This is a genomic window from Methanoculleus sp., assembly GCF_036677455.1.
Taxonomy (GTDB): domain Archaea; phylum Halobacteriota; class Methanomicrobia; order Methanomicrobiales; family Methanoculleaceae; genus Methanoculleus.
Window position 1 is genome coordinate 1 of sequence record NZ_JAVBWL010000036.1, and the last position, 40,441, is coordinate 40,441.

General features: G+C 60.6%; 43 protein-coding genes and 3 pseudogenes. 20 read left to right on the forward strand and 26 right to left on the reverse strand.

Annotation, left to right across the window (positions count from 1 at the left end; translation table 11 throughout):
• From V6K60_RS08015 to V6K60_RS08025, 3 genes and pseudogenes are all read left to right on the forward strand, one after another.
• Window positions 1-186: pseudogene (locus V6K60_RS08015) on the forward strand (NADPH-dependent F420 reductase); the annotation flags it as partial.
• A gap of 50 nt (window positions 187-236) precedes the next feature.
• Entirely contained in the window at window positions 237-1,025 is a 789-nt protein-coding gene (locus tag V6K60_RS08020; protein WP_332450000.1) for a glucose 1-dehydrogenase, read from the forward strand.
• 217 nt (window positions 1,026-1,242) lie between these two features.
• Window positions 1,243-2,202 (forward strand): zinc-binding dehydrogenase, encoded by a 960-nt coding sequence (locus V6K60_RS08025; RefSeq protein ID WP_332450001.1) that lies wholly within the window; start codon window positions 1,243-1,245, stop codon window positions 2,200-2,202.
• Between the two features lie 185 nt (window positions 2,203-2,387).
• Here V6K60_RS08025 and V6K60_RS08030 read toward each other — a convergent pair whose 3' ends face one another.
• From V6K60_RS08030 to V6K60_RS08050, 5 genes are all read right to left on the reverse strand, one after another.
• Window positions 2,388-3,140 carry an ABC transporter permease gene (locus tag V6K60_RS08030; protein WP_332450002.1) on the reverse strand — a complete coding sequence of 251 codons (753 nt, stop codon included), beginning with the start codon at window positions 3,138-3,140 and terminating at the stop codon, window positions 2,388-2,390.
• Window positions 3,124-4,095, reverse strand: coding sequence for an ABC transporter ATP-binding protein (locus tag V6K60_RS08035; RefSeq protein ID WP_332450003.1), 972 nt, complete (start codon window positions 4,093-4,095; stop codon window positions 3,124-3,126). The genes V6K60_RS08030 and V6K60_RS08035 overlap by 17 nt, the downstream gene beginning before the upstream one ends.
• Window positions 4,096-4,115: 20 nt before the next feature.
• Entirely contained in the window at window positions 4,116-5,087 is a 972-nt protein-coding gene (gene pfkA / locus V6K60_RS08040) for a 6-phosphofructokinase (protein ID WP_332450004.1), read from the reverse strand.
• Window positions 5,084-6,295: a phosphoglycerate kinase gene (locus V6K60_RS08045; RefSeq protein WP_332450005.1), complete on the reverse strand. Its 1,212-nt coding sequence runs from the start codon at window positions 6,293-6,295 to the stop codon at window positions 5,084-5,086. Before V6K60_RS08045 ends, pfkA begins: the two co-directional genes overlap by 4 nt.
• 246 nt (window positions 6,296-6,541) lie before the next feature.
• The gene (locus V6K60_RS08050; protein ID WP_332450006.1) at window positions 6,542-6,997 is read right to left on the reverse strand and encodes a ferritin-like domain-containing protein; all 456 of its coding nucleotides are present in this window, start codon (window positions 6,995-6,997) and stop codon (window positions 6,542-6,544) included.
• A gap of 372 nt (window positions 6,998-7,369) precedes the next feature.
• Between V6K60_RS08050 and V6K60_RS08055 the strand changes: the two genes are divergently transcribed.
• A complete protein-coding gene (locus V6K60_RS08055; protein WP_332450007.1) occupies window positions 7,370-8,026 on the forward strand; it encodes a DUF5591 domain-containing protein in 657 nt (218 codons plus the stop codon).
• Here the strand turns inward: V6K60_RS08055 and rbcL are convergent, their stop codons facing one another.
• Entirely contained in the window at window positions 8,027-9,319 is a 1,293-nt protein-coding gene (gene rbcL, locus V6K60_RS08060) for a type III ribulose-bisphosphate carboxylase (RefSeq protein WP_332450008.1), read from the reverse strand.
• Window positions 9,320-9,446: 127 nt separating this feature from the next.
• On the opposite strand from rbcL, the gene V6K60_RS08065 reads away from it, so the two are divergent.
• Entirely contained in the window at window positions 9,447-10,253 is an 807-nt protein-coding gene (locus V6K60_RS08065) for an alpha/beta hydrolase family protein (protein ID WP_332450009.1), read from the forward strand.
• Between the two features lie 609 nt (window positions 10,254-10,862).
• On the opposite strand, the gene V6K60_RS08070 is transcribed toward V6K60_RS08065, so the two are convergent.
• The 4 genes from V6K60_RS08070 to V6K60_RS08085 are packed head-to-tail and all read right to left on the reverse strand — an operon-like array spanning window position 10,863 to window position 13,492.
• Window positions 10,863-11,552, reverse strand: a complete 690-nt coding sequence (locus V6K60_RS08070) for a TfuA-related McrA-glycine thioamidation protein (RefSeq protein ID WP_332450010.1) — start codon at window positions 11,550-11,552, stop codon at window positions 10,863-10,865.
• The gene (locus tag V6K60_RS08075; RefSeq protein WP_332450011.1) at window positions 11,512-12,726 is read right to left on the reverse strand and encodes a YcaO-related McrA-glycine thioamidation protein; all 1,215 of its coding nucleotides are present in this window, start codon (window positions 12,724-12,726) and stop codon (window positions 11,512-11,514) included. Before V6K60_RS08075 ends, V6K60_RS08070 begins: the two co-directional genes overlap by 41 nt.
• A complete protein-coding gene (locus V6K60_RS08080) occupies window positions 12,723-13,136 on the reverse strand; it encodes a molybdenum cofactor biosynthesis protein MoaE (protein ID WP_332450012.1) in 414 nt (137 codons plus the stop codon). The genes V6K60_RS08075 and V6K60_RS08080 overlap by 4 nt, the downstream gene beginning before the upstream one ends.
• A 14-nt stretch (window positions 13,137-13,150) precedes the next feature.
• Window positions 13,151-13,492 carry a ubiquitin-like small modifier protein 1 gene (locus V6K60_RS08085; RefSeq protein ID WP_332450013.1) on the reverse strand — a complete coding sequence of 114 codons (342 nt, stop codon included), beginning with the start codon at window positions 13,490-13,492 and terminating at the stop codon, window positions 13,151-13,153.
• Between the two features lie 263 nt (window positions 13,493-13,755).
• On the opposite strand from V6K60_RS08085, the gene V6K60_RS08090 reads away from it, so the two are divergent.
• A complete protein-coding gene (locus V6K60_RS08090; protein ID WP_332450040.1) occupies window positions 13,756-14,778 on the forward strand; it encodes a GNAT family N-acetyltransferase in 1,023 nt (340 codons plus the stop codon).
• Window positions 14,779-14,981: 203 nt separating this feature from the next.
• Complete coding sequence (locus tag V6K60_RS08095) at window positions 14,982-17,771, forward strand: PAS domain S-box protein (protein WP_332450014.1); 2,790 nt, start codon at window positions 14,982-14,984, stop codon at window positions 17,769-17,771.
• Window positions 17,772-17,798: 27 nt separating this feature from the next.
• On the opposite strand, the gene V6K60_RS08100 is transcribed toward V6K60_RS08095, so the two are convergent.
• Genes V6K60_RS08100 through V6K60_RS08110 form a run of 3 tightly spaced genes read right to left on the reverse strand, consistent with a single transcriptional unit; the run spans window position 17,799 to window position 21,246 of the window.
• Window positions 17,799-19,223: an NEW3 domain-containing protein gene (locus V6K60_RS08100; protein WP_332450015.1), complete on the reverse strand. Its 1,425-nt coding sequence runs from the start codon at window positions 19,221-19,223 to the stop codon at window positions 17,799-17,801.
• Between the two features lie 4 nt (window positions 19,224-19,227).
• Window positions 19,228-20,337 (reverse strand): ABC transporter permease, encoded by a 1,110-nt coding sequence (locus V6K60_RS08105; protein ID WP_332450016.1) that lies wholly within the window; start codon window positions 20,335-20,337, stop codon window positions 19,228-19,230.
• 3 nt (window positions 20,338-20,340) lie between these two features.
• Window positions 20,341-21,246, reverse strand: a complete 906-nt coding sequence (locus tag V6K60_RS08110; protein ID WP_332450017.1) for an ABC transporter ATP-binding protein — start codon at window positions 21,244-21,246, stop codon at window positions 20,341-20,343.
• 432 nt (window positions 21,247-21,678) lie between these two features.
• Between V6K60_RS08110 and V6K60_RS08115 the strand changes: the two genes are divergently transcribed.
• Both V6K60_RS08115 and V6K60_RS08120 read left to right on the forward strand, forming a co-directional pair.
• On the forward strand, window positions 21,679-22,671 hold the full coding sequence (locus tag V6K60_RS08115) for a DUF7490 domain-containing protein (RefSeq protein WP_332450018.1): 993 nt from the start codon (window positions 21,679-21,681) through the stop codon (window positions 22,669-22,671).
• Between the two features lie 5 nt (window positions 22,672-22,676).
• Window positions 22,677-22,958: a DUF5671 domain-containing protein gene (locus tag V6K60_RS08120; protein WP_332450019.1), complete on the forward strand. Its 282-nt coding sequence runs from the start codon at window positions 22,677-22,679 to the stop codon at window positions 22,956-22,958.
• 7 nt (window positions 22,959-22,965) lie between these two features.
• On the opposite strand, the gene V6K60_RS08125 is transcribed toward V6K60_RS08120, so the two are convergent.
• The 3 genes from V6K60_RS08125 to V6K60_RS08135 all read right to left on the reverse strand — a co-directional run bounded on the left by V6K60_RS08125 (window position 22,966) and on the right by V6K60_RS08135 (window position 28,020).
• On the reverse strand, window positions 22,966-23,688 hold the full coding sequence (locus V6K60_RS08125; protein WP_332450020.1) for a hypothetical protein: 723 nt from the start codon (window positions 23,686-23,688) through the stop codon (window positions 22,966-22,968).
• 305 nt (window positions 23,689-23,993) lie between these two features.
• Window positions 23,994-25,811 carry a sensor histidine kinase gene (locus V6K60_RS08130; RefSeq protein WP_332450021.1) on the reverse strand — a complete coding sequence of 606 codons (1,818 nt, stop codon included), beginning with the start codon at window positions 25,809-25,811 and terminating at the stop codon, window positions 23,994-23,996.
• A 343-nt stretch (window positions 25,812-26,154) separates the two neighbouring features.
• Window positions 26,155-28,020 carry an SIR2 family protein gene (locus tag V6K60_RS08135; protein ID WP_332450022.1) on the reverse strand — a complete coding sequence of 622 codons (1,866 nt, stop codon included), beginning with the start codon at window positions 28,018-28,020 and terminating at the stop codon, window positions 26,155-26,157.
• A 185-nt stretch (window positions 28,021-28,205) separates the two neighbouring features.
• On the opposite strand from V6K60_RS08135, the gene V6K60_RS08140 reads away from it, so the two are divergent.
• Window positions 28,206-28,433, forward strand: a complete 228-nt coding sequence (locus tag V6K60_RS08140) for a hypothetical protein (protein WP_332450023.1) — start codon at window positions 28,206-28,208, stop codon at window positions 28,431-28,433.
• Between the two features lie 248 nt (window positions 28,434-28,681).
• Entirely contained in the window at window positions 28,682-29,848 is a 1,167-nt protein-coding gene (gene tnpB / locus V6K60_RS08145) for an IS200/IS605 family element RNA-guided endonuclease TnpB (protein WP_332450024.1), read from the forward strand.
• Here the strand turns inward: tnpB and V6K60_RS08150 are convergent.
• From V6K60_RS08150 to V6K60_RS12840, 3 genes are all read right to left on the reverse strand, one after another.
• Window positions 29,766-30,146, reverse strand: a complete 381-nt coding sequence (locus V6K60_RS08150) for a HEPN domain-containing protein (RefSeq protein ID WP_332450041.1) — start codon at window positions 30,144-30,146, stop codon at window positions 29,766-29,768. The genes tnpB and V6K60_RS08150 overlap by 83 nt on opposite strands.
• The gene (locus V6K60_RS08155) at window positions 30,043-30,720 is read right to left on the reverse strand and encodes a nucleotidyltransferase domain-containing protein (RefSeq protein WP_332450025.1); all 678 of its coding nucleotides are present in this window, start codon (window positions 30,718-30,720) and stop codon (window positions 30,043-30,045) included. The genes V6K60_RS08150 and V6K60_RS08155 overlap by 104 nt, the downstream gene beginning before the upstream one ends.
• A 462-nt stretch (window positions 30,721-31,182) precedes the next feature.
• Window positions 31,183-31,539 (reverse strand): type II toxin-antitoxin system HicA family toxin, encoded by a 357-nt coding sequence (locus V6K60_RS12840; protein ID WP_442919557.1) that lies wholly within the window; start codon window positions 31,537-31,539, stop codon window positions 31,183-31,185.
• A 372-nt stretch (window positions 31,540-31,911) separates the two neighbouring features.
• Between V6K60_RS12840 and V6K60_RS08160 the strand changes: the two are divergent.
• From V6K60_RS08160 to V6K60_RS08180, 5 genes and pseudogenes are all read left to right on the forward strand, one after another.
• A pseudogene (locus V6K60_RS08160) lies at window positions 31,912-32,142 on the forward strand (zinc ribbon domain-containing protein); the annotation flags it as partial.
• A 305-nt stretch (window positions 32,143-32,447) separates the two neighbouring features.
• Window positions 32,448-32,936 carry a winged helix-turn-helix transcriptional regulator gene (locus V6K60_RS08165; protein WP_332450026.1) on the forward strand — a complete coding sequence of 163 codons (489 nt, stop codon included), beginning with the start codon at window positions 32,448-32,450 and terminating at the stop codon, window positions 32,934-32,936.
• Window positions 32,933-33,226: a DUF3467 domain-containing protein gene (locus V6K60_RS08170; protein WP_332450027.1), complete on the forward strand. Its 294-nt coding sequence runs from the start codon at window positions 32,933-32,935 to the stop codon at window positions 33,224-33,226. Before V6K60_RS08165 ends, V6K60_RS08170 begins: the two co-directional genes overlap by 4 nt.
• 183 nt (window positions 33,227-33,409) lie before the next feature.
• Window positions 33,410-33,646, forward strand: a complete 237-nt coding sequence (locus V6K60_RS08175) for a DUF7557 family protein (RefSeq protein ID WP_332450028.1) — start codon at window positions 33,410-33,412, stop codon at window positions 33,644-33,646.
• On the forward strand, window positions 33,643-33,903 hold the full coding sequence (locus tag V6K60_RS08180; RefSeq protein ID WP_332450029.1) for a type II toxin-antitoxin system RelE family toxin: 261 nt from the start codon (window positions 33,643-33,645) through the stop codon (window positions 33,901-33,903). The genes V6K60_RS08175 and V6K60_RS08180 overlap by 4 nt, the downstream gene beginning before the upstream one ends.
• 96 nt (window positions 33,904-33,999) lie before the next feature.
• On the opposite strand, the gene V6K60_RS08185 is transcribed toward V6K60_RS08180, so the two are convergent.
• Complete coding sequence (locus V6K60_RS08185; RefSeq protein ID WP_332450030.1) at window positions 34,000-34,212, reverse strand: hypothetical protein; 213 nt, start codon at window positions 34,210-34,212, stop codon at window positions 34,000-34,002.
• Between the two features lie 346 nt (window positions 34,213-34,558).
• Here V6K60_RS08185 and V6K60_RS08190 point away from each other — a divergent pair, with 346 nt between their 5' ends.
• A complete protein-coding gene (locus V6K60_RS08190) occupies window positions 34,559-35,041 on the forward strand; it encodes a hypothetical protein (protein WP_332450031.1) in 483 nt (160 codons plus the stop codon).
• A gap of 103 nt (window positions 35,042-35,144) precedes the next feature.
• Here V6K60_RS08190 and V6K60_RS08195 read toward each other — a convergent pair whose 3' ends face one another.
• Both V6K60_RS08195 and V6K60_RS08200 read right to left on the reverse strand, forming a co-directional pair.
• Entirely contained in the window at window positions 35,145-35,384 is a 240-nt protein-coding gene (locus V6K60_RS08195) for a type II toxin-antitoxin system HicA family toxin (protein WP_332450032.1), read from the reverse strand.
• Window positions 35,385-35,600 (reverse strand): type II toxin-antitoxin system HicB family antitoxin, encoded by a 216-nt coding sequence (locus V6K60_RS08200; RefSeq protein WP_332450033.1) that lies wholly within the window; start codon window positions 35,598-35,600, stop codon window positions 35,385-35,387.
• A 338-nt stretch (window positions 35,601-35,938) separates the two neighbouring features.
• Between V6K60_RS08200 and V6K60_RS08205 the strand changes: the two genes are divergently transcribed.
• From V6K60_RS08205 to V6K60_RS08215, 3 genes are read left to right on the forward strand one after another with little or no spacing between them, the layout of a single operon-like run.
• Complete coding sequence (locus V6K60_RS08205) at window positions 35,939-36,241, forward strand: nucleotidyltransferase family protein (RefSeq protein ID WP_332450034.1); 303 nt, start codon at window positions 35,939-35,941, stop codon at window positions 36,239-36,241.
• Complete coding sequence (locus tag V6K60_RS08210; RefSeq protein ID WP_332450035.1) at window positions 36,238-36,549, forward strand: HepT-like ribonuclease domain-containing protein; 312 nt, start codon at window positions 36,238-36,240, stop codon at window positions 36,547-36,549. The genes V6K60_RS08205 and V6K60_RS08210 overlap by 4 nt, the downstream gene beginning before the upstream one ends.
• 51 nt (window positions 36,550-36,600) lie before the next feature.
• Complete coding sequence (locus tag V6K60_RS08215) at window positions 36,601-37,032, forward strand: DUF1016 N-terminal domain-containing protein (RefSeq protein ID WP_332450036.1); 432 nt, start codon at window positions 36,601-36,603, stop codon at window positions 37,030-37,032.
• A 68-nt stretch (window positions 37,033-37,100) separates the two neighbouring features.
• Here the strand turns inward: V6K60_RS08215 and V6K60_RS08220 are convergent, their stop codons facing one another.
• The 4 genes and pseudogenes from V6K60_RS08220 to V6K60_RS08235 form a co-directional block, all read right to left on the reverse strand.
• On the reverse strand, window positions 37,101-37,781 hold the full coding sequence (locus tag V6K60_RS08220; RefSeq protein ID WP_332450037.1) for a retron system putative HNH endonuclease: 681 nt from the start codon (window positions 37,779-37,781) through the stop codon (window positions 37,101-37,103).
• Window positions 37,778-39,058 carry an AAA family ATPase gene (locus V6K60_RS08225; protein ID WP_332450038.1) on the reverse strand — a complete coding sequence of 427 codons (1,281 nt, stop codon included), beginning with the start codon at window positions 39,056-39,058 and terminating at the stop codon, window positions 37,778-37,780. Before V6K60_RS08225 ends, V6K60_RS08220 begins: the two co-directional genes overlap by 4 nt.
• 141 nt (window positions 39,059-39,199) lie before the next feature.
• Window positions 39,200-39,934, reverse strand: a complete 735-nt coding sequence (locus tag V6K60_RS08230; RefSeq protein ID WP_332450039.1) for a transposase — start codon at window positions 39,932-39,934, stop codon at window positions 39,200-39,202.
• A pseudogene (locus V6K60_RS08235) lies at window positions 39,897-40,441 on the reverse strand (RNA-guided endonuclease InsQ/TnpB family protein); the annotation flags it as partial. The gene V6K60_RS08230 and the pseudogene V6K60_RS08235, both read right to left, overlap by 38 nt.

A 40,441-nucleotide genomic window follows, 5' to 3' on the forward strand; every position in this document is an offset into this window, starting at 1 on the left:
ATCGTGACCCCGCTGATCGAGAAGATCCCCGGCGTCAAGGTGATCGACTGCGGCAAACTCGAGCGGGCCTGCATCATCGAGAAGATCACCCCGCTCCTGATCGGCCTCAACATCAAGAACAAGTGCCAGTTCGGCGGCATCAGGATCACCGGCCTTGACAGGATCAAGTCCTGCGAGTGCAAGTAGGCCCGGGAAGAAGGGCCGCGCTTGAAAAACGAGAGAAAGGAGGAATGGAGATGGGAAGACTTGATGGGAAAGTAGCAATTGTGACAGGAGCGAGCTCCGGGATGGGTGCAGCGATCACGAAGCGCTTTGCCGCGGAAGGGGCGAAAGTTATTGCCATTGCCCGGAGGAAGGAGAAACTCCAGGGCGTCATCGACGAGGTCACCCGGAAAGGAGGCACGGCCATTGCCGTCTCCGGCGACGTCTCAAAGGAGGAAGACGTCAAGAACGCCGTGAAGACCGCTGTTGAGAAGTTCGGCAAACTTGATATCGTCATCAACAACGCGGGCAGCCTGGACAGGGTGGCCCCGGTCGGAGACCTCGACGACAAGACCTGGGAGCAGGTCTTCTCCGTCAACGTCGACGGCCCGATGTACATGTTCCGCGCCGCGCTCCCCGTGATGCTCAAGAACCCGGGCGACGCCGAGGGACTCAACAAGGGCGCCTTCGTCACGGTCTCATCCATCGGCGGCACCCACGGCGGGCACAGCGGGGCCGCCTACACGGCATCCAAACACGCGGTTCTCGGGCTCGCAAAGAACACCGGCTACATGTACGCGAAGAAGGGCATCCGCTCGAACATCATCGCGCCCGGATACGTCGCAACCGAGATGGTGGAACTCTCCCAGACAACCCACAGCCACCCCGAGGGGATGGAGCTCGTCTCCGCCGGCGTCGGCGCCAACCCGCGTATGGGTAAACCCGAGGAGATCGCGAGCCTGGCACTCTTCCTCGCATCAGACGAGGCGAGCCTGGTCAACGGCGCAGTCGTCCCGGCGGATGCCGGCTGGTCTGCGTGGTAAGTACGGTAGAGTAGACGAACATACCCTGCCAGCCGGGCGCACGGGCTTGACCCCACCCCCCCGGCAGGAACGGCCAGCATCTTCGCTTCAAACCCGACCGCCGGGGAAACGTCATGGGATGACCGGATCAGAGGGCGGGGATTGTGCTTGTGGATGCTGGATCGCGAGACTGCACATCCGGACAGGATGGAGCAGCTGAAACGAGAAGAGCATAACCATGATGAAAGGATGGGAATTTACCTACACACATAAACCGCTGAGACTTGTTGAAAAACCCGATCCGGTCGCGAAACCCGGCTACGTCGTACTCGATGTGAAGGCCAGCGGCCTCTGCCACTCGGACGTCGGCGCAATGGAGGATGAGAAGTGGTTGGCGCTGATGAAGTATCCGCTCATCATCGGGCATGAATACGCCGGCGTCATCACCGAGGTCGGCGAAGGCGTCATCGGATACAACGTGGGAGATAGAGTCGGCGTCTGCCCCATGCCCACCAAAGATGGGTATGGTGGAGGATACGGCCGGGACGGCGGCTACGCCACGAAATCGACCGCTCCGGCCGAGATGCTGGTCCCGATTCCCGATGGGGTACCATTCGCCTATGCTGCGGCCGGTACGGATGCGGGGATGACCTCCCACCATGCGGTAGTCGTGGCGGGCGGTGCCAGGCCCGGCATCAACATGGGCATCATCGGCATCGGTGGCCTGGGCCAGATTGGCACCCGGGTTGCCGTCCTCAAGGGTGCCAACGTATACGCGGCTTCCCGGAACCCCGCCGCACGGGAGGAGGCCATGAAACTCGGATGCAAGGCCGCATACTCGACGATCAGCGAGGTCGCCGAGCATGTCAACCTGGACGTCATCGTCGACTTTGCCGGGGCCGGCAAGACAACGGCAGACGCCCTCGAGGCGATCGGGGTCAACGGCCGCATAGTCCTGGTCGGCATGGCAAAACTGGAGACCACCCTCAACACGATGCCCCTGATCACGAAAGAGGTCACCATACTCGGCAGCCAGGGTGGCAACGTCGACGATATTGCCGGCGTCTACAAGATGATGGCATCGGGCGACCTCAAGCCGGACGTCACCGAGATCGGATTCGATGACATCCCTGTGGGCCTCGAAAAACTCAAAGAGGGCGGTGTAAGAGGCAGACTGGTTGCCGTCATGGACAGATAAGATCCGAACCGACATGAAAAAGTGTGTTACCAGCATGAAATCAGATTGAGTTGCCGTTACCGTCGGAGCGAGCTCCGGGGTGGGCGCGGCAAGCGCGAATGATGTCAGTTTCGAGAACGGTGCGGCTTCTCATCGATATGGGCCAGGGCTGGGAGCGTTTCATCTAACCCGGGAACCTGCACGGCCTACTCCCGTGACCTCCGGTAGAGGAAGACCCCCGCGACCTGGAAGATGATGATCGCCAGCACCAGGGCAACGGTATCGACGCCCGGGCCGAAGCGGGTCGTCCCGTCGAACGCAAACTGTATCAAGTCGTGAGCGTAGGTGAGAGGGGAGAGGAGCGCGATACTCTGTCCCCATGCCGGCATACTCGCGAAGGGGATGAAGACCCCGCTGATGAAGAGGAGGGGCAGGCGGACGAGGTTCAAGAGCGACATCACCTCGCCCACGTTCTCCGTGCGGTAGGCGGCAAAGAGTGTGCCCATCATCGAGAAGCAGAGGGAGGTGAACGCGAGCCCGACGAGAAGCGCCACGATGTGGATGATCTCAGCATGGAAAGCAACCAGGCCAACGCCAGTCGTGGCGACGCCGATCGCAGATGCGAATATTGCCCCGCTCAGGCTCGACCCGAGGACAATCGCCTGAACAGACACCGGAGCGGAGAGGAGGCGGTCGAAGGTCTTCGTCCTCCGCTCGATAGGGATGGAAACCGGCTCGATGGAGGAGGCGCTGAAGAGGAGGGTGATGGCGAGGAGACCCGGGAGCAGGGTTCCCGGGGGGGCGTTCCTTCCTATAGCGAAGGCGAGGAACATAACGAACGGAAAGAGCAGGCTGGATACCAGGATAGAGGGTTTGAGGTAATAGATCTTCATGTCCTTGCGTGCCATCGCCCACGCTGCACCGATGTCGCATGAGACCCGCTCAAACCATCCTGGCATCGGCTCCCCCCGCCTCCTTCTTCATACCGACGGAGAGCCCGGTGAGACGGATGAAGACCTCCTCCAGGCTCGGTCCGAGGGTGGTGACGCTGATTGGGCGCAGGTTTTGCTCTTTTGCAAATACGCAGAGGGAACCGAGGACATCCGGTGGGTCCGCGGTGTAGAGCCGGAACTTGTCCCCCTCTTTCCTGACGTCGCTGACCTGCGGGAGTCTTTCAAGCGCCTCGAGGAGACCGGGCCTCGTGGCATCGAAGGAGATCTCGATCGACTGGAGACTCTCAAAGGTCTGCTTCAGCTTCTCCGGCGCATCGATTGCCGCAATTGTCCCCCTATTGATGATGGCGACCCGGTCGCAGGAGACGTTTGCCTCCTCGATGTCGTGCGTCGTCAGGAAGATGGTGACGTTCTTCCGGGCGAGGTCCTGGACGACGTCCCTGATGAGCCGCCGGCTCTGGACGTCGAGCCCGGACGTGGGCTCGTCGAGGAAGAGGACCCTTGGACTGTTCACGAGCCCCATGGCAAGCGTCAGGCGGCGCTTCATTCCCTTCGAGAACCCTTCCGCGGGCTCGTGGCGCCGCTCGTAGAGGCCGAAGGTCTCAAGGAGGTCCCGGGCGGTCCTCTCAATCTCAGCCTTCCTGAGGTGATAGAGCCGGCCGGTGAAGACGAGGTTATCCCGGGCGGAGAGTTCGTCGTAGACGTTTGACGTCTCGGAGACGACGCCCATCAGCCGTTTTGCGGCCAGGGTGTCGCGGACGATGTCGTGGCCGTGGATCAGGGCACGGCCGCTTGTGATCCCGGTCATGCCGGTGAGCATCCTGATGGTGGTGGTCTTGCCCGCCCCGTTCGGGCCGAGGAACCCGAACGTCTCCCCTTCCCTCACCTGAAACCCGATCCCGTTCACGGCGACGTTGTCACCGAACCGTTTGGTGAGGTCGATCACCTCGATTGCATCCATGGGTATTCCGCTCACCCGCCCTACTCCGAGAGGAACGAAAATATCCGCACTAGGTTCTCGTCAAGGGGTTTCTTCTTCTGCCAGGTCTCCTCAAGCGGCGTACACCCAAGGTCGCCGCCGACCTCTCCCACCATGCACCCGCGCCGGCCCTCGAGCAGCGCCTCGACGGCGGCGACACCGAGGAGGCTCCCGAGCACCCGGTCGCGCATCGTCGGCGGCCCGCCCCGCTGGAGGTGCCCGAGGACGACGACACGGGGGTCGGTGTTGAGCTGCTCCCCGATCTCCCGGGCGATCTCAAACGAGATGCCCGGCTTCTTCCCCTCCGCCACCACCACGATCGCGCTCTTCTTCCCGACGGTGAACCCCGCCCGTATGCGCTCGCCGATCCGGGCGATCGAGACTTCTTCTTCAGGGATGACCAGTTCCTCGGCGCCGCCGGCGATGCCGCTCTCGAGCGCCAGGAATCCGGCCGTCCGCCCCATCACCTCGATGAAGAAGAGGCGCTCGTGAGAGCGGGCCGTGTCGCGGATCCGGTCGATCGCCTCGACCGCGCAGTTCGCGGCCGTATCAAACCCGATACAGTAGTCGGTCCCGTAGACGTCGTTGTCGATGCTCCCCGGCACCCCCACGAGCGCCGCCGTATCCGCATCGGCGGCGAGCAGGCTTGCGCCGTGGAACGTCCCCTCACCCCCGATGAGGATGACGCCGTCAAGCCCCAGCCGTTCGATGGCCGCCGCTGCCCGGAGTCTCCCCTCCTTCGTGTAGAACTCCTTGCTCCGGGAGGTCTCGATGATGGTGCCGCCCAGGTGGATGGTGTTCCGGATCGCCTGCCGGTCGAGCGGCAGCGCGTCGCCGCTGATGAGTCCGGTATACCCCCGGCGTATCCCGACGATCTCGATATCGCGTACGAGCGCCGTCCGCACCGCCGCCCTGATACAGGCGTTCATCCCCGGTGCGTCGCCGCCGCTCGTCAGGATGCCGATGCGCTTCACGGCTCCTCCGTATCATCGAGCGCCTCCACCCCGGGAAGCGGTTTTCCTGCAAGCATCGTGAGCGCGGCCCCGCCGCCCGTCGAGACGTGGGTCATCCGGCCCTCAAGCCCGAACCGCACCACCGCATCCGTGGTCGACCCGCCGCCGACAACCGTCGTGCCGCGGAGCGTGGCGAGTGTCGCGGCGATCCGGCGCGTCCCCTCCGCAAACTCGGGGACTTCGAAGACCCCCACGGGGCCGTTCCAGACGACGGTCCGCGCACCCCCGAGTTCCCGGGAGAACTCGTCGGCAGCCCCGGGCCCGATATCGGCGACGAACCAGCCGTCCGGGATCCCGGTTGCCGGGACGACCCGGGCCGGCGCACCCGCCTCAAGCCTCTCGGCGACGATGACGTCCCGGGGCAGGAGGAGGCGAACGCCGAGCTCTGCCGCTTGCGCGGAGATCGCCCTGACGGCGTCCAGGCGGTCGGTCTCGACGCGCGATGCGCCGGTAGCGCAGCCCCGGCTCGCAAAGAACGTCGCCGCCATGCCTCCCCCGATGAGGAGGAGGTCCACCCGGGATAGGATGTTCTCGAGGACCTCCAGTTTGTCGCTCACCTTGGCCCCGCCGATGACTGCGGCAAACGGCCTCTCGGGGTCTTCCAGGATGCACCTGAAGGTCTTCACCTCCTTCTCGAGGAGGAGCCCGGCCACCGCCGGCAGGTGTTCCGGGACGCCCACGACCGAGGCATGGGCCCGGTGGGAGGCCCCGAAGGCGTCGTTGACATAGACCTCCGCAAGGCGGGCGAGGCTCTCCGCGAAGGCCGGGTCGTCCGCCTTCTCCTCCGGGTGGAACCGGAGGTTCTCGAGGAGGACGATATCTCCGTCGCTCATCCCCGCAACCGCGCTCTCCACCTCCGGACCGATGCAGTCCTGGAGCGCGACGACCGGCCGGTCGAGGAGGACGGAGAGCCGATTCGCCACGAGGGCAAGGCGCAACCGTTCCACGACCACCCCCTGCGGCCGGTCCAGGTGGGAGCAGAGGATGACCCGTGCGTTCTGCTCGCGGAGGTAGCGTATCGTCGGCAGGCTGGCCCGGATGCGGGTGTCGTCGGCGATGGTGCCGTCTTCGTCGAGCGGCACGTTGAAGTCGGCGCGGACGAGCACCCTTTTGCCCCGCACATCAATATCCCGGACGGTCTTCTTCTGTTGTAGTATCATCTTCTGCATACCGGCATACCCCCGGAGCAGCGGGGGACGGCAGGAAGCCAGGCGGAAGATGTACCCGGACCTCCCCTGCCGTTCCCCGCGGGATTACGGTTCTGCACTGCATGTGTGCAGGACATAAATAGTGTTCGCCGCATCGTCCCGGATGCACGGGTGCCGCCCGGGCGGTCCATCGCCGGCGCTGGAGGAGAGAAGACGCAAAACGGGTGAGCCCGCAGAAGGGTGAGGAAAGGATTTGAGGCGGTGGGGTTACCACGCCTCAGTATACGCCATATTCGTGTAGATATCTTCGAGCCGGGCCTTGTGCCCCTTCTCCATGTTTGCGAGCTGCTCAAAGACCATCTTCTGTGCTGCATCCGCAGAGGCGGCGGCAAGCTGGGTGTACATCTGTGCGGCCTGCAGTTCCTTCTTGACGGCGAGGAGCAGTCCGTCGATCGGCTTCATATCGGCCGAGAGGGTGGGCTCGTCGAGGGCGTCGGTGACCTTGTAGTCTTTGGCCGCGACAAACTGCATATCTTTCACACCGCGGGTCAGAATGCCCTGCAGGTACTCCCGGTGGCCTTTCTCCTCATTGGCGAGGTCGAGGAAGAGGGTCTTCAAGTTGGCATCTGTGGCCCGGTCGGCGACCGACTTGTAGAAGGTATACGACTCTACTTCGCTGTCGATAGCGTTTGTAATGATCTTCTGGAAAGATTCGGCATCCATGGTTGACATCTCCTTTCTGCTCTGCAGCCACCCCGATCCGGGCCGGCTGCAATACTATTCGCAGGTTAACGAATGACACTTTATATCAGTATAATGGTATTTATACCTTCCTTTTTACCCCGGACGATGCCGGTGATGCGGCTTCCGGCCACCGGGGATGAAGCAGAGTCACGGTGGATTTCCCACCTCAAAGAACCGTCACAGCGCCGTTCCGGCTCATTTCAGCTGCTGCACCCGTGTTCAGAACCGTGGGCCGGGGAACCACCCCATCTCGAACCGGTGGAGCGATGAGATTGGGTCACATTTTTGCGTTTTCCGGTCGAACGGTATATACCTTATGAGGAACCCCCTTTCACCCGGGAGGAGCGGATAGTGCAGAACGCGGGCGGTCCCCGGCGGGTCGTCGAGGTCGTGCAGGACCGGCACGGGGACCAGATCGAGATCTTCGACCCCCCGTTCTACCGGGAGGAGTTTGAGGACGCATACCGGTTCATCATCGATGAGTACGTCGTTCTTCCAAAAGAGATCGGCCTCTTCCTCCCCTGCGCCGTCCGGAAACCCTACAGCCAGAGCCCGAGCCACAAACTCTTCCGGCGGATCATCGACGGCGTCCTCGCCCCGGAGGAGTACCATATTGTCATCTTCGGCACCTGCGGGACGGTCCCTGCCGAGCTCGAGTTGATGTACCCCTACCGGAACTACCATTACATGCTCGGCAAGACCACGGACAAGCGGATACTGCGGGACTTCCACCGGATCGAGGTCTACCGGCTGAAGGGCTACCTCGAGAAGACCCGGGATACCTACCGGCACCGGCTTGCCTACTGTATCGGGCCGTTCCGGAAGGCGATGGTGGAGGCATCACGAGAGACGGGGATCGCCGTCGACCTGCTCCCCTCCGACCCGATGATCGAGCGGCTCTACGACATCGACTGCCCGTTCCCCGAAGGCAGCCTCTCGATGCAGGAATACATTGGCGAGTTCCGGGAGGGGCTCGTGAGACTTGCAGAGTCGGTGCGAAAAGAGTGATTATTTGGGTTTATAGTAGCCCCACTTCTCGAGCGCACCCCTGAGTGCCGGGGCCTTCTTTGCCTTCTCTTCGAGGGTCTCCCCATCCTTCCAGGCCTCGATCGCCTGCATGGTGGCCTCTGCGCCCGCCCGCGTGCCCTTCGGGTGACCGTGGATGCCGCCGCTGACCAGGAGGACGAGTTCGGTGCCGTAGATATCGAGGACGTCCGGCACGAGACCGGGGTGGAGCCCGCCTGAGGAGACCGGGAAGGCGCTCTTGATGCGGCCCCAGTCCTGGTCGAGGGCCATGTGGCCTGCGGCGTTCGTGCGCTTCTCCCGGAGGATATCCGCAAGCACGGTGGCCTCCGCCCGGGTGCCGACCAGTTTCCCGACGGCGGTCCCGGTGTGGATCTGGGAGACGCCGACAAGGCGCATCATCTTCGCCAGGAACTGCATCGTGATCCCGTGCCGCTCGTCCCGGTCAAACGATGCGTGCATCGCCCGGTGGGCATGGATGGCAAGCCCGAGGTCGGAGCAGTAGTCCCGGAGGGTCGCGACGGCGGCGGTCCCGGCGACGACGACGTCGATCATGGCGTAGTTCCAGCCGTAGTCCGCGAGCATCTTCGCCCGCTGCTCCATGACCTCCGTCTCGGCCGTGATGTTGATGAACGCGGACTTCACGTCGCCGGTCTCCTTCTCGGCTCTGTCGCGCATCTTCGCCATCACCCGGACGCGGTCCTCGAACCGGTTGAACGACAGGGAGGTCAGGTTCTCGTCGTCCTTGACGAAGTCGAACCCGCCCATCCAGGTCTCGTAGCCGACCGCTGCATGCTCCTCCGCGGTGAACCCCACCTTCGGCTTCGGGACCGCACCCGTGAGCGGGCGGCCGCGGACCTTCATCATGTCCCGGATCCCCTCGATGCCGAAGTGCGGCCCCTTGAAGTGCCGGAGGTAGTCGGCCGGGAGCGAGGCGTCGATCAGCCGCAGGCGGTCGAGCGCCTTCATGCCGAAGACGTTCCCGGCGATACCGCTCAGGAGCTGGGCCGCGTTCCCCTCCTCCCAGAGGGCGAGCGGGTAGGCGATCTTGACGTAGTTCCCCTCGATCTCGAACGCCTTCGCCTGGAGGTCCCGCATCCGGGGGGGCATGGTAAAGAGCGTGGTCCAGGTCCCGGTCGAGCTCTCGGAGGCGATCCTCCCGACCGCCTCCTCCTTGCTGACCCCCTCCGCCGGTTCGAAGTAGTAGAGGGCTACCAGTTCGTCCGGGCCGGGGGTGTGGTTTACGTCAACAAACTCATCATACCAGTCAATCGCCATAGCGTCACCTCTTGAAAGAAAGGGTGCCGGGGGAGAAAAACCTTCCAGTCAGGGCCGGGCGCGTGGGCTCATGCTGCCTCCTGCAGGCGCCGGGTTTATTACCCTACAAATCCAGGGAAGGTGCAGTATGGACCGGCAGACGCTCTTCGACTACGACACGGGGAGACCACCCGTGAACGAGATCACCGGCACCGACGTGACGCTTCACGACCTGACCTACCGGACCGCCCCGGGCCGGGGGGTCCGGGCCTACCTGGTGGTCCCGGCGGGGACCGGTCTGCACGCTGCCATCCTCTTCCTCCACCCGGGGCCCGGTTCCCGGGCCACGTTCCTTGCCGAGGCTGTGACCCTTGCCGGGATAGGTGCGGTCTCCCTGCTCATCGACGCTCCCTGGACAGAGAGCACGGCGGCGGCCTGGGGGCGGACGGTCACCGACCCCGAGGAAGCCGTGCGGGAGCATATCCGGACGGTGATCGACCTTCGCCGGGGGATCGACCTCCTTCTTGCCCGGCCGGACGTCGACCCGGATCGGATCGGGTTCGTGGGCCACAGTTTCGGGGCGCTCATGGGAGGGGTGCTTGCCGGCGTCGATCGGCGGCTCTCGGCCGCCGTCCTGATGGCGGGCACCGGACGGTTCGCCGACGTCGCCGCCGTGAACATGCCCGACCTCCGGGACGAGAGGCTTGAGCGGTATCGCCGGACGCTCGCGGAGCTTGACCCGGCGGCCTGGGTAGGCCGGGCCGCACCCACCGCTCTCCTCTTCCAGGCCGCTCTTCGCGACGAGGTCTTTACAGCGGAGCAGTCCCGGGAGTTCTTTGAGCGGGCGAGCGAACCGAAGACACTCATGTGGTATGATGCCGGCCACTACCTGAACGGAGAGGCCCGCCGCGACCGTATCGCGTGGCTGGCCAGGCAGCTCTCGCTCGGGCGGTGAGCGCGGGAACGGGATCCGAAGTATTACAATTTTTCCCCTATGTAGTAATAGATATAATTATTACACCTAATGCTCATACTAATGTGTGGCCAGGCACTGCCTGTGCCTCAGCCTCTCTCCAGCATACCCTCTCGGTGCATCACTGCACGTCCGCCATACCCTTTTTTGCACCCTCCGGTGAGCACGGCAGTCAGGTCTTCCGGCGCATCGCGAGCAAATAGCAGCCGGGAAGAACACCCGGGGACGTGCCGCCCCGGGGCATCCGGCGGGTCAGGAAAGGTGGGATTGCAGGAGAGCCGCGTTACGCGTTCTCCCCGGCCGTGCTCGCCGGGCCGGGCAGGCTCTAGAGGACCCATCCCGGGGTGCATCCGGCCAGGGGTCCAGCGTGGGCGCTACTGATCTGGTGCTGCCTGCACCCGGGTGATCTTCGGGGCAGTTGCCTTGAGTACATGCCTGTGTGGTCCGGCCGGCAGGCGCGGCCCTGGGTCCGCCGCGGATGCCGGAAGTGCGACGGAGGCGATGGGGAGAGCCGCTATCGGATTGCCCCGTGCGGCGGTGGGAATGGTTCCGCACCACCATACAGAACTCGGAGCCGGGGGTGATATATTATTACGGCGACTCCAGTGGGATCGTTGAACCGGCCGGTTCAACGCCGTGGGCAAGATCCCTGATATACCGGAGCGCGAGCAAAGCGTCCTCGCGTTTCTGGTCGACGGCATGCTCCCCGGCAAACGCGAGAAACCGGGCGAGGTCCTCCGGGTCCGCCTTCCCTTCCGCCGCCTCGACGATCGCATCGTAGGTCCGGTCCGGGAAGTAGAGCCCCCGGGCAGCCTCAAGGAGCGCCCGGGCGGCATCGGGACCGATCACCCCGGACGCGAGCGCCTCCTGCAGGGTCGCCCGGATGTTCACCAGCGGCTCGGAGAGCGGCACATACGTCTCGGGATCAAAGAGGAGCGCCACCTCGTCGTCGGCGACGAGCCTCCCCTCCCGGTAGGCCCGGTAGATCTCCCCGACACCCTCCATCCCGAGGCTGTCGAGCTCCGCGGCCCGGAGCGCCCCCATGCTGGAGGCGCCGACGACCCGCACCCCGGCCCGGAGCACGGCGAGAACCTCCCGGTGGGCGACGGCGCAGTCCTGGAAGAAGACCCCATCGATGAGCCCGATGATCCGGGCCCCGTCTCCGGCGGCCCGGGTTATGTCGCCCCGTTTTGCCGGAGGGCGGTACTCGGCGTCGAGGACCTTTTGGGCCGTCGCGTGATCACAGCTGGGACCGAGGAAGACGACGACTCCGTGCGTCACGGCACCTCCCCCCTATCCGGTCCTGGTCCATCGCGTACATCTCGAGCCCCGGCACGATCACCCGGACGACCGGAATACCGATCTCCGGCCGGGTGAGGTCGACCACGACCACCCGGGAGAGGCCGGCCGCACTGAGCCGGTCGGTGACGCGGTGGATGTCGGTCAGGAAGTCGTCGCTGTCAAGCGACGGCATATCCGCAAACTCGACCGTCTCACTCTCCGCAAACCAGTGCCGGTTCAGCCGTTTCGTCCGGTCGTAGCCGATCCGCTTCCTGACGTCCGCGGTGTCGGTATCCTCTCTTGCACCGTGGATCTGGGTCAGCCTGCTCTGCGCGACCTCTGTCAACGCCCGGAGGACCGCGATCCGGGCGCTCGTGTGCGACCCCATCCCGATCGTGAGAAGCGTCGGGTCCCTGAGGACCACGTCGTCGGCGACCGCGGCGACCGTGGGGATACCGATATCGCTCGTGATATCCTTGAGCGTCACCTCGACGCCGGCGGCCGCGAACTTCGCGAGCAGGTCGGCCGCAAGCCCGTCGGTGACCCCTTCGACCCGGGGGCCGGTGTTCCTGGTCACCTCCACGAGCGACCAGGCGTCGCGCTCGACCACCTCCATCAGCGCGTGGAAAGTCGCCTCCTCGAGGGTGTTGCCGGACGCAAGCCCGTTGGTGTTGGTCCGGAAGAGGCGGCCGCAGGTCGTCGGGAGGGGGTGGAAGACCGCGTGGACCGGGACGAGCACCTCCTCATCCCGCACGATGTCGTAGCCCTCGACCCAGGGGACCACGAGATCGGCCGGGACCCTCTCAGGGAGGATCAGGTCTGCCGGGTCGAGCGCCGTCCTCCCGGCCGAGACCTCGCTGTAGCGGCCGATGACCGTCTCCCTGCCGTCCATCTCGCCCGAGTAGCGCTCGATCCCCTCCATCATCGCCGAGACCTCGGCCTCGATGGGGGTGGCGCCCTTCCCGTTGTAGACCGATATCGCCCCCGCCTCAGCGGTCGGCCGGATGCTCGAAAAGACCGGGATCCCGATCCGGTCCAGGTTCGTGATGTCGGCGACCCGGGTGATCCCCGCCGCCGGCAGCCGTGCCTTCGCCCGCTCGAGCGTCACTTCGGGCGGGATACACCGCTGGGTCTCGTTCGCGTAAGCCTTCGGGCACGACTGCAGCCGGATCACGCGTCGCCCCCGTGGGACTCGCCCGGCACCCAGCGCTCGCCGTCCTTCCCGATCTCCTTCTTCCAGATCGGCACGCTCTGCTTGATCCGGTCGATGATGTACTCGCAGGCATCGAACGCCTCCCCCCGGTGGCCGGCGCCGACGACGATCAGGAGGATATTCTCCCCGACCTGGAACCGTCCGATCCGGTGGATGATCTCGACGGCCATGATCGGGAACTGTTCAAACGCCTCGTCCCGGATCGCCTCCATCTCCTTCACCGCGACCTCCTCGTAGGCCTCGAGCTCCATCACGTCGATCCCGTCGTCCCGGACAACGCCGAGGAAGGTGACCAGGGCGCCCATATCAGGGCTTCTCACCCGGTCGATCACGGCATTCACATCAAAATCGTCTCTGGTTACGCTGACCATTCCGGTCTCCTCCGTCACCCGCCCGCCACCGGCGGGAAGAGCGCGACCTCGTCCCCGTCGGCGAGGACGAGCGTTCCGGCATCCGCACGCCGCACGCGCCTGCCGTTGTGCATCAGTATCACATACCCCCGGAGTTCTCCGCTCTCCTCAAAGAGCGCCTCCCCTGCCTCTTTCGAGGTTTCCCCGACCGCAGCGAGCAGCCGGCTCATCGTCGCCCCCTCGGGGACCTCCAGCGTGCGGTCCCCACCGATCGCCTCCCGCAATCGGGCAAACGCCCTGATCCGAACCTGCATTCCTCTCTTCATCTCCTCAAAGACCGGCCGCACGCTCCGGGCGGTCGCCGGTCCTGTATCCATAGAGGGACCGGCGATGCCGGTCCTTCCCGGGCAGGGCCCGGGCTGCCTCCACGGATGAATACGCTGTTATGTGGTGTCCCGGAAAATTTGAAGGTTGTCATTCCGAAAAGTCTCCCACCTCAGGGACGGGCCGCTCCTTCTTACGGGCGGATACCCAGTATCCGGGAGCGACCGTCCCCCTCAGGGGAAACGTATATATTGGGAGTCATGAATACTCCAGCCAGTCCCGGAGAGGGACAGAAGGGGGAAGTGAACCGGTGACAATGAGACTTATCGATGATGGGGACGTCTGGGATACATTTGTCGACGAGAGCGCCTCGGGCCGGCTCTTTCACAAATGGGACTTCATGAAGATCACACAGAAGCATACCGGCTTTACGTTCCTCCCCTACGGGGTCTTCAAGGGCAACGAGTTGATCTGCGTCTTCCCGCTCTTTCAGAAGCAGATGCACGGGCTCACCGTCCTCCTCTCGCCGCCCCCTCTCCAGTCGGTGATACCGTATCTCGGGTTCGTCATGAGCCGCCGCTACGATACGGCCAAACAGAGCAAGAAGGAGTCGATGCTCAAGGAGGTTACCGAAGAGATCGAGGAGGAACTCGCGGTCCTGGCCCCGAACTACCTCGCGATAACCCAGGTCCCGGGGTTCATCGACGTCCGGCGGTTCCTCCGGGAGGGCTACGACGCCCGGATCCACTTCTCCTACGTCATCGACCTCTCCCCACCGCTCCCGGAGATCTGGAACGGCTTCTCCTCGAACCTCCGGACCAAACTCCGGAAAGTAGAGAAGAGCGGCTATCGTTTTGAGAAGAGCACCGACCTCTCGACCTTCTACTCGACGGTCGCGGAACGGTTCAGCGAGCCGGACATGAACATCCCGATGATCAGCCGGAGTTACTTCGAGGATCTCTACGAAGCGTATCCCGACGAACTCGGGCTCTACTACCTTTACGATGCCGATGGTGCCGTAACGGGCGTGCAGGCCACTCAGGAGTACAAGACCTTCACCCTCTGGATGGGTGCCCCCAAGATGACGGCGTTGCCGGGGAACGAGTTTCTCCAGTGGCTCCTCCTCGGCCGGGCGAAGGAGGCGGGGTTCCGGCAGATGGAGAACGTCGGGGCGAACAACGAGAACCTGAACCTCTTCAAGTCCAAGTTCAACCCCTCCCTCACCCTCTTCCTGGAGTTGAGCCGGCAGGACCTCTTCGGCAGGGTTGCCCGGTGGGCCTACAGCACCATCGCAAGCAAGGGGCTGGTGAAGCGCAAGGTCCTCTCCTATATAGAGTGACGGTCCAGGGGCTCCTCACTCCCCGCCTTCGAATCCGGTCAGTGCTGGCGACGGCGGCCTTCCGGCGAGTGCCGGGGGGCTGGATATGCGCGGATCTGCCGGAAAGATGACAATATCATTCTATTTTCAGATTAAAAGATATAAATCCCGGATCACAATGCTTATGCTTCTTATCGTTAATGTCTCCGTTAGCAGGAGGTGTGATGTTCCGCATTCTCGCGGTCGACGATGAGCCGGCCCTTCTCGAACTCACCCGGCTCTTCCTCGAACGAGCCGGAGATATGCATGTGGAGACGACGGCATCGCCGGTGAAGGGATTGGATATGCTCTTGCAAACCCCGTACGACGCCGTCGTCGTCGATTACGAGATGCCGGAGATGAACGGCATCGAGTTCTTAAAAGCAGTCCGCAAGCGCGGTATGGAGACACCGATCATCATCTTCTCCGGGCGCGGCCGGGAAGAGGTCGTCATCGAGGCGATCAACCAAGGTGCGGACTTCTATCTCCAGAAAGGCGGCAACCCCTCCGCCCAGTTTGCGGAACTCCGGAGCATGATCCTCCAGGGGGTCCGGCGGGGACAGGCCGAGACGGAGGTGCAGTGGTCCCGAGACCTCTACCAGAGCATCTTCGAGCATACCGGCTCCGCAACCATCATTATCGAGGGGGACATGACGATCTCCCTTGCAAACAGCGAGTTTGCGTCTCTCACCGGCTATTCCCGGGAAGAAGTGGAAGGGAAACTGCCCTGGACGGCCATCGTCGCCGGAGAGGACCTGGAACGGCTCAAGATGTACCACCGGCAACGGCGGGTGGACCCCGCTTCGGCGCCGCGGACCTACGAGTTCCGCATGGTCGACCGGGCAGGAAGAGAGCGGGATATGCACATGACGGTCGGGAGGATCCCCGGAACGGACCGCTCCGTCGCGTCGATGATCGACATATCCGACCGGAAACGATACGAGGAGGAGCTCAGCGCGGCGAACGAACAGATGGCCGCAGCGTTCGAGGAGGCGCTGGCGAGCCAGGGGTCGCTTGAGGCGCAGTGCCGCGAGATGGAGGATTACCAGGCAACCCTCCGGGGCATCATCGACTTTCTTCCCGACCCGACGTTCGTGCTTGACCGCGACGGGAAGGTGATCATCTGGAACCGGGCGATCGAGTCGGTGACCAGGGTCCTGAAGAACCGGATCGTCGGTTCGGAGGCAGGGACGATCTCCGCATTGACATCCGGGCTGCTGTACCCACTGTTCGCGGAGACCCCCCTCTATGGCAGGCAGCAGGACGGTGCCTTCCGGGAGATCCACATCCCGTCACCCGGCGGCGGAGAGGGGACCTACCACTGGGGAAAGGCGGCGGCGCTCTACGACGCACAGGGGAAGGTTTCCGGCGCGATCAAGTCTTTCCGGGATATCACCGAGTCGAAACGGATGGAAGCACGGATCCGGCGCCGGATAGAACTCGAACGGATGGTAAGTTCGATCTCCGCGCGGTTCGTCGCCCTGGACCCGGCGGACCTGAACAACGCCCTGAACGAGACGCTCCGGGTGCTCGGTTCGCTCTTCGATCTCGACCGGAGTTACATCTTCTGCTTCGACGGCGACCTCGCCCGCGTGAAAGAGATCCACGAGTGGTGTGCGGAAGGGATCGAATCGCAGATCGGTGTATTGCAGGACCTGCCAGCCGACGTCGTCGCCTGGGCGATGAAGCAGATCGAGGCCAGGAAACCGATCTGCATCCCGGACGTGGCCGCTCTCCCGGCAGAATCGATGGAACGCGGGTTCTTCCAGGAGTACGGGGTCCGGTCAATCACCCTGGTCCCGGTCGCGACCGCTGATGAGGTCATGGGGGCCATCGGGTTTGAGACCGCCCGGAAGACCCGGACCTGGTCGAACGAGGACGTCACGCTGCTCGAGGTCGTCGGCAACCTCGTCGCCGACCTATTTTCCCGGATTCGTGCGCACGAACGCCTCCAGAAGAGCGAGGAGAGGTTCAGGGCTCTCGTGGAGCGGTCGCACGACTGCTACATCCGTGCAACGACGACACCGCCGGCGATCGAGTACATCAGTCCCTCCTGGGAGCGCCTGACCGGCTACCCGCCCGGGGAGCACCCGTGCGGCCCGGAGTTCATCGAGGGGCTTCTCCACCCCGACGACCGGGAGGCGACTCTGGCCCATCTTCTGAAGCCGGATGCCGCCCGGCTGTACACCGTCAGGGTGCTCCGGAGAGACGGTGGCTACACCTGGGTTGAGATCTGCCCGATCCCGGTCTACGCAGACGACGGGCGTCTGGCCGCGATCGAGTACGCGGTCCACGACATCGACGCCTGGAAGCGGACCGAGGCGGCGCTCATCGAGGCGAACAAGAAGCTCACGCTGATGAACAGCATCATACGGCACGATATCTTGAACCAGGTCACGGTGATTCTCGGGCATATCGCCCTCCTCCGGGAACAGCCGCTCGACCCGGTCGTCGCCGCAGCCCTTGAGAAACAGCAGACCGCCGTCGATATCATCCAGTCGCAGATAGAGTTCACGCGGGATTACCAGGACCTCGGCGCCCACTCCCCACGGTGGTCCGGCATCGACCCCCTGGTATCGATGGCGGTGAAGATCCTCCAGCCGCTAGGGATCAGGATCAAGAGAGATCTCGCCGGCGTCTCCGTCTACGCGGACCCGCTCCTCTCGACGGTCTTTACCAACCTCCTCGACAACACGCTGCGGCACGGCGGGGGCGTGACGGAGATCCGGGTCACGGCCGTGCCGGAGAGCGGCGGGCGCGCGCGGATCATCTGGGAGGACAACGGCGTGGGGATCTCCTACGCCGATAAGCAGCGGATATTCGAGCGGGGGTTCGGCCAGCATACGGGGCTCGGGCTCTTTCTTGTACGCGAGGTCCTCTCGATCACCGCCATCACCATCCGGGAGACCGGCGAACCGGGGCGCGGCGCCCGGTTCGAACTTACGGTGCCGGAAGGCTGCGCCCGGTTCGAGTGAACGGAGCCGGGCAAAAAGGGAGGGGGCCTACCGCCGCCCGTACTTCTTGAACATGTACCAGAGCCCCGCGACGACCCCGGCCATCACCAGGAGGCCGAAGATCGCGACGTAGGACTGCTCCTCCACCACGATCCGGTACTCGTCCTCCCCTTCGGCCTGGTCGCTCTTCACCGCGGCGACGACCTTGTACTCACCGGCGACGATATCGGCCGGCGGGATCACCGTCACCTGCACCGTCGCCCGCTCGCCGGGCTCAAGGCTCGCAACCGTTGCCGGGTCGACGGTCGCCCGCCACCCCTGCGGCGCGCTCATGTTGATCCCGATGTTCGTCAGCGCTCCCCCGACGCCGGCGTTGGAGATGGTCATATCGAACGTGAGGGTCTCGCCGCGGTTGATGTCGTGGCGGTAACTCTTCGCGTAGGTCCGCATGGTGTAGGACCCCCGGAGCCGGAGCGTCAGGTTCTCCTCGTACTGCCGGGCAGCGGAGTCGATCACCGCCGTGAAGTTGTACTCCCCGACATCCACCGAGTAGGGCGGGATGAAGTCGAGGTAGAGGGTCTTCTCCTCGCCGGAGCGGATGTAGATCTCCGAGACCTCCTCGGTGGCGCTGCTGCTCTCCTTGAACCGGGCATACCACTGTTCGGGAAGGCCGAGGACGGAGAGCGTGTAGGTATCGTCGTTTCTGCCGGCGTTCTTCAGGATCATCTCGTACTGCGGATTCGAGCCGATCGCCGCCATCCGGGACGGGGACTTCACCCGGATCTCGGCGAAGAAGTTCTCTTTATCGAGCGGCACGATCCCGAGGTCGACCGTCCGACCGATCCGGACATCGACACCTTTCTTCTCCCACGACCGGTAGCCGGGTTTGGCGACCTTGACGGTGTAGGTGCCCATCGGGGCGCCGATGGAGACCTTGCCCTCGGCGGTCGTGAGCATCCCCTCGACCCGGGTGTTACCGTCGTAGACGGAGACATCGGCACCCTTCACGACGTTGCCTTCTTTGTCCACCACCGTGGCTTCAAGCATCCCGGTCTCGCCGCTGTGGGTCTCCGTGACCCTGACGTAGACCCAGATCGTCCCCTCGCCGATGCCCACCCGGATGGGGTACTCCCCCACGGCGGCATGGCCGGAGGTCTCGACCACCAGGCGGACGGACTTCGTCTCGCCGGCCGGGATCAGCATCCGGTAGACCTCGCGGTCGTTGTCCTCGAACCGGATCTTCCACCCGTCGGTGCCACGGTAGGTCCAGTAGTTGAGGAGGCACGTTCCGGTCTCGCCCCGGTTCGTGACCGCAAGGTCGAAGACCGCGTCATCACCCGCCTCGATCATCTCGCCCGGGAAGTCGCACCGGATCTCTGTGGACATCGTCCCGCCCTGGGCCGCCGCCGCCCCGGAGACGATCGATGCCGCGAGGATGAGGGCAAAGAGGATGAGTATTTTTCTCCCGGTCATATCCTCACCTGATATCCATCCGCATGAACTTCACGTAGGTCGCGGCGAAGAAGACCGCCGGGAAGACGATGAGCGCGGCGATGTTCATCCAGACCCGGCCGAGGGCGTCGGCAAGGCCGCCGGGGTCCTCTTGCGTAGCGGTACCATACATGTAGGAAGACAGCATCATGGAGATCTGGGGGTTCGTCACCGCCATCGCGACCCGGTAGTAGTTCATCTGCGGCGAGAGGATGTTGGAGACGTCGCTGATGAGCTGTCGTTTCTCGACGTAGGCCCTCATCTCCTCTTCATACTCCCTCCACGCCGGGTCGATCTCCGGCTGGTTACTGCCGCTACTGCTTACCACGACGCTCCTGGAGGAGGTAACGGTATACCCCCCTTCGGAGGTGTAGGAACGTGTGATCTCTGTATTGGGCGCCTCGGGCGGGTCGCCCGCGAACGCGTCTGCGGCCATCATCCCGAACATGGGAAGGAGAGAGGTGACGATGGCGAAGATCACCAGGGTGTAGATCAGCGCGTTTCCGCTCTCCGAGGCCACCGTCGACATCGTCAGTGCGATGGCGAAGTAAGCGAGCAGGAACCCGAGCGAGGCCGCACCGAAGATCAGGATGGCGGCAAACTCGTCCAGCGTCGGGACGATCGAGAAGATGAGGAGCATGGCGACGGCGAGCGCGAGCGCAAGCCCCATGGCGAACCCGAGCGCACCGACGCCCCCGAGCACCTTGCCGTTGATGATCTCGTCCCGGTAGATCGGGTGGGAGAGGAGGGTCTTCAACGACCGGGACTCTTTCTCCTTCGAGACCAGATCAAATCCGATGGCAAGAGCAAGGATGCCGCCGAGGGCCGACATGTAACTCATCATGGACATGAAGACGTACATGATCGAGGGTTTCTCGGGCATCCAGCCGGAGTAGGGACCTTCGATATTGGCGTCCGCCATGTGCTGGAGCTGCTCGTTATACGATTCCAGGCTGTTGTTGTAGTTCTCGATGCCGTCATGGATGCTGACCGCGGATATCACCAGGAACAGGGCCAGAATGATGATGAACCGCCTGCTGGTGATGTGGTCGGAGAACTCTTTTCGGGCTACGTTGAGCAATCGATCGAACGCCATGCTTCACCTCCGGTAGACCGCCATGAAGACGTCCTCGATATCCGGCTCTTCGATGCGCATCTCCCGGACGTGCACGCCCTGTTCGAAGAGGGAGGCGGCAAGCCGGTCGCGGATGTCGGTCTTCGCCCGGAAGATCGCCCGGTTCCCGTTCCGCTCGACCGCGACGATCTCGGGGTCTTCGATCGCCGGCAGGTGCTCCCGGGTCTCGACGACGATCCTGACGGCGTCGCCGTCCGAGGGTGCGAGCGTCCGGGCGACCTCGTCAAGCGTTCCCTGCGCGACGAGTTTTCCTTTCGCGAGGAGCCCGACGGTCCGGCAGACCGCCCGAACCTCGGAGAGGATGTGGGAGGAGACGAAGACCGTCTTTCCCTCGCCGGCGAGGCGTTCGACGAGGTCCCGATACTCCCTGACGCCCTCGGGGTCGAGGTTTGCCGTCGGTTCGTCGAGGAAGAGCACAACGGGATCGTTGATCAGCGCCTGGGCGAGGCCGAGCCGCTGTTTCATCCCGCGGGAGTACTCGCCGGCCTTCTGGGTGACGCCGTCGAGGTGGACCAGTTCAAGCAGTTCGGCGATCCGGTCTTTCCGCTCCCGCGCACCCGTCCCGTAGAACCGGGCGAAGTAGTCCAGGTTCTGCTCGCCGGTCATGTTCCCGTAGAATCCTACGTCTTCAGGGAGGTAACCGATGATCTCCTTCACCTTCAGCGGGTCTTTCGCGACCTCGATCCCGTCGACCAGGCACCGGCCGCCGGTGGGCTCGATCATGCCGGTGAGCATCAGGATCGTCGTGCTCTTCCCCGCTCCGTTCGGGCCGAGGAAGCCGAATATCTCGCCCTCCCCGACCTCGAGGTCCAGGCCGTCGACGGCCGTCTTTCCGTTGTATACCTTCGTGAGGTTCTCTGTCCGTATCATCCATCTACTCCCCGCCGGGCCAGGTCCGGCGGTGCTTACTGCAGGCTTTGACATCCTCTTATTAACGTTTTCTGTGACAAACGTCTACACGTCGCGGCGGGAAGCACGATTTCGATTGTTCAGTATCGCGTTCTTCCCCGGAGGGCCCGGTAATCTGCCGCAAATATACCGACCGCCGGCATACCGGCTCCCGCGCGGCATGAGCCGCCGGACCGGTGCACCCTTCTTCGAACCGCTGTTCGGCGTTCTACGCCGGAATATGGGTGGGAACAGGAGATAAAGCGATGGTTGACTACGAAAAAATTCGGACCTATGCGCCCCGGGTTTAGGTAGACAAGACATCTCCATGACCCCGGCACCCGCCCGCCCGGGGAGCGGAACTGCAATCCGGAAACCTTTTCACACATCGGTCCGAAGGTCCCCTGATACAGTATGAGAAGGGTATTCGGTGCGGCAGCGGTGATCGTGCTCGCATGCCTGGTCCTCGCGGCCGGATGCACGTCGCCCCAGCCCCAGGCGGGCTACGTGACGGTCAGGAGCGTCGATATCAGCATTCCGGACGGGCAGCCGCCGTCGAACGTCACCGGGGTCGTGGTGGTCCCCTACCTCGACGCGGTCTACGCGGAGGTGGACGAGGTCGACCTGCAGGTCAGCGTGAAGGAGGCCGGGACGGATATCGTCGTCACGGAGACGGTTCTTCCCATCGGCAACCTGACGCCGGGGAAGACCGCGCGAGAGGAGGTCGGGCTCACGCTCGAGAACGGCAGGCGCTACGACATCTGGGTGACGGTCTGGCAGGACGGGCGTATGCGGGAGTCGGGGTCGGTGAACGTCTTCCTCCCGGACCGGACTGTGGCCGGGCAGCGGCTGGCCTACTCGCTCCTCACGGTCTCCGCGATCGACGTCATGACCCCGGACCTCGACGCCGACCCGATCGCGCTCGATATCATCACTTCGATCGCGAACAGCGGGAGTTCTTCCGGAAACCTCGCCATGGAGGTCCGGGTCGTCAACCTCCAGACCGGGATCACGGCCGTCCGCGAGACCCGGCCGCTCGGGGTGGTCGGGGCGGGAACAACCGAGAAGCAGGTGCGCGTCACGGTCCCGAACGGCTACGACTACCAGATCAGCATCCGGTTGATCGAGGGCGGGGCGGCGTTTGCGACCAGCACCGGCCGGATCACCCTGGCCCCGCCGCCGCAGGTGGTCCTCGCGGACGGCTCCGTCCTCGACTCTGCGAAGTCCACGTCGCCGGCCTTCTTCCCGGTCCCGACATCGACCCCGGCACCGCCGTCCTCCGCACAGGTCGGGCAGTTCCGGGTCCAGAGCGGCGGTGCGCCGACGCCGATGCAGTCCCCCGGGTTTGCCGTCGCGCTCGCCGCCGCCGGGCTCATCGGCGCCGGGCTTTTGAGGCGGAGGAGGTAGGTGGGGTGTCGGAGGCGAGCCGGAGAGCCTCACCGATAGGTGGGGCTGCCGAGGGTCTCACCGCGTGGAAGGTCTACCTCTACGCCGTCTCGTTCATCGCGCTCATCGTTGCGATCGCAGGAAGCGTGAGCCTCCTTGCTATTGCCGTAGAGGTCTTCATCTACCCGGTGCCCCAGCCCTACCCGGCACCGCAGTATTTCCCCGATCTCCCGGGGAGCGTGGCGCAGGTCGTGGTGGGGCTCGTCGTCTGGGGGTACCACTGGAGGCTGCTAAAAAAGGAGCATTGACGGGAATTCACCGTTTCCGGAGGGGTGCAGCAATCCGCAGCCCTGCTGCCGCCCCCGCCGCACCGGGGCCCGGTAACGGAGTGGGTGCCGCCTTCGCCGGGAGAGAGGAGGTGCCGGGCGTCACCTGCACGGAGGCATGGGGCGCCGGTTGCACCGACGTATAGACATGGACCGTCCCTCCCGGCGGGGGCAGCGGCGGAAGTTCGTGCCGGGAGAGCGTCCATCCGTCGTCTTTTTTGCAGGTAAACTCTTCTGGTGGCGGGAGTGTGGTGTTCACCGCGACCCGCAAGGTGCCGCCCTCGACGATGCCCACGAACTCGTGGTCGAAGTAGACCGATTCGCCGTCGTTCGCCCGGTAGATCAGGTACCAGCCGGTCTCGTTCACCTCGGCCCCGGATGGGGGTTTCTCAACCTGGTAACGCTGCGGAAAGAGGTGAACCGTCTCCCCGGCGGCCGGGACCCTGTCGATGAACCCGGTATACAGCACGCGGCCTCCCTTCTGCACGGTATACTTTCGTGCGGGTGGGTCCGCCGCCACGACGAGTTCGGTATCGGCGATCGTTCCCTTATACTCGCCGTCGAAGAAGACCTCCATACCGTCGCTGTTGAACCAGTGGACGACGTACCACCCCGTTTCCTCCGCTCCGGCAGCAGCAGCCGGGAGGACCGCGGCAAGGAGGAGGCATACGAGACAGGCGGTTCTCATCGCATCTCCAGCTGAACAGTACATGAAGGAGGAAAGGGAAGCGTATCATATATCGTTTTGTGCCCGCCCGCGGTCGCCAGGACCGGGGTTGCCGCTTCCAGCGAAAGAGACCGGGTCGCCGGCGCATATGAGGGTTCCGAACGGCCCGATCACCGCGGGTCGCCGGGCTCCGGAGCGATACCCGGAAGCAGTTTGCAGAGATCCGAAAGGAGCCCATCTCCATAAAGGATGCGCTTGCCCGGGCGGGCATCCAGGTCTGAGGCACTCTCCCCTTCCCGTGCCGGTTACGCCCTTGGTGTGGCACTAATCTGCCCGTCCTCTACTCCCCCTCATCGCCACCCCCCGTTCGGCACCCTCACCTCAAACCGCGCCCCCTCGCCGGGGACCCCCGTCTCCCGGATCGTCATCCCGGTGATCCCGAGGATCCCCGAGACCAGAAACAACCCGTGCCCGTACCGCCGCTTATACGTCTCCCGGAAGATCGCCTCCTTCTCGCCCTCGGGAATCCCGATGCCGTCGTCCTCGCAGAGGATCAGGAGGTCCGGCCCGGATCGTACGCACGAGAACCGGATCTCCGTCACGTGCCCCCCGTGGCGGACGGCGTTGTCGATGAGGTTAGAGAAGACCTTCTTCACCATCGGGTCCGCGTAGATCTCAAGATCCCCGAGGTCAACCCGGACCGCCGCCAGGAGGCCGAGCTCCGCAACGCTCTCCCGGATGAGATCCGCCGGCCGCTGCCAGACCGGTTCCTTCACCCCCATGTCCTGGTAGTCTCGCGTGAACTCGATCTGCCGTTGGATCTCTTCCACGGCAGAACGGGCACGCCCCAGGTAGTCCCGGACGGCAGAATCCTCGATGTCCTCCGCGGCGAAGTCGATATAGGCGCGGGCGACGGTGAGCTGGTTGAGGACGTCGTGGCGGGTGATCCCGGAGAGGAGATGCAACTTCGCGTTCGCCCGGCCAAGCGCCTCCTCGGCATGCTGCCGCTCGGTGATATCCTCACCGGAACTGAGCGTCCCGCAGACGGCGCCGTCATCGTCCTGGATCACGGTGTTGTGCCACGCGATGATTCGCTCGCCGCCGTCCGCGGTGAGGACCGATGTCTTCGCATACTCGTTCTCTCCGGTCTCGCCCTGCATCAGCCCGAGAAAGATCCCACGGCACCGGTCCCGTTCCGCCGGCGGGACGAACCGCTCGGCCCAGGGCTCGCCCACGGCCTCGTCTGCCGGGCAGCCGAGGACCTTGGCTGCCCGGCGGTTGATGAGGGCGACCCGTCCGTCCCGGTCGAGAACGACGAAGAAAGCGCCGGCGATATCCAGGTACTGCCCGAGCCGTTCTTTTTCCCGCCGCAGACGCTCTTCGCTCGACGTTAAGCCGGTAAAGATCACCGCGTAGGGCTGCCGGATCCCGGTCTCGACGAAGGCTATGTAGATGAGCCCGTACGCGAGTACCATCAGGAGGTGGCCGATCATGTTCTGGATCCCGTAGACGCTGATATAGAGGGTAAAAGCGAGTTCCGATGCCATCAGCACGATGAGGGCCGCAATCAGGTGGTGAACCACCCGGGGCGAGAAGGCGTCGCGCAGCCGGTAGACGGCGACGAGCCCGAGGGCGAGGAGGGCCGCGATGACGTACTCGCTCGCGATCTTGAACGGCGTGAGCCCGCTGCCTTCGATGTAGCAGTCGGGAAAGACCGGGACGACGAAGATCGAGAGGAGGAGGGCCCCGGCGATTCCTGCAAACCCGGCAAAGACCCGAAGGGGGGCGGGGTTCTTCCGGACGAGGAGCGGCGCAGCGAGGAACGTCCCGGCAAGGAGGTAGCGGGAGGCGATCCAGAGCTGGGTCGGGAGGTTTGCGTCATAGCCGACGAAGATCCCCATCCCGTCGTAGGCAAGGGTGTGGACAAGGCCGATCACGGCCACGAAGAGCAATCCGGTGCCGGCGACGAGCAGATAACTGTTTTCCTGCATCGTTCGGGCGTTCCAGGCGACGGTGAAGACCGCTATCGCTATCCCTACCGCGACGAGTTCGGTGATTATGTGAAAGAGGAGGTAGTTGTAGAGGCTGGTCGCTGCGAGGGCGGCGAGAAGCACCGTAAAGGCGATGAATGACCATCGGGTACTGGATTTTTCGCTGTTCCGCTCCATGCCTGCCAGACGACGGTTGTTCTTTGCGATGAACGAGATCGTTATTCTTTCGATGCGACAGACGAGGTTTACTCGCTCGCCCGTTGTCCCCCGGGAGACGAACTGAGCCGGATATGACTATCTTTAGACAATATATCCCCTGGTTCCGAGCGTTCCCCATCACTATACTCTATAGAATAGTAATATAGATCCTCTTTAACTTGTGGGATGGAGCAGGAACCCTCCTGCCTTTATGTCCGGGAGGAAGATCCCGCCGACCCATGCCTGCACTGCGAGAGCCGGGCAATCAGAGTCGCCCGTACCGGCCTCCGGTCCGGGGATAAGCGGCGCTCCGGCGGCCCGATCAGGCGTCGTCCGGGAGATCGATGCCTGTTCCGGGGCAGTCGATCCCGAACCCCTTTGCGTAGTTCCGGTGCGCCTTCTCAAAGACCGAGAGGTCCCCTCCGAAGAAGTTCGACCCTGCCGCCCGCTGCTTGAGGTCCCCGAGATAGGCGATGAGGTGCGGAGGAAGGGATAGGATGTGAGCGGGGGCCGATATGCCCGGGAGGTACGGGTGACGGTGCCAGTTGCGGGACCGTAAGGGTCCGGGGACCGCAGAGGAGCGAAACGCTCCCGGTGCGATATCGCCGAGTTCCACGAGATATGCGAGCCCGGTGATATACTCAAAGGTGTCCAGGGACTCGTTGAAGGCGTAGCGGTTCGGGAACAGGCCCTGCATCATGGTGTAGATGACCCGGGAGAAGTAGTCCGTCTCCTCCCCGGGACGCTCGTCGGTCCCGGTTATCCAGTCGGCGCCAAAGCCGGCGATCTCCTGGAGGTTCACCGAGTCGTGGTAGGGCACGGCTTTTCTCAGTCCACCGTACCGGTACTCCTTCGGTCTTCGGACGATTGCTTCGAGCGTATCAAAGTGCCCGGTGCGAACGGCGGCGATGCCGGACGCGTAGAGGACCAGGAGGGCCGGGTAGCGCCGTAACCGGGACAGGCCCTCGATGTAATCCTGGTCCGTCTTGTGAATATTCTGGATCCCGGAGACCCGGATCTCGATGGGAGGGATGTTGATCAGCCGCACGAGCATGTCGGATATGAGGTCCGTGAAGGTGTCATCATGGTATGCCACCGTGGCGGCCATCGCCGCGAGCGGCGCCGTGATATTTTCAAGATCCCGGAGCGTCGCGAGGTAATACGCCCTGCCGTCGACGCCGGTCGCCTGGTATCGCAGCCTGTCCCGGATGAACCCGATGACGCGGTCGGTCTCGTCGCGGATGAGATCGGGGAGCATGAGTTCGGGTTTCGGCTCTCGCAGGGTGCGTTTGACCTTCTGCACCGCGGTCGAGACGCTCATCGGTTCCCTGTGGTCGTAGCGGCGCAGGACCTCGATCCGGGAGGAGAGTTCCTCGAAGAACTCGTCCGCGGTGGCGATCTCGATCTCGGAGGGGCGGAGTTCCCTGACGACCTCTTCGGGGATGGGGGTCGAGTCCTTTCGCCGGCACCAGATGGTCGAGTACCTCCGGACCCTCTGTGCGCCGTCGCCGGCGAGGATCTTCACGAGCCCCGTATCGTCCTGTGCCGACCATCCGCAGATGATCAGGCCGTATTCCGAGAAGATCCGGTCCAGGTAGTCTTTGATCTTGGGGCTGTAGTCCTTCAGGTCTTCGGGCGTCATCTTCAGATCGGTGCTGGGGTAGTCGCCGTTCACCTTGACGATCCGGCACCGGTCCGGGAAGACGGACATCATCTCCGGGTCGCTCAACTCCGTGATCACCACCGGCTGGATCCCCTGATCCAGGAGCGCGCGTTCCATGAGGTCGTCGAAGTTCGTGGTGACGATGAGGCCGATGAGACCTTCCTTCACCATCGCTGCAATCGTCCGGTGGGCCGGCGTCGGCCCGGGGGCGACCCGTCTCCCTTCCGGGTCCGGGATGGTGAAGTAGTCGTCGAGGATCGCCTCTTCGTCCCCGTCACGGGCCCTGAGCGTCTCGAAGAGTCCGGGGAACGTGGGTTCTTCACGATACCGGTTCCGGTACCACTCCAGGGGATCTCCATCGATCTGCTCTCCCGAGAGATCGGCAATCCTCCGGATCAGGTCTTTTGTGATCTTCTTGCCGGTGGGAAGGTTTCCTCCCGATACGCCCGAGCCAAGGAGGAGGGCATAGCGCTTCGGCGACGAGGCGACGGCGAACGCGACCGGGATGATGTCGTCAGGGATCACGGTATCCTTCTGGTATCTTCTCCGGCGGCCGGGATAAGGTGATCGGCCGGCCGGCTCTACTCCGGGTTCGATGTGGGGGACCGACCTACACGGTCACCTACACCGCCCGGGCCCGGCGAGACCTCCGAAACCTTCCCGCCGGATCATCCGGGCCGTCGCCGGGCTCCGGGAGGACCCCCACCAGCATGTCCGGGTTCTCCGGAACTCCCGTCTACCGGCTCGGGGTTATTCTCACGATCGAGGACGAACGCCTCCTGATTCTTGTACTGGAGGCGGGGAGACGATCCGGAACCATACCCGTCCCGGTCTTCTGCTGCCTATGGAACGGCGCGGTGAGAGGCCGTGCCTCCGGAATAAGGTTTATAGAGCCGGTGGCGATGTATCATCCAGAAGCTGCACCGCTTCTTCTCTGAGGCGTGAGATCTCACCATGGTGCAACCGTTCCATGAAATCGTACAGGTCTGCATAGAACCTCTCGGCCTCTTTGATGGATTCACGGACCTCTTCTGCCGTGATCGCGAAGTCTACCTCTGCGGGGTTGAAGGGGCAGAGCGAGAGGGCTCCCTCCGCAAGGGGGGAGGTGAACGCGGCGCCCCTTCTTCACTTTCGCGATGCGTGGCTATCCTTTATGACGGAGGGGCGGCTAACATGATTCTATCGTATGCTACGGAGGTACCAGCACCGTTTGTATCCGACGAAGGATCAGGAAGTCCTGATCGCCAAGCACCTTGGGTGCTGCCGGTTCGTGTACAACTGGGCGCTCGACCGCAAGAATCGGGCGTATCACGACGATGGCCTCAGTCTCTCGAAGTACGACCTCATGAAGGATCTCCCCGCTCTCAAAGAGGAGTTGCCCTGGCTGAAAGAGGTCAACGCCCAGTCGCTACAGCAGTCGATCTACCACCTTTCTCGTGCGTTCACCAACTTCTTCGAGGGTCGTGCCGAGGAACCGACCTTCAAGAAGAAGCATAGCCCCGAACAGTCGTTCACGGTGCCGCAGTCGTATACCGTGGACTTCGAGCAAGGGACAGTAAAACTCCCGAAGATCGGGTCGATCAAAACGGTCTTCCACCGGGCCTTCCTCGGGACGACGAAGTCCGCAACGGTGATCCGGAAATCAACTGGCCGATACTTGATCAGCATCGTGGTCGAGGATGGCAGGAAGCCCCCGAAACCCGCCGACCCGGTCCCGGATCAAACCGTCGGGATCGACCTGGGACTCACGCACTATGCTGTCCTCTCGACCGGGGAGAAGGTGGAAAACCCAAAGCACCTCAAGATCTCGCAAACACGGTTAGCCGTGCTCCAGCGCCGGCTCGACCGCAAGCAGAAAGGGTCAAAGAACCGGAACAAGGCCCGTCTCAAGGTTGCCCGGTGTCACCAGACGATTGCCGATCAACGGCGGGACTTCCAGCACCAGCTCTCTTCTCGACTGGTTCGCGAAAACCAAGCACTGGCTGTGGAGTCTCTGAACGTGGATGGCATGGTGAAGAACCACACACTTGCGGGAGCAATCAGCGACGCCGGGTGGGGTTCTTTTGTCTCGATGCTGGCGTACAAGTGCCAAGAAGCCGGGAAACCCCTGCTGGAGATCGGGATGTTCGAGCCGTCCTCGAAGACCTGTTCGGTCTGCGGCTACCGGAAGACCGATCTGACGCTGAAGGATCGGGAGTGGACCTGCCCCGAATGCGGGACGCACCACGACCGCGACCTGAACGCAGCAATCAATATCAAACAAATCGCACTTACAGGCGCGGAACGCGCCGAAGAGCCTGTGGACCCGCTCCCAATAGGGAGGGGGATGATAGCCGGGAAGCCCCCTGCGTAAGCGGGGGGTAGTTCACGTAGTATTGCTTATCGATGCGGTCTCTTTTGGCGGCGGCGATACGGCTGTTGTCGATACCGTACAGACTCTCAAGGAGGATCGTTGCACCGGAATGGTTCTCACATTTTATACCGGTCGCAAAGAGGAGGGCCAGTACCATGTAATACATGCTATAGTATGCCATCGAGACGGTCTCTTCAAGCCGCTCGTTTTCGAGCAGGATCTTTGCCGAGACGAGATAACTCTCCGACTTCTTCCGGTATGCTTCCTGGACCTGAGCGCTGGGGGTAACGATCTGGATCTTTCCTTCCCGGAAGAGTTTGTTCAAAAAACTTTGTCTTCTCATAGAATCGCTCGACTCCCTTCAGGATGACGTGGTTCTTTACAATCTCCTGGATCAGCAGATTTTCCGGGTCCCAGGGTCCGACCTTCACGCTGAGGTTTGAATGGTACCGTTCCAGTTCCTGTTTTACCATTCTATTGTCTGTCTCTATATAGAGATCGATATCGCTCCTCCGGTTTGCGGTCCCCTTCGCATAACTGCCGAAGATTACGGCAAGTGGGATATCTCCTCTCTCCTGAATCACCCTGATGATGAATCGCAGATGGGGGGCCTCTTCGATCAGGTTTGTGAGCGCGTACCATTCCACGACATAGACCTGCACCCGCGCTTCAATGGTTTTCTTCAGAAAAAAAACCCTGTTTTTTCCCTCTGTCCTGAAGTCGACGACATTCCCGTCTAAGAGACCCTTAAGTTTCCGTAGCACGGTGGTGTGCGAGACGCCCAGATCTTTTGCGAGTTTGCGAGGGTGCGAGTCGCCTCTGAGCAGGAGAGCAACGATCTCGATGGATACATTTTGGTCCACGTGGAACATATTTGGACCAATGGGTGAAAAAGGTTCTGTCCGTCGGGCTGATAGTATGGTAAGAGATGAGATCGGGCTGCTTCTGGATGTCCTTCTCTCCGCCTCCTCAGGCTGGGAAGTTCCGGTTAGTGCCCCGTCCGCCTCACCCGCGGGTACCTTAAGCAGGGGACCGCACGAGTGTCGCGTGCCGGCTCATGAGCCGGGATTGACCTGTTCGCTCCGCAGTTTACATGCGAAGGACCGATTCCTCCCCCCGCTTGCGCAGGGGGTCTCCTGCCTATCTGGTGATGATAACACTGTTTTTCATCTTCTTGATATCGGTTTGGATATTTGAGCCCTTATTTCGCTCCTAACCGCAATAAATGGCTCCACCAAATCTACGAAAACCTCGCAAAACATTGAAGAACCACCCCAACCGACGGAAAATAACCGTTCCCGGACGAATGGTCGGATACCGGGTCTCAAAAAAGATCAACGGAGGAGATGGAATATTTGCTGTTTGGGGATCTCTTCGTATCGCGCGATCTCGGAAACAATGACGTTGAGTGTCCCTACAGCGAGCGTCTGATGAAGGGGTACGGTAATGGTCAATGGGCCATGTTTAGTGGATTCTTTGTACAAGTGGACATGACTGCCAGTTTGTGAAATGGGATGGAACCCAATCTTACTGAATGCTTTGATGGCATCCGCCCCACTAATAACCGGACGTCGCGGCAACAAGATCGACCTTGTATTCGAAATTGACGGTTGCTTGTGGAGCAGGACTGGAAGACGTTGATTGGTAAATAGTGACGATCGTGATATGTTCTCCCATTTGAAGAAGATCATTATAGTGAAGCAATGTTGCGTCGATGATATTGTTGATGAGATCCCCTATGTTTTCGCCTTGGGTACAGATCAAGTTCCCCGGTGTACGGGCGCTCGCGCACCACCATTCCCCATCAAATTCAACGTTAAAGAAAACTTGCACGGCTTTTCCCCCGAATAGTAATCGTATATGTAGTATGAGAACATATATTTTAGGTAACTATTCAGGGGACCCGATGAGCCGTCGTCGGCATGAAGGGTGTTCCCTCGAACACCTCCTCAATTCCGGGAACACCGGGCGATCATGCTTCTTGTTTTGCGATATCCACAGTTGTCTTTATCTCGATCAAGAGATTACCAAGAGCTCCGCTCCATTGATGCCCGAAGGTAAGAGTTCACGAATGCCCATACTGCGGGTTTGTTGCCGATCGAGATTACAATGCTGCGGTGAATATTCACCGCGTGGGGATGGAACAGCCCTTCGAGCCTGTGGAAATGCAGAGCATTTCCCAGTCAGGGAAATCTTCGATTTCCCGTGCTGTGGAGACGATGCCTCTCCATCACATCTCTGTGGTGCAAGTATTGTCTATGATAGCCGGGAAGCCCCGCCCTTCAGGGGGGTAGTTCACTGCTAAATACCCGTTCTCCAGCAGAAAATCTTTCAATTCATCGAGATACGGTTTATTCGTTCTTCTAAAGGATCCAAAGATACCAATCGGGACCAACGCTTTCCTCGCATGAGCGTAATTCTTTATCGGCGATAAGCGACTGAAAAAGTCCACATAACCTTTTTACCTTCAAATGATTGATATCATTATGGTCTCAAATTTTTGACCTCCATCGGTTGAAGGAGCATCAATATCTACTTATAGGTCCCAGATCTATGACTGATTTGTGAGCCGGTTTAGAGAGAGGGTGAGGTGAGTCTGATGAAAGCACAGGGCATGGATCCGCAAAAGGTCGAGGAGTATCTATCTGAGGTTCCGTTCGAGATCCGAAATGCGATAAAGCCTCTAAATAACGACAAAATCTGGGCGATACTCATTGTCTTACTCAAGAATGAGGAGATGAGGTTCGGAGAGATAAAATCCGCATTCGGCACCCGATCTTCGGGTGAGATCGATCGCTATCTCAAGCAGTTAACCGCTGCGGGGCTTGTCGAGCGCGAGGCACGGAGAGTGGAAGAGCTCGGCGATAAAGAGAGGTCGTACTATTGCCCGACAAATTTGAGCAGGTCGCTCATGAACGCGTTGTTTGTCAGCATTCTTCCTCATCCGCGGGTGTATCGGAGGGAGCGAGTGAGCGTCAAGCGCGAATTCGTAGAGTATAGCAGTAAAGATAGAGCGTCAGCCATCAGGTACGAAAAGCCTGAACCGGGCATGAAGTACGGTTATGTCCAGAGGGGTGTACGGATATGAGTTCCAGGGGAGAAGAAACGGTAATCCCGCTTGATATGGCGGCATTGTACCAGTTCAAACAGGAAGATCTAGAACTAGATGTCACGACGGTGAGATATTCAGGCGATCACTTCGTTCAGTTTACAGAAAACGACCTTTTTATCGATTTTTTAGAACTCCCCGGGGTAAGAAAAGAGGGGAAGATGAAGGTGAATACAACCAGGATATATCTCACTCATAACGTCGCGAAGTGTTTGGCAAAAACCCTTAGTGAAGCATTGAACAGTCTTGAGGAGGAGAGATCCGACTAAAATCGAAATGGCGCAGGTTTGGGTGATACATCACCTCCAGATCATCAGGAGGCGGTACGGGAAATCTCTCCGGGATTCAGGGCCGCATTTGGAGGGGATTGGTGCCCGGGGTATGCTCAGCAGCAGCAGGTGTGCCCGACATGTTGCAACATTCATATCCTATAAAGACCTATAGGGGTTAACATGTCCGCCACTACCGTCTGGATCACGCCGGAGAACAAAAGCCGCCTGGAGGGCCTAAAACGGCATCCAAAGGAGTCGTACAACGATGTTATCGCCCGCCTTATCGATATGGCCGTCGATGGCGAGCCTCTCTCGGAGGAGGCCATCCGGGGTATCGAGGAGGCCCTGGAGGATATCCGATCGGGCCGGCTCTACTCTGAGGATGAGATCCGGAAGGAGTTCGGTGTGGAGGAATGACCTACACGGTCACCTACACCGCCCGGGCCCGGCGAGACCTCCGAAGCCTTCCCGCCGAGGCGGCCCGCCGGATCATCCGGGCCGTCGCCGGGCTCCGGGAGAACCCCCACCAGCACGTCCGGAAACTGGCCGGGTTCTCCGGGACGCCAGTCTACCGGCTCCGGGCGGGCGAGTACCGGGTCATTCTCACGATCGAGGACGAACACCTTCTGATTCTTGTACTGGAAGCAGGGCACCGGAGCAGCATCTACCGGTAGAGAGGCGATCAGGAACCATAGCCGTTCCCGGTCTTCTGCTGCCTATGGAACGGCGCGGTGAAAGGCCGTGCCTCCGGGATAAGAATTGTAAAAATGTTATCTGAGGGCCTTATCGAGGAGCCCATCGATGTCGTAACTCTTTATGCTGAGAACATTCCCGGCCCTATCCGTCATGCCGCTCGAGGCCGCTACCACCCTCAGTCTCACCCCGGCCTTCTTCTCGACGCAGGCATCCACCTCCTCGATGGACTTCAGCCTGTCGATGCTGATCCCGTACCTCTCCTCGAAATCTACCGTCTGTCGCACCATGGAAATAACCCCTGCAGCAAGCATCGATCCCTGCGTTGTACCTACCGATCTCACGACGAGCCCGGGTTCTCAGGTTATATCACCGTATCATCGCTCAGGACATATACTTTTTGACATCTCCTCGGGTTTTGAGGGGCCGGAAGAGCGGTGCCTCCTCGACGGCAAGCCGGGTACTCTGATGATGCATCTCCAGGGGACCATGAGGATTACCGTTCCATGAATCCGCCCTCTGCCTGCCGTCAAGGGAGCCTGATGAACGCACAACGAGGGTACTCTCTTCGCTGATCGAGGGCTACTTATCCGGCTGATCTCCGACCATCATTTCCTCGACGCAAACATCCTTATCGTGGTCGAGTGGGACGGACAGCACCGCCACACGCACCGTTACATGCAGCAGGAGGGGTTCCGGCGGCATACCAGTGAACGGGTTTACCGCGAGTCTACCGGGGTGCCGGGCCGGTTCAGGAGGACGATCCTGTGGTACCTGGAGCACATGGACCGGAATGTCCCCGGCCATCCCGACCCCCTGACGCTCGACCGGACCATCGATAGGCTCACCGATCGGTGGGTGCGAACGCTGGCGAGCGGGCAGGAGCAGAGCATGGTCCGTTCTTTTGTCAACCGGAACCGGCAGGATCTCCGCAACGCCGTGCTCGGGACGGAAGAGGAACGGGGAGCGTTCCGGCGGGATGCGATCAAGGCCATCAAGGAAGAAGATGACGGGTACCCCTGCCGGTCTTCCATGACACCTCCGATACTCGTGACGGGAGTGTATAGGCGGCCGGGAAGTCAGGCAAGCCGATCCCGGTTGAGGTCTCCATGCCCCTGAATACGTGCAATGCGGGGATCTGGACTTCTATTGGAGCCCGATACAGACCGGGCGTGAAGGTGCAATCGCGAGGAGCACCGGGTGATGACAGGAGAGTCCCCTGTCATAGTTGCTCGTACACCCGGAGGAACTCCGCCCGTGGAATTCCTGCCTGCGTGCAGATGGCTCGCAGGGTCGGACCTTTGAGGTTGGGGTGGTTCGGCATCGTGAGCGGCGTCGTTGTGCCGTCCGGGTTGTCGCGAACGAGCGCGATGTGATTGCCCGTCCTGACAACCTGAAATCCAAGCACTTCCAGAGTTTTGAGCACCTTCCTCTGCGGGGCGTCGTGCGGGAACTTCATCATCTAGATGGCGACCTCGGCAACGAAGGTCTCTGTAATATCGTTGTTCTCGAATGCATTGTCCCCGAAGGTTTCGATGTGGAACTGGATGGCGGACTTCACCTCAGCAAGCGCCTCTTCATAGGTGTCCCCCTCTGCGATGACAACCCCTTTCAAACCCAGGGGGTAGGCAACATAGCCGTCCGGATGCTTCTCAACGATGATCTTCAAGGTCTTCATGGTCTCATCCCTCCTGTAGTGACGTGCAACCGGAACACAGGCAGTTCGTCCCGGTCTTCCATACTCCTGTGTATACGCAAACCGAAGGTAAATGCTCTTCTATCCTTTGATGTCATGCCCGGATATCCCCGTCCGGGCTCCGGGTGGGCGAGTACCGGGTCATTCTCACGATCGAGGACGAACACCTCCTGATCCGGCGGGACACCGGAGCAGCGTCTCCCGGCGGGGAGACAATCAAGGAGTATAGCCGTTCCCGGTCTTCTGCTGTCTATCGGGCGGTAGACGGCCGTGCCTCCGGGATAACCTTTATAGAGCCGATGGCAATGTATCTGCTACAGATGAATCCGGGAACCGACATCTCTACCCTTCTCATCCAGAGACGGGACGAGATCCTCGCCCTCGCGTACCGGAGGGGGGCAAAAAACGTCCGGGTTTTCGGGTCGGTGGCGCGGAAGGAAGCCCGGGAAGACAGTGATCTCGATATCCTGGTCGACCTGGATCCCGGCCGGAGCCTTCTCGATGTAGGGGGTCTTGCGATGGACCTTTCTCTCCTGCTCGACCGTCCGGTCGACGTCGTGACCGAAGCGGGACTCCGGGAGCGGATCCGCTCAAGGGTTTTACAGGAAGCGCGGCCGCTATGAGAGATGATCGCGAGCGGGTTCTGGATATTCTCGAAGCCATCGAGCGGATCGAACGAGTCGCTGCCAGTGGTCGTGATCACTTTTACGATGACGAAATGGCGCAGCGTCTCGGGTCATCCACCACCTCCAGATCATCGGGGCGAGGGATCTCTCCGGAGTTCAGGGCCGCACATCCGGAGATCCCCTGGTCGGATATCGTCGGGATGAGGAATATCCTTATCCATCACTACTTCGGGATCGACCGGGATGCGGTCTGGAACGTGGTCGAAGACGATGGCGTCGAAAGCGAGAGGCGCTATGGAGGTTGAGCACGCGTGACACGAAAGTATGGGCAGCACGATGCGCGGGTTGAAAACACGATGCTACGACCGGTCAACCCAGAAGACACCGGCTCTCAGGAACCGGACATCTCCTCGCTTCTTACCGATGTTCGCGACCTGATCCGCATGGCAAAGAGCCGCGCTGCGACCGCGGTGAAGGTAGAACTGGTCCTGCTGTATTGGCACATCGGCGGCCGAATCCATAGGGATATCCTCGGGGAACAGCGCGCTACCTACGGGAGAAAGATAGTCTCGACATTGTCGCGAGAATTGGTAGCAGAGTACGGATCAGGGTACAGCAACAAAAATCTCTGGAGGATGATCGGGTTTTCCACCCTGTTTCCATCAGAGGAGATTGTCTCGACACTGTCGAGACAGTTGAGTTGGTCCCATTTCGTCGAACTCCTCGCGGTAAAAGATCCCTTAGATGGGGGCGCGGGAGTAATCCTGCGTCCTTATTCGACGGTTTAAGGAGTGATGATGCAACAGACTATTTAACTCGTTATGCATTCCGGGAATCTGGGCATTGACAGGTTGACCTACTCCCTAGGGGGGTGTGATGCTGGGGAGTGTACAAATTCTCTAAAAGTATATTCAATAGTTGATATGAACGGTGTGAATTTTCTCTCAGTATTACGTTGGAGCGATAGGTGAAGAAATGCTATAAATTCATCATCGTCAATTTGAGGATCTAAAAACGCATCTATTGCAGCTTTGCGTAAACTCCTCAATTTGGGTAGGTCTAAAGCCAGTAATTCAATTGTTCTTTTGGCTGCAATATCTTCGTCATCTGCAGGCCCAATCTCCCCTGTGGGTGGGTAAATAAAACGGTTTTGACATTCCTTAGATAATGGTGATATGAGTCCTTTGAAAAAATCATCGTCCTTCTTTTTTCCGCAGTGTAGTCCGATTATCTTTTTACTTTCATTCTCATCGGTCCCATCACATGAGCAATGCATATTATTGTAATCAATATCTAAGGCACGACTCCTGCTTTGTGAGCTACTTTGTGGACAGAAGTGTTCAATGTGGCACGTATCCACATCTATGTAGGTTTCACAGTAACAGCAAATATATCCTTGTTCGTCCAGAAGTGATTCCTTTAGAACTGTTTTTTCAGGATTTTGTAATATATCGAAACTCGGCTTCCAATCCTCATTGGCTAAAGCCTTCCAGTCTCGGAACTTTTTTGGTTCGTCATGCTTAGCAATGTATCTCATTTACGGATCAACCTTTTTCTGCGAATAAGTGCATTGGCTTTAACAAGCTCGGGATCTTCGCCGATCTGTGATCGAATTCTGGTTATCGCTGACTCTGCACGTGCTAATTCATTATTATCTATTAGCCTGAAAATGTTCTCCAATTCTTGTTTAATATCGTCGGGTCGAGCTGAGACATCCATTAAATCTTCGAGAATGCGATCGGAACTGATTCCATATGAGTCGATAGGTTTCTTACACGTAATACCTTCATTATCGACTTTATGGAGCAAAAAAATGTTTTTCCCATCTACATGGCTCAGTATTTGGGGCGAATGGGTAGTAACAATAAATTGACAGTTTCTAAATGTTTTTTGAAGGTTTTGTATTATCATTCGTTGCCACTGAGGATGGAGATGCAATTCAACTTCGTCAATTAACACTATTCCAGAACCTGAAAAAGGATCCTTTCCGGGATTCGCAATGGCTAATCGCCGTGCTAAATCGCCTACCACTGCAAGGAGGCATTTCTCACCATCGGAAAGTTGCTCTACTCGTAGCGATTCGTTCCCCTTTTTGAGTTCCATTCGAAGCGGCTGGCGTCTGATACGCAGATCCTGAAAACCGGTAAATGTCGTAATGGCTGTTCTTACAGCTTCAAGTTGCCTAATTGGTGTCAGGGGGTTAGGTTGCTCGGGCATATCAAAATATTCTGCTTTCTTTTCATTCTCAAGGTCTTCTATCTCTCTAAACCATTCAAAAAACACGCGAAAATTGGAACCGCTGGTTAGTGAACCACCGTCATCGTCATATGCTGATAACGGATCGTCAAAATTATGCTTCGTCTTTATTCGAAGAGGAATGTCAACGACTGATCGATTGACAGGATAGTAAACAAGAACTGGCACCGAAACATTTCCTTGACTTTCTTCGAGACGTTGTTGCATTGTTTTAACGCAACTATTTAGTTCTGAGTAATCACTTTGATTTCCTTTTTGGCGCCCAGGTCGAGTTTTTACCTGGCGCCATGAAATGGATTTTTCGTTAACCCTCACCCGTACTTGTAACGTGGAATAGGACTCTTCATTTTGAATATCTATTTCAGTGAGTGAACGACCGGGAGTATTTTCTCGGCGTATACGCGCAGAGTACCAGGATAGAAGAATAGCTAAAGCATCAAGAATTGAAGACTTACCCGCACCGTTAATTCCTCCCAGTACATTTAACGACTCTGAGAAATCAAGCGTAAGACTCTTAATTCCTCGAAAGTTTTGTAGAGTAAGCTGCTCAATCCGCATTTTTCACCAATTTGGGTTGGATATTGTTCTCTGTATCTAATATCAGTCATTATCACTCGTTATATCTTATTATCTTGTCTATATTGTTTCTGACAAAGCCAGAAAATAATCCTGTACGAAGCGTCTGTCAACTACCCCCCGCTATCGCAGGGGGCTTGCTGCCGTAGCCCCTTGCGAGGCACCGGGCAGCAATTTGATGGGTGCGAAGGTTGACGATTCAAAGGTCGTCCTTATTCGCACGGGCCGGTTGACGCGGCCCCTACCGATTATCCGTGGAACCACGGAATCACCGGCTACTTTTCGCAAATGGTTCAGCGCACCGTTCACGTCGGCGTTGATCAGGGTACCTGGAGCACTCCGGTAGAGCCCCCGCTTGACCCGTCGGGATCTCCCGTAGGGCGGTTTCCGGATCGGATCAAGAGCGAGCGCATCAACCTGCGAGGTGTATGCTTCCGAGTGGGTATCGTCGAACCGGATCCCGTACATCTCGCATTTGCTCTTCAGTTTCTGCCGGAACGTGTGGTAGGGTACCTGCACGAAGTTCTGGTTCCCCCGCCTGCCGTGGTTGATGTTGTCTTTGATCCCGTCCCAGCGAGGCAGGATCACGGTGCCGATCCGGTGCTGGAGAGCATAGTCCACGATCCGGTTCGCATAGCGGTTCATCGCTTCGGTGATCCGGCAGTCCCGCTTCTTCAGCAACCGGGCCTGCCGCTTCGTGATGCCGGTAATACCCTGCTTATCCTTGATGCTCTGCAACCGTGCGTTCTCTTTGTTGTACCACCGGTTCAGTGATTTGATACGCTTACCGTCGAGAATGACGGCAGCCCCGGTGGCGGTGTCAACCAGCGTCGCAACGTTGCCCGAGGTCGATCGCAAGATACTGATCGGGGTCAAGGTCCTGGGGTGTTGTGGGTACCTTGTAGCAGAACTCGATCTTGTACGCCTTCCCCCCATGAACCGGCAGGATCGTGACTTCCCGGATCTGGTGCGGCTTGATGCACGGCGGGATCGGGAATGTCAGTTCTTTTCCCGTCAGGCCATGCTGTTTCCGGAACTTAAGAGACATCCCGAGCCTCACAGACCCGTTGCGGATCGTAAGGTGAGCACGAGGGAACGCCAGCTTGAACCGGCCGTCTCTGGGAAGATAGCGCGGAGGCCGTGGACAGAACTCGAACTGCCCCTTACGGTATAACGCCAGCAACCCGAAATAACTCGTGTACGCCTCTTCAACAGACTTGAGGGTCTGCTGGGCATTGTCGTTGTGCAGGAGGCTGAAGTTCTCGTTCGGCTTTGACTGAACGTAGTTGCTGCACGCTTTGTACGGAAAGTCTTTCTTTCGAGTGTAGGGAAGATAAGAACCAACCAGGATATCGACCCCGGAGG

Coding starts and splice junctions, on each gene's coding strand:
- V6K60_RS08020 (WP_332450000.1), top strand. CDS start 237: ATGGGAAGACTTGATGGGAAAGTAGCAATTGTGACAGGAGCGAGCTCC.
- V6K60_RS08025 (WP_332450001.1), top strand. CDS start 1,243: ATGATGAAAGGATGGGAATTTACCTACACACATAAACCGCTGAGACTT.
- V6K60_RS08030 (WP_332450002.1), bottom strand. CDS start 3,140: ATGCCAGGATGGTTTGAGCGGGTCTCATGCGACATCGGTGCAGCGTGG.
- V6K60_RS08035 (WP_332450003.1), bottom strand. CDS start 4,095: ATGGATGCAATCGAGGTGATCGACCTCACCAAACGGTTCGGTGACAAC.
- V6K60_RS08045 (WP_332450005.1), bottom strand. CDS start 6,295: ATGCAGAAGATGATACTACAACAGAAGAAGACCGTCCGGGATATTGAT.
- V6K60_RS08050 (WP_332450006.1), bottom strand. CDS start 6,997: ATGGATGCCGAATCTTTCCAGAAGATCATTACAAACGCTATCGACAGC.
- rbcL (WP_332450008.1), bottom strand. CDS start 9,319: ATGGCGATTGACTGGTATGATGAGTTTGTTGACGTAAACCACACCCCC.
- V6K60_RS08065 (WP_332450009.1), top strand. CDS start 9,447: ATGGACCGGCAGACGCTCTTCGACTACGACACGGGGAGACCACCCGTG.
- V6K60_RS08080 (WP_332450012.1), bottom strand. CDS start 13,136: ATGGTCAGCGTAACCAGAGACGATTTTGATGTGAATGCCGTGATCGAC.
- V6K60_RS08085 (WP_332450013.1), bottom strand. CDS start 13,492: ATGGATACAGGACCGGCGACCGCCCGGAGCGTGCGGCCGGTCTTTGAG.
- V6K60_RS08090 (WP_332450040.1), top strand. CDS start 13,756: ATGAGACTTATCGATGATGGGGACGTCTGGGATACATTTGTCGACGAG.
- V6K60_RS08095 (WP_332450014.1), top strand. CDS start 14,982: ATGTTCCGCATTCTCGCGGTCGACGATGAGCCGGCCCTTCTCGAACTC.
- V6K60_RS08100 (WP_332450015.1), bottom strand. CDS start 19,223: ATGACCGGGAGAAAAATACTCATCCTCTTTGCCCTCATCCTCGCGGCA.
- V6K60_RS08105 (WP_332450016.1), bottom strand. CDS start 20,337: ATGGCGTTCGATCGATTGCTCAACGTAGCCCGAAAAGAGTTCTCCGAC.
- V6K60_RS08110 (WP_332450017.1), bottom strand. CDS start 21,246: ATGATACGGACAGAGAACCTCACGAAGGTATACAACGGAAAGACGGCC.
- V6K60_RS08115 (WP_332450018.1), top strand. CDS start 21,679: ATGAGAAGGGTATTCGGTGCGGCAGCGGTGATCGTGCTCGCATGCCTG.
- V6K60_RS08125 (WP_332450020.1), bottom strand. CDS start 23,688: ATGTACTGTTCAGCTGGAGATGCGATGAGAACCGCCTGTCTCGTATGC.
- V6K60_RS08130 (WP_332450021.1), bottom strand. CDS start 25,811: ATGGAGCGGAACAGCGAAAAATCCAGTACCCGATGGTCATTCATCGCC.
- V6K60_RS08140 (WP_332450023.1), top strand. CDS start 28,206: ATGTCCGGGTTCTCCGGAACTCCCGTCTACCGGCTCGGGGTTATTCTC.
- tnpB (WP_332450024.1), top strand. CDS start 28,682: ATGCTACGGAGGTACCAGCACCGTTTGTATCCGACGAAGGATCAGGAA.
- V6K60_RS08155 (WP_332450025.1), bottom strand. CDS start 30,720: ATGTTCCACGTGGACCAAAATGTATCCATCGAGATCGTTGCTCTCCTG.
- V6K60_RS12840 (WP_442919557.1), bottom strand. CDS start 31,539: ATGATCTTCTTCAAATGGGAGAACATATCACGATCGTCACTATTTACC.
- V6K60_RS08165 (WP_332450026.1), top strand. CDS start 32,448: ATGAAAGCACAGGGCATGGATCCGCAAAAGGTCGAGGAGTATCTATCT.
- V6K60_RS08170 (WP_332450027.1), top strand. CDS start 32,933: ATGAGTTCCAGGGGAGAAGAAACGGTAATCCCGCTTGATATGGCGGCA.
- V6K60_RS08175 (WP_332450028.1), top strand. CDS start 33,410: ATGTCCGCCACTACCGTCTGGATCACGCCGGAGAACAAAAGCCGCCTG.
- V6K60_RS08180 (WP_332450029.1), top strand. CDS start 33,643: ATGACCTACACGGTCACCTACACCGCCCGGGCCCGGCGAGACCTCCGA.
- V6K60_RS08185 (WP_332450030.1), bottom strand. CDS start 34,212: ATGGTGCGACAGACGGTAGATTTCGAGGAGAGGTACGGGATCAGCATC.
- V6K60_RS08195 (WP_332450032.1), bottom strand. CDS start 35,384: ATGATGAAGTTCCCGCACGACGCCCCGCAGAGGAAGGTGCTCAAAACT.
- V6K60_RS08200 (WP_332450033.1), bottom strand. CDS start 35,600: ATGAAGACCTTGAAGATCATCGTTGAGAAGCATCCGGACGGCTATGTT.
- V6K60_RS08205 (WP_332450034.1), top strand. CDS start 35,939: ATGAATCCGGGAACCGACATCTCTACCCTTCTCATCCAGAGACGGGAC.
- V6K60_RS08210 (WP_332450035.1), top strand. CDS start 36,238: ATGAGAGATGATCGCGAGCGGGTTCTGGATATTCTCGAAGCCATCGAG.
- V6K60_RS08215 (WP_332450036.1), top strand. CDS start 36,601: ATGCTACGACCGGTCAACCCAGAAGACACCGGCTCTCAGGAACCGGAC.
- V6K60_RS08220 (WP_332450037.1), bottom strand. CDS start 37,781: ATGAGATACATTGCTAAGCATGACGAACCAAAAAAGTTCCGAGACTGG.
- V6K60_RS08225 (WP_332450038.1), bottom strand. CDS start 39,058: ATGCGGATTGAGCAGCTTACTCTACAAAACTTTCGAGGAATTAAGAGT.